This window comes from Streptomyces rapamycinicus NRRL 5491 (assembly GCF_024298965.1).
In the GTDB taxonomy this organism is placed as follows: Bacteria; Actinomycetota; Actinomycetes; order Streptomycetales; family Streptomycetaceae; genus Streptomyces; species Streptomyces rapamycinicus.
In genome coordinates, this window is record NZ_CP085193.1 from 2,801,451 (window position 1) to 2,859,121 (window position 57,671).

General features: G+C 72.2%; 45 protein-coding genes and 1 pseudogene (2 of these 46 cut by a window edge). 8 read left to right on the top strand and 38 right to left on the bottom strand.

Features of this window, described 5'->3' with window-relative positions:
* Positions 1–708, bottom strand: the 5' portion of a protein-coding gene (locus LIV37_RS11125) for an SseB family protein (RefSeq protein ID WP_020867206.1). It extends 126 nt beyond the left edge of the window; 708 of the gene's 834 nt are visible here — the first part of the coding sequence; its start codon is at positions 706–708; its stop codon lies off the left edge, out of view.
* Between the two features lie 79 nt (positions 709–787).
* Here LIV37_RS11125 and LIV37_RS11130 point away from each other — a divergent pair, with 79 nt between their 5' ends.
* Positions 788–1,618: a serine hydrolase gene (locus tag LIV37_RS11130; protein WP_020867207.1), complete on the top strand. Its 831-nt coding sequence runs from the start codon at positions 788–790 to the stop codon at positions 1,616–1,618.
* A 212-nt stretch (positions 1,619–1,830) separates the two neighbouring features.
* Here LIV37_RS11130 and mycP read toward each other — a convergent pair whose 3' ends face one another.
* Together mycP and LIV37_RS11140 are read right to left on the bottom strand one after the other, a co-directional pair.
* The gene (gene mycP, locus LIV37_RS11135; protein WP_020867208.1) at positions 1,831–3,051 is read right to left on the bottom strand and encodes a type VII secretion-associated serine protease mycosin; all 1,221 of its coding nucleotides are present in this window, start codon (positions 3,049–3,051) and stop codon (positions 1,831–1,833) included.
* Positions 3,048–4,160, bottom strand: coding sequence for a hypothetical protein (locus tag LIV37_RS11140; protein ID WP_243146364.1), 1,113 nt, complete (start codon positions 4,158–4,160; stop codon positions 3,048–3,050). The genes mycP and LIV37_RS11140 overlap by 4 nt, the downstream gene beginning before the upstream one ends.
* 213 nt (positions 4,161–4,373) lie before the next feature.
* Here LIV37_RS11140 and LIV37_RS11145 point away from each other — a divergent pair, with 213 nt between their 5' ends.
* Positions 4,374–5,570 (top strand): alanine racemase, encoded by a 1,197-nt coding sequence (locus LIV37_RS11145; protein ID WP_020867210.1) that lies wholly within the window; start codon positions 4,374–4,376, stop codon positions 5,568–5,570.
* A 47-nt stretch (positions 5,571–5,617) separates the two neighbouring features.
* Here the strand turns inward: LIV37_RS11145 and LIV37_RS11150 are convergent, their stop codons facing one another.
* The 4 genes from LIV37_RS11150 to LIV37_RS11165 form a co-directional block, all read right to left on the bottom strand.
* On the bottom strand, positions 5,618–6,583 hold the full coding sequence (locus tag LIV37_RS11150) for a DUF2510 domain-containing protein (protein WP_020867211.1): 966 nt from the start codon (positions 6,581–6,583) through the stop codon (positions 5,618–5,620).
* 68 nt (positions 6,584–6,651) lie between these two features.
* Positions 6,652–7,434, bottom strand: coding sequence for a 3-oxoacyl-ACP reductase (locus LIV37_RS11155; RefSeq protein ID WP_020867212.1), 783 nt, complete (start codon positions 7,432–7,434; stop codon positions 6,652–6,654).
* A gap of 1 nt (position 7,435) precedes the next feature.
* Positions 7,436–8,818, bottom strand: coding sequence for an aldehyde dehydrogenase family protein (locus LIV37_RS11160; RefSeq protein ID WP_020867213.1), 1,383 nt, complete (start codon positions 8,816–8,818; stop codon positions 7,436–7,438).
* A gap of 12 nt (positions 8,819–8,830) precedes the next feature.
* Positions 8,831–10,198, bottom strand: a complete 1,368-nt coding sequence (locus LIV37_RS11165; protein ID WP_020867214.1) for a glutamine synthetase family protein — start codon at positions 10,196–10,198, stop codon at positions 8,831–8,833.
* Positions 10,199–10,319: 121 nt separating this feature from the next.
* Here LIV37_RS11165 and LIV37_RS11170 point away from each other — a divergent pair, with 121 nt between their 5' ends.
* The 3 genes from LIV37_RS11170 to LIV37_RS11180 all read left to right on the top strand — a co-directional run bounded on the left by LIV37_RS11170 (position 10,320) and on the right by LIV37_RS11180 (position 13,523).
* The gene (locus tag LIV37_RS11170; RefSeq protein ID WP_020867215.1) at positions 10,320–11,072 is read left to right on the top strand and encodes a FadR/GntR family transcriptional regulator; all 753 of its coding nucleotides are present in this window, start codon (positions 10,320–10,322) and stop codon (positions 11,070–11,072) included.
* A 126-nt stretch (positions 11,073–11,198) separates the two neighbouring features.
* Complete coding sequence (gene eat, locus LIV37_RS11175; protein ID WP_020867216.1) at positions 11,199–12,695, top strand: ethanolamine permease; 1,497 nt, start codon at positions 11,199–11,201, stop codon at positions 12,693–12,695.
* Positions 12,696–12,830: 135 nt separating this feature from the next.
* Positions 12,831–13,523 carry a gamma-glutamyl-gamma-aminobutyrate hydrolase family protein gene (locus tag LIV37_RS11180; protein ID WP_020867217.1) on the top strand — a complete coding sequence of 231 codons (693 nt, stop codon included), beginning with the start codon at positions 12,831–12,833 and terminating at the stop codon, positions 13,521–13,523.
* A 20-nt stretch (positions 13,524–13,543) separates the two neighbouring features.
* On the opposite strand, the gene LIV37_RS11185 is transcribed toward LIV37_RS11180, so the two are convergent.
* The 5 genes from LIV37_RS11185 to LIV37_RS11205 form a co-directional block, all read right to left on the bottom strand.
* Positions 13,544–14,269 carry an alpha/beta fold hydrolase gene (locus LIV37_RS11185; RefSeq protein WP_020867218.1) on the bottom strand — a complete coding sequence of 242 codons (726 nt, stop codon included), beginning with the start codon at positions 14,267–14,269 and terminating at the stop codon, positions 13,544–13,546.
* Positions 14,270–14,365: 96 nt separating this feature from the next.
* On the bottom strand, positions 14,366–15,235 hold the full coding sequence (locus LIV37_RS11190; RefSeq protein WP_020867220.1) for a chitosanase: 870 nt from the start codon (positions 15,233–15,235) through the stop codon (positions 14,366–14,368).
* Between the two features lie 218 nt (positions 15,236–15,453).
* A complete protein-coding gene (locus LIV37_RS11195) occupies positions 15,454–16,713 on the bottom strand; it encodes an MBL fold metallo-hydrolase (RefSeq protein WP_020867221.1) in 1,260 nt (419 codons plus the stop codon).
* Between the two features lie 69 nt (positions 16,714–16,782).
* Complete coding sequence (locus tag LIV37_RS11200) at positions 16,783–16,980, bottom strand: hypothetical protein (RefSeq protein WP_020867222.1); 198 nt, start codon at positions 16,978–16,980, stop codon at positions 16,783–16,785.
* 177 nt (positions 16,981–17,157) lie between these two features.
* Positions 17,158–18,066, bottom strand: a complete 909-nt coding sequence (locus tag LIV37_RS11205) for a glycoside hydrolase family 19 protein (protein WP_121825600.1) — start codon at positions 18,064–18,066, stop codon at positions 17,158–17,160.
* A 174-nt stretch (positions 18,067–18,240) separates the two neighbouring features.
* Here LIV37_RS11205 and LIV37_RS11210 point away from each other — a divergent pair.
* Positions 18,241–18,690: pseudogene (locus LIV37_RS11210) on the top strand (STM4011 family radical SAM protein); the annotation flags it as partial.
* Here the strand turns inward: LIV37_RS11210 and LIV37_RS11215 are convergent.
* Complete coding sequence (locus LIV37_RS11215; RefSeq protein WP_020867224.1) at positions 18,644–18,895, bottom strand: DUF397 domain-containing protein; 252 nt, start codon at positions 18,893–18,895, stop codon at positions 18,644–18,646. The pseudogene LIV37_RS11210 and the gene LIV37_RS11215 overlap by 47 nt on opposite strands.
* Before the next feature lie 3 nt (positions 18,896–18,898).
* Entirely contained in the window at positions 18,899–19,765 is an 867-nt protein-coding gene (locus LIV37_RS11220) for a helix-turn-helix domain-containing protein (protein ID WP_020867225.1), read from the bottom strand.
* Positions 19,766–19,901: 136 nt separating this feature from the next.
* Here LIV37_RS11220 and LIV37_RS11225 point away from each other — a divergent pair, with 136 nt between their 5' ends.
* Positions 19,902–20,345: an ATP-binding protein gene (locus LIV37_RS11225; RefSeq protein WP_243146363.1), complete on the top strand. Its 444-nt coding sequence runs from the start codon at positions 19,902–19,904 to the stop codon at positions 20,343–20,345.
* Between the two features lie 137 nt (positions 20,346–20,482).
* Here the strand turns inward: LIV37_RS11225 and LIV37_RS11230 are convergent, their stop codons facing one another.
* Positions 20,483–21,280, bottom strand: a complete 798-nt coding sequence (locus LIV37_RS11230) for an SGNH/GDSL hydrolase family protein (protein ID WP_020867227.1) — start codon at positions 21,278–21,280, stop codon at positions 20,483–20,485.
* Positions 21,281–21,359: 79 nt separating this feature from the next.
* Complete coding sequence (locus LIV37_RS11235; RefSeq protein ID WP_020867228.1) at positions 21,360–23,471, bottom strand: alpha-galactosidase; 2,112 nt, start codon at positions 23,469–23,471, stop codon at positions 21,360–21,362.
* Positions 23,472–23,637: 166 nt separating this feature from the next.
* Between LIV37_RS11235 and LIV37_RS11240 the strand changes: the two genes are divergently transcribed.
* Positions 23,638–24,462, top strand: coding sequence for a tyrosine-protein phosphatase (locus LIV37_RS11240; protein WP_020867229.1), 825 nt, complete (start codon positions 23,638–23,640; stop codon positions 24,460–24,462).
* Positions 24,463–24,700: 238 nt separating this feature from the next.
* On the opposite strand, the gene LIV37_RS11245 is transcribed toward LIV37_RS11240, so the two are convergent.
* The 22 genes from LIV37_RS11245 to LIV37_RS11350 form a co-directional block, all read right to left on the bottom strand.
* Positions 24,701–25,894 (bottom strand): serpin family protein, encoded by a 1,194-nt coding sequence (locus tag LIV37_RS11245; RefSeq protein ID WP_020867230.1) that lies wholly within the window; start codon positions 25,892–25,894, stop codon positions 24,701–24,703.
* Positions 25,895–25,911: 17 nt separating this feature from the next.
* A complete protein-coding gene (locus LIV37_RS11250) occupies positions 25,912–27,321 on the bottom strand; it encodes an aspartate aminotransferase family protein (protein ID WP_020867231.1) in 1,410 nt (469 codons plus the stop codon).
* Positions 27,318–29,285, bottom strand: coding sequence for a 1-deoxy-D-xylulose-5-phosphate synthase (gene dxs, locus LIV37_RS11255; protein ID WP_020867232.1), 1,968 nt, complete (start codon positions 29,283–29,285; stop codon positions 27,318–27,320). Before dxs ends, LIV37_RS11250 begins: the two co-directional genes overlap by 4 nt.
* A 23-nt stretch (positions 29,286–29,308) precedes the next feature.
* Positions 29,309–30,475, bottom strand: a complete 1,167-nt coding sequence (gene ispG, locus LIV37_RS11260) for a flavodoxin-dependent (E)-4-hydroxy-3-methylbut-2-enyl-diphosphate synthase (protein ID WP_121825599.1) — start codon at positions 30,473–30,475, stop codon at positions 29,309–29,311.
* Between the two features lie 28 nt (positions 30,476–30,503).
* Positions 30,504–31,529: an adenosyl-hopene transferase HpnH gene (hpnH, locus tag LIV37_RS11265; RefSeq protein WP_020867234.1), complete on the bottom strand. Its 1,026-nt coding sequence runs from the start codon at positions 31,527–31,529 to the stop codon at positions 30,504–30,506.
* Positions 31,480–32,241, bottom strand: a complete 762-nt coding sequence (locus tag LIV37_RS11270; RefSeq protein ID WP_020867235.1) for a phosphorylase family protein — start codon at positions 32,239–32,241, stop codon at positions 31,480–31,482. The genes hpnH and LIV37_RS11270 overlap by 50 nt, the downstream gene beginning before the upstream one ends.
* The gene (gene shc / locus LIV37_RS11275) at positions 32,241–34,187 is read right to left on the bottom strand and encodes a squalene--hopene cyclase (protein WP_020867236.1); all 1,947 of its coding nucleotides are present in this window, start codon (positions 34,185–34,187) and stop codon (positions 32,241–32,243) included. Before shc ends, LIV37_RS11270 begins: the two co-directional genes overlap by 1 nt.
* A gap of 104 nt (positions 34,188–34,291) precedes the next feature.
* Positions 34,292–35,389: a polyprenyl synthetase family protein gene (locus LIV37_RS11280; protein WP_020867237.1), complete on the bottom strand. Its 1,098-nt coding sequence runs from the start codon at positions 35,387–35,389 to the stop codon at positions 34,292–34,294.
* Between the two features lie 263 nt (positions 35,390–35,652).
* The gene (hpnE, locus tag LIV37_RS11285; RefSeq protein ID WP_020867238.1) at positions 35,653–37,086 is read right to left on the bottom strand and encodes a hydroxysqualene dehydroxylase HpnE; all 1,434 of its coding nucleotides are present in this window, start codon (positions 37,084–37,086) and stop codon (positions 35,653–35,655) included.
* Positions 37,083–38,045: a presqualene diphosphate synthase HpnD gene (gene hpnD, locus LIV37_RS11290; protein ID WP_373920607.1), complete on the bottom strand. Its 963-nt coding sequence runs from the start codon at positions 38,043–38,045 to the stop codon at positions 37,083–37,085. The genes hpnE and hpnD overlap by 4 nt, the downstream gene beginning before the upstream one ends.
* The gene (hpnC, locus tag LIV37_RS11295) at positions 38,042–38,905 is read right to left on the bottom strand and encodes a squalene synthase HpnC (protein WP_020867240.1); all 864 of its coding nucleotides are present in this window, start codon (positions 38,903–38,905) and stop codon (positions 38,042–38,044) included. Before hpnC ends, hpnD begins: the two co-directional genes overlap by 4 nt.
* A 439-nt stretch (positions 38,906–39,344) precedes the next feature.
* Positions 39,345–40,085 carry a TetR/AcrR family transcriptional regulator gene (locus tag LIV37_RS11300; RefSeq protein WP_020867241.1) on the bottom strand — a complete coding sequence of 247 codons (741 nt, stop codon included), beginning with the start codon at positions 40,083–40,085 and terminating at the stop codon, positions 39,345–39,347.
* 731 nt (positions 40,086–40,816) lie between these two features.
* Positions 40,817–42,250 carry a cytochrome P450 gene (locus LIV37_RS11305; protein ID WP_020867242.1) on the bottom strand — a complete coding sequence of 478 codons (1,434 nt, stop codon included), beginning with the start codon at positions 42,248–42,250 and terminating at the stop codon, positions 40,817–40,819.
* Entirely contained in the window at positions 42,247–43,173 is a 927-nt protein-coding gene (locus LIV37_RS11310) for an SDR family NAD(P)-dependent oxidoreductase (RefSeq protein ID WP_020867243.1), read from the bottom strand. Before LIV37_RS11310 ends, LIV37_RS11305 begins: the two co-directional genes overlap by 4 nt.
* On the bottom strand, positions 43,170–43,607 hold the full coding sequence (locus tag LIV37_RS11315; protein WP_020867244.1) for an ester cyclase: 438 nt from the start codon (positions 43,605–43,607) through the stop codon (positions 43,170–43,172). The genes LIV37_RS11310 and LIV37_RS11315 overlap by 4 nt, the downstream gene beginning before the upstream one ends.
* Before the next feature lie 28 nt (positions 43,608–43,635).
* Positions 43,636–46,038: an SDR family NAD(P)-dependent oxidoreductase gene (locus tag LIV37_RS11320; protein WP_020867245.1), complete on the bottom strand. Its 2,403-nt coding sequence runs from the start codon at positions 46,036–46,038 to the stop codon at positions 43,636–43,638.
* Complete coding sequence (locus LIV37_RS11325; protein ID WP_020867246.1) at positions 46,035–52,088, bottom strand: SDR family oxidoreductase; 6,054 nt, start codon at positions 52,086–52,088, stop codon at positions 46,035–46,037. Before LIV37_RS11325 ends, LIV37_RS11320 begins: the two co-directional genes overlap by 4 nt.
* Positions 52,089–52,136: 48 nt before the next feature.
* Positions 52,137–53,687, bottom strand: a complete 1,551-nt coding sequence (locus tag LIV37_RS11330; RefSeq protein ID WP_020867247.1) for an acyltransferase domain-containing protein — start codon at positions 53,685–53,687, stop codon at positions 52,137–52,139.
* Positions 53,688–54,051: 364 nt separating this feature from the next.
* Complete coding sequence (locus tag LIV37_RS11335; protein ID WP_121825597.1) at positions 54,052–55,437, bottom strand: NAD(P)/FAD-dependent oxidoreductase; 1,386 nt, start codon at positions 55,435–55,437, stop codon at positions 54,052–54,054.
* 69 nt (positions 55,438–55,506) lie between these two features.
* Positions 55,507–56,970 carry an MFS transporter gene (locus LIV37_RS11340; RefSeq protein WP_121825596.1) on the bottom strand — a complete coding sequence of 488 codons (1,464 nt, stop codon included), beginning with the start codon at positions 56,968–56,970 and terminating at the stop codon, positions 55,507–55,509.
* Between the two features lie 91 nt (positions 56,971–57,061).
* Positions 57,062–57,364 (bottom strand): response regulator transcription factor, encoded by a 303-nt coding sequence (locus LIV37_RS11345; RefSeq protein WP_020867250.1) that lies wholly within the window; start codon positions 57,362–57,364, stop codon positions 57,062–57,064.
* Between the two features lie 190 nt (positions 57,365–57,554).
* Positions 57,555–57,671, bottom strand: the end of a protein-coding gene (locus tag LIV37_RS11350; protein WP_243146362.1) for an IclR family transcriptional regulator. 657 nt of this gene lie beyond the right edge of the window; 117 of the gene's 774 nt are visible here — the last part of the coding sequence; the start codon falls outside the window, past its right edge — the gene reads right to left on this strand; it ends in the stop codon at positions 57,555–57,557.

The window sequence follows — 57,671 nt, forward strand, 5'->3', positions numbered from 1 at the left end:
CGTCTCGCGCGCGGGCGCCTCCGGCGCCAGGGCGAGCGCGAGCATCCCGTCGGCGTCCGCCGCCGGGGCCAGATGGGCCCGGAGCACCCCCGGCTCGGCGGCCAGCACGGTGCGCACCGCCTCGGCCACGGCCGGGTCGGCGAGCGGATCGGCACTGGTCCGGCCCTCGGCGAGGGCCAGCAGGGCGGGGCCGGTCAGCTGGTACGGCACCGGGCCCGCGAGGTCCAGGACCAGGGTGTCCGCCTTCTCATGGGCGGTGGCCTCCAGCGCCTGGCGCAGCGGTACGGCCACGGGCCGGGCGTCCGGGCGCCAGCGGGCCAGCGTCTCGAGCGAGGTGAACGCGGGCAGCGCGCGCCGGCCGTCGGGCGCCTGGAGCGTGGGCACCGCCATATCGCTGGTCTTGTCACGGCGCAGCCCGCCCGCCCGTCGCCCACCACCACCCTCAACGGACGCTTCGCGCGGCTTGGATTCCAACCGTCGCCCACCACCACCCTCAACGGACGCTTCGCGCGGCTTGGATTCCACCACCTCCGCCTCGCCGAGCATCGCCACCACGGGGACCAGCAGGCGGGCGTCGGTGAGCGCGGCGAGCACCTCCGGTTCGGCCGAGCGGTCATCGGCCCAGGCGGCGAGCGCCGCCGTCAGCCGGGGGTCGGCGGAGCCGTCGTCGCCGGAGAAGCCGGGGTCGGGAATGTTCTTGAGCGCCACGCCATGAGGGTATCGACAGCGAGGAGACCGAGATCCCCGCACCCCCACCCGGGGCACGAGCGGCAGTTGAGGAGACGGCGTGGAACGCGTGAATGACGGCGACCCGGCCCTGCCCGCCCTGTCCGGTGCGGGCGGATCCGGTGCGGGCGGATCCGGTGCGGGCGGAGGGAGTGGGCTGAGCGGCGCGCTCGCCGACGCGCTCGCGCCCGTGGCCGCGGCCGCGGGCTCCGCCGCGGACTTCTCGGTCGCCGTCCTGGAGCCCGGGTCGGGGGCGAGCGGGTCCCATGGCGACGGCTCGTACGCCACGGCGAGCGTCATCAAGGTCGGCATCCTCGCGGCGCTGCTGCTAGGGGCGCAGGACGAGGGGCGGCGGCTGACCGCTCAGGAGCGCTCGTACGCCACCGTGATGATCGAGCGGAGCGACAACGACGCGGCGACGGCGCTGTGGGGGACGATCGGCGGGTCGCGCGGCATCGAGGCCGCGCTGGGACGGCTCGGACTGGCCGATACCCACGCCGACGACCGCGGAGACTGGGGGCTGACCCACACCACGGCGTCCGATCAGCTGGCCCTGCTGCGCGCGGTCTTCCTGGACGGCTCCGCGCTGAGCGCGCGCTCCCAGACGTATCTGCGGACGCTGATGGGCCGCGTCATCGACGGTCAGACCTGGGGCATCTCGGCCGCCGCGGACGGCACCGGCACCGGGACCCGGCTCAAGAACGGCTGGATGCCCCGCGACGCCACCGGCCTGTGGGTCATCAACAGCGTCGGCGAGGTGACGGCAAACGGTCGGCCCCATCTGATCGCGGTGCTGTCCGAGGGCAATGCCGACCGGGAGGGTGGGGTGGCGCTGGTGGAAGAGGTGGCACGGACGGCCGTGGCGACGACCGCCGCGTACGCACCGGGGTAACCGGCCCGCCCACCGCGCCGCCCAACCGGCCCGCCCAGCGCGCCGCCCCGACAACCGCCGTCGTGCTTCAGCGCGTACGGATCCCCACGAACAGGCGCGCACACCGGGCCCGAACCGACGCGGCGACCGGGCACCGCTCAGGGCCGACGGGACCCCGTCAGCGGCGCACCCACAGCGGGCCTCCGCCGATCATCGCGGCGACCGGGCACCGCTCAGCGCGTACGCGTCGCCGTCAGCAGTGACCGCAGTCGCGGGGGCACCCGTAGGGGGCCCGAGCGGCGCCATAGGGATATCGCGGCGACGACCAGGGCAGTGCCGGCGAGGCCGGCGAGGAGGGCCATCTGGTTGGGGCCGGAGTCGTCGTGGGCGCCCTCGATGTGGCCGGGGCCGTTGCCGAAGTAGCGGTTCGGGGCGGCGGCCGCGGCGGGGCGCTGGGCCTCGGGCTTCAGCTTGTCGCCCGCGGTGATCGCCGCCGCCGGGTTCACCAGGCCCGCGCCGAGGTCGTCGCTGCGGCCGCCCTTGGGTGCGTCCTGGGCGGTCCGGGTGAGGAGCCCGCGGATCTGGCGCGGGCTCAGGTCGGGATGGGCGGCGCGGACGAGGGCGACGGAGCCTGAGACGAAGGCGGCGGCCGCGCTGGTGCCCCAGCCCTCGTAGTAGCGCTTGTCGGGGTCGGCGATGACCACGTCGACGCCGGGTGCGCTGACGGTGGCGTACCAGCGGCGGGTGGAGAAGGCGGCGCGTGCGCCGTAGCGGTCCACGGCGGTCACGGCGATGACCCCGGGGTAGGCGGCCGGGTAGGAGACCCGGTCGCCCTTCTCGCCGCCGTTGCCCGCGGAGGCGACCACGACCGCGCCCTTGCCCAGCGCGTACTGCACGGCGGCGTCCTCGGCGGCCTCGGGGTGGGCGGAGGCGCTGTCGTCGCCGAGCGAGAGGTTGATGACGTCGGCGCCGTGGTCGGCCGCCCAGCGGATCCCGGCGGCGAGTGCGCCGCCGCGGGTCGAGCGGGCCTTCTTACGGTCGGGATCGGAGTCTTCGAGGATCACCCGCACCGGCAGGATCCGCGCCTTCGGGGCGACGCCCAGCACGCCCTCGCCGCCGGAGGCGCCATGGCCGTGCCCGGCGATGATCCCGGCCATGGCGGTGCCGTGGCGGGCCCAGGCGCGTTCGCCGCGCCGGGCGCCGAAGCCGATGAGGTCCTTCCCCGGCTCCACCTGGCCTTCGAGGTCGGGGTGGCCTTCGTCGACGCCGGTGTCGAGGACGGCGACGGTGATCCCGGAGCCCTTGGTGGTCTGCCATGCCTCGCGGACGTGGAGGGTGTCCAGCGCCCATTCCTGGGCCTGTATGCCGTCGGCGTATCCGGGCGCGGCGGGCAACAGGGTCAGCCCGGCGGCGGCGAGGGCCACGGCGAGGCGCCGCCCGAGCGCAGAGGTCATGACGTGGCCTCCGTGAACGTGGCCAGGGCCCGGCGGAATCCGCCCTCGATCGCGTCGGCGACGCTCCGGGCGTCGTTGCCGAGGCCGGACTGCGCGGGGGCCGTGGTGGCGCCGCGCTGGGTCGCCTCGCCCGCCGACTGCGGGTCGGTGACCTCACGGCCGTCGGCGAAGCCGGTGACCGTGTAGATGACGGCGGGGGCGTCGGTGAGGATCCGGACCCGCCAGCTGGCGCGCTGGTCGTCGCCGAATCCGGCCGCGGCGGTGCCCTTGGCGGCGTATGTGCGGGGCATCAGATCGGTGCGTTCGTCCAGCTTCTCGGTGACGAAGCGCTGCCGCAGCGCCCGCATTCCGGTGGGTCCTGAGGTGGTGATCAGCACTCCGACGGTGGTGACGCTGGTGCTGGTGGCGTCGGTGTACGTGGCGCGCACCAGCCGTTTGCAGCCCACCGGGACCAGCGCCTTGGCGAGCAGCGGATCGAATCCGCCGCCGCAGCTGCTGTCGGGGGCGACGGCTATCCGGGTCCAGACGCGGTCGGCGCCGCCGGGGCCCTCGCCCTTGCCGCGCAGGGCGCGCGGGAAGAGGTCGTCCACGGGGATGCTGTGCCAGGCGGAACGGGCGTGGGCGTAGGTGTCGGCGGTGGACGGCGGGGCGCCGGGGTCGTCGCCCAGCCAGCTTCCGGCCGCCGCCCCGCCGAGCAGCCCGAGCCCGAGGACGAGGCTCGCGGCGGCGGCCGCCGTACGGCTGGGGGGACGGCGCCGGCCGCCCGGCCCACCGCCCGCGAAGAGCCCACCGCCCGCGAAGTGCCCACCGCCCGCGAAGTGCCCACCGGCCGCGAAGAGCCCGCCGGTGCGCGGAGGCACGGACGGGCGCGGCGGTGTCGAGGGCTGCGGGGGCACCCGGGTACCGGATGCCTCGGCGGTGTCTCTGGAGAACGGGGTCTTCGCCCGTACGCCGAGGACGGGGGTCTCCGGATCGGGGGTGAACCCGGGCGCGTTGGTGGGGCGCGGCGGAGGCGCGGAAGGCCGCTCGGGCGCCGTGCGCGGGGGTTGTGCGGGGCGTGGTGGGGGCGTGCCGTGGGGTGAGTGCGCCTGTTCCGCGTCGGTGCTCACCTGCACCCCCTCGCACCCGTCGAGACCTGCTTCACCTGGCTCCGTCCGGTTCGCCGCGCCACCGCACCGCCTTTCGGGCAGGCGGGCCCGTATACGGACAACCCGCCGCTGACCTGCCGGTCGTGGCGTGCGCGACACTCTACGGCCAGCCGGGGGCCCTGCGCACCGGCCGCCCTCTACCCAGTGGTAATAGCGGTCTGGCAAGCTGCGTCCATGTCCGCTGCCGCCGCTGACCGGGCCCGGTACGACCGGGCCACCGCCCATCTCGAAGCGCCTGTGGCGATTGTCGACCTGGGGGCCTTTGACGACAACGCACGGGATCTGGTCCATCGGGCGGGAGGCAAACCGATCCGCGTGGCCAGCAAATCGGTGCGCTGCCGCGCGCTGTTGGAGCGGGTGCTGGCGCGCGACGGCTTCGCGGGGATCATGAGCTTCACGCTCCCGGAGTCGCTGTGGCTGGCCCGCGAGGGGTTCGACGACGTGCTGCTCGCCTACCCGTCCGCCGACCGGGACGGCTTCGCCACCCTGACCGGCGACCCCAAGCTGGCCGAGGCCGTGACCGTCATGGTGGACGACCTCTCCCAGCTCGATCTGATCGACAGCGTTCGCGCCGGGACCGAAGAGGTCCGGGTCTGCCTGGAATTGGACACCTCGCTGCGGATGCTCGGCGGACGGGTGCGAGTCGGGGCGCTGCGCTCACCGCTGCGCGAACCTGAGCAACTGGCCGCCCTGGCGCGGGCGATCGCCGACCGGCCCGGTTACCGGCTGGTCGGGCTGATGGCGTACGAGGGGCATGTGGCGGGCGTGGGCGACGCGGTTCCCGGGAGCCCGCTGCGCTCGCGCGCCATCCGGCTGATGCAGTCCGTGGCGCGCCGGGAGCTCGCGGCGCGCCGGGCCGCGGCCGTACGCGCGGTGCGGGCCGTGGCGGACCTGGAGTTCGTCAACGGCGGCGGTACGGGCAGTGTGCAGCACACCGCCGCGGAGGACGCGGTGACCGAGATAGCCGCCGGGTCCGGGCTCTACCAGCCGCGCCTGTTCGACCACTACACGTCCTTCCGCGGCCGCCCGGCGGCCCTGTTCGCCCAGCCGGTGGTGCGCCGCCCCGGAGTGGGCGTGGTGACGGTGCTCGGCGGCGGCTATCCGGCGTCGGGCGCGGCGGGCCGGGACCGGCTGCCGGTGCCGTATCTGCCGGAGGGGCTCGCGTACGACTCGATGGAGGGGCCGGGCGAGGTGCAGACCCCGCTGCTGGGCACGGCCGCCGACGATCTGCTGATCGGCGACAAGGTGTGGTTCCGGCACGCCAAGGCCGGTGAACTGTGCGAGCGGTTCGACACACTGCGGCTGATCGAGGGGGACCGGGTGGTGGCGGAGGCGCCGACGTACCGGGGCGAGGGCAGGACGTTCCTCTGACGGCTGGGAGCGCGTCCGGACGGGAACGCGTCCAGATGGGAACGCGTCTAGATGGACCGGCCGTCGCCCGCCAGCGCCTCGATGCCCTTGACGATCTTGTCCATGTCGCTGAGCGGCGGCGCCTTGTCGCTCTCGTCGAACCCGAAGCGCACCACGACCATCGTGTCCGGCATGGTCGGCGAGGGGAACGCCACCGACTGCACGATGCCGTCGTCGCCCTTCTTCGTCACCACCTTCCAGCGGACCAGATAGCCCTTCCCGCCCGCGACCTCGACCGCCGAGGCCTTCAGCTGCTTGTGGGAGGTGATCCCGCCGTACGCCTTGCGGTCGGTGTCCTTGTCGGTGCCGTAGGACTCCTCGGCGTTCTGCCCGATGTCCTCCTTGGCTATGCCCTTGGCGGAGGTGGCCTTGTAGCCCTCGGCGGTCCGGGAGAAGGCGCCGCCGCGCACACAGTCGGTGGACTTGTCGCCCGGGCAGGGGTAGCGGGAGGTGGTGACGCCCGCGCCGCCGGAGCTGCTGCGCCCCGCCTGCCAGCCGGAGAGCACCGGCAGGCTGATGCCGTTGCCCTGGTCCGGGGCGGTGTCCGGGTCGTAACTGGGCGGTGCGCTGGGACTCTCGGTGGGCCCTTCCGAGGGGTCGTCCGGGGTGGGGAGGTCCGGGGCCGGGTCGCCACCGTCGTCCGGCGCGGAGGTACTGGGGGCGGGCCCGGTCTGGGCGTTCCCACCGCCGTCGCCGCCGTCGCCCAGCAGCACGATGCCACCGGCGATCGCGGCGACGACGACGCCGACGGCGACGGAGAGCGCCGCGATCCTCGGCCCGCGGCCCCGGCTGTGGCCGTGTCCCCCCTGCCGCCCCGGCAGGTAGGGGGGCGGCGGCGGGCCGAAGGCCGGATCCGCGGCGCCCGAGGCGTCACGGGTGTACTCGGTCCAGGCCGAGCCGTCCCACCACCGTTCCATGGCGGGGCCGTTACCTGCGTAGCCGGGATCGGGGTACCAGCCGGGGGGCGTGTTCATGGTCACACGGTCAGCCTATGGCCAGGGGTGGGGTCCGTACACCGCGCATAGCAGGACTGCGCACCGGACTACAACGGCGTGACATATGCCCCGGCGATCCCGCCGTCCACGAGGAACTCGGCGGCGTTGACGAAGGACGAGTCATCGCTGGCCAGGAAGGCCACGGCGGAGGCGATCTCCTCCGGTTCGGCGAACCGGCCCACCGGTACGTGCACCAGCCGGCGCTGGGCCCGCTCCGGGTCCTTGGCGAACAGCTCCTTCAGCAGCGGGGTGTTGACCGGCCCCGGGCACAGCGCGTTGACCCGGATGCCCTCGCGGGCGAACTGCACGCCCAGCTCCCGGGACATGGCCAGCACCCCGCCCTTGGAGGCGGTGTAGCTGATCTGGGAGGTGGCGGCGCCCATCACGGCCACGAACGAGGCGGTGTTGATGATGGAGCCCCGGCCCTGCCGCCGCATGTACGGCAGCGCGGCCTTGCAGCACAGATAGACGGAGGTGAGGTTGACCTCCTGGACCCGCTTCCAGGCGTCGAGCCCGGTGGTGAGGATCGAGTCGTCGTCGGGCGGGGAGATCCCGGCGTTGTTGAAGGCGATGTCCACCGAACCGTAGGTGTCGAAGGCGGCCTTGAAGAGCGCCTCGACCTGCTCGGGGTCGACCACGTCCACCTGGACGAACAGCCCGCCGACCTCGTCGGCCGCGGCCTTGCCCGCGCTCTCGTCGATATCGGCGCAGACGACCTGCGCGCCCTCGGAGGCCAGACGGCGCACGGTGGCCAGGCCGATGCCGCTGCCCGCTCCGGTGACGACGGCGGTACGGCCCACCAGGCGGCGGCACACGGGGGTCTCGGTCACGTCACTGCTCCTCGGTGCTGATGAAGACGTTCTTGGTCTCGGTGAAGGCGGCAAGGGCGTCGGGGCCCAGCTCCCGGCCCAGACCGGACTGCTTGTAGCCGCCGAAGGGGGTGGCGTACCGCACGCTGCTGTGCGAGTTGACGGACAGGTTCCCGGCGGCGACGGCGCGCGAGACCCGCACCGCGCGGCCCACGTCACGGGTCCAGATCGAACCGGACAGGCCGTAGTCGGTGGCGTTGGCCAGCCGTACGGCGTCGGCCTCGTCCTCGAAGGGGAGGACGACCGCGACCGGGCCGAAGATCTCCTCCACGGCGGTGCGGTCCCCGGGGCCGGTGGCCTCCAGCACGGTGGCCGGGTACCAGAACCCCTTGCCCTTCGGGGCCTCGCCGCGGATCGCGGCGGGCGCGTCCTCGGGTACGTAGGACCGTACCCGCTCCCGCTGGGCGGCCGAGATCAGCGGGCCCATGGCGGTGGCGGGGTCGGCCGGGTCGCCGACCGCGAAGGAGGTCACGGCGGGCGCCAGCAGCTCCATGAACCGGTCGTAGACGCTTCGCTGCACCAGGATGCGGCTGCGGGCGCAGCAGTCCTGTCCGGTGTTGTCCAGGAAGGAGCCGGGCGCGGCGGCCGCGGCGCGTTCGAGGTCGGCGTCGGCGAAGACGATGTTCGGGCTCTTGCCGCCGAGTTCGAGGGTCACCCGCTTCACGCCCGCGGCGCATTTGGCCATGATCTCCTTGCCGACGGCCGTGGAGCCGGTGAAGACGACCTTGGCGACGCCGGGGTGCTCGACCAGCGCGGCGCCCGCGACCGGCCCGGCGCCGGGAAGCACCTGGAAGAGCCCTTCGGGCAGACCCGCCGCCAGGGCGAGCTCGGCCAGCCGGAGCGCGGTGAGCGGGGTGGTCTCGGCCGGTTTGAGGACGACGGCGTTTCCGGCGGCCAGGGCGGGCGCGGTGCCCCAGGCGGCGATCGGCATGGGGAAGTTCCACGGCGCGATGACCGCGACCACGCCCAGCGGCTCATGGAAGGTGACGTTCAGACCGCCGGCCACCGGGATCTGGGCGCCGCTCAGCCGCTCCGCTCCCCCGGCCGCGTAGTCCAGCAGATCGCGCACATTGCCCGCTTCCCAGCGGGCGTTGCCGATCGGGTGGCCCGCCTCGCGGACCTCGAGGGCGGCGAGCTCCTCGATGTGCCCGTCCACCGCGCCGGCGAAGCGGCGCAGCAGCCGGGCGCGATCGGCGGGCGCGAGCGCGGCCCAGCCGCGCTGCGCCTCGGTGGCGCGGGCCACGGCGGCGGCCACCTCGTCCGGGGTGGCGGCGGGGACGGTGGCGACGACCTCCTCGGTGGCCGGGTTGAGGATGTGGTGTTCGTGGGGGTGTTCGGTGCTCACTCGCTTGGTTCCTCACATGCGCTCGAAGGACCGGAAGCGCTCCCAGTCCGTGACGGCGGTGTCATAGGCGTCCTGCTCGACGCGCGCCATGTTGAGGTAGTGCTCGACCACCTCGTCGCCGAAGGCGGCCCGCGCTATGGGACTGTTCCGCCACAGTTCGGCGGCGTCGCGCAGCGAGGTCGGGACGTGCTCGGCGTCCCCGGTGTAGGCGTTGCCGGTACAGACCTCGGGGAGCTCCAGCTCCTGCTCCACGCCGTACAGTCCGGCGGCCACCATCCCGGCCACGGCCAGGTACGGGTTGACGTCGCCGCCGGGGAGCCGGTTCTCCAGCCGGTGGGAGGGGCCGTGGCCGATGATCCGCAGCGCGCAGGTGCGGTTGTCCGGGCCCCAGGCGACTGCGGTGGGCGCGAAGGAGCCTGGGCGGAACCGCTTGTAGGAGTTGATGTTCGGGGCGTAGAGCAGGGTGAACTCGCGCATCGCCGCGATCTGTCCGGCGAGGAAGTGGCGCATGGTCTTCGACATGCCGTACTCGCCGTCGTCGTCGGCGAGTACGGGGTGCCCGGCCTCGTCGCGCAGCGAGAGGTGGATATGGCAGGAGTTGCCCTCGCGCTCGTCGTACTTGGCCATGAAGGTGAGCGCCATGCCCTCCTGGGCGGCGATCTCCTTGGCGCCGGTCTTGTAGACGGCGTGCTGGTCACAGGTGGTCAGGGCGTCGGCGTAGCGGAAGGCGATCTCGTGCTGGCCGAGGTTGCACTCCCCCTTGGCCGACTCGACGGTCATCCCGGCGGCGCCCATCTCGTTGCGGATGCGGCGCAGCAGGGGCTCGACCCGGCCGGTGCCGAGGACGGAGTAGTCGACGTTGTACTGGTTGACGGGGGTCAGCCCGCGGTAGCCGGTGTTCCACGCCTGCTCGTAGCTGTCCCTGAAGACCATGAACTCCAGCTCGGTGCCGGTGTACGCGGTCCAGCCGCGCTCGGCGAGCCGGTCGAGCTGACGGCGCAGGATCTGGCGCGGGGAGGCGACCACCGGGCTGCCGTCGTGCCAGGCGAGATCGGCGGTGAGGAGGGCGGTGCCGGGGTTCCAGGGGGTGCGGCGCAGGGTGGCGGTGTCGCCGTGCATGGCGAAGTCGCCGTAGCCGCGCTCCCAGGAGGACATGGCGTAGCCGTCGACGGTGTTCATCTCGGGGTCGACGGCGAGGAGGTAGTTGCAGCCCTCGGTGCCGTGTGCCAGGACGTCGTCGAGGAAGAAGCGGGCGGCGAACCGCTTGCCCTGGAGCCTTCCCTGCATATCGGTGAAGGCCAGGACGACGGTGTCGATCTCACCGGCGGCGACCAGTCTGGTCAGCTCGTCGACCGAGAGCGGGGGCGTGCGGTCTGCCACGGTGGGGCCTCCTGCGTCGGAGAATTCGGGGGGCGGAGGGTGCGGAGGGGGGGGGGGGGCGCGGGGTGGCCTTAAGGTAATACCGCAGACCATTGGTTGGGAAGTAGGTGCGGACGGTTCGATGAGCGAGAGCGGGAGTGGGCGCGGGAGCGCGGCGGACGACCGGCTGGCGCCGGTGCTGCGCCCGGTGCGCGCGGGGAACGGCTTCGAGGAGGCGCTGGAGCAGATACTCCAGGTGCTGCGGCTGGGGCTGGTCCCCGACGGCGGCCGGCTCCCGGCCGAGCGGGAGCTGGCCGACCGGCTGCGGATCAGCCGGGTGACCCTGCGCGAGGTGCTGAAGGTGCTGCAGGACCAGGGGCTGGTGGAGAGCCGCCGCGGCCGCTACGGCGGCACCTTCGTCCGGGCCAGGCCCGAGCCCGCCGAGGGCGGCGGCGAGGACGAGCTGCGGCGCCGGGTCGAGGCGGTCGACGTCGAGGACACCCTGCGGTTCCGCGAGGTCCTGGAGGTGGGCGCGGCGGGGCTGTGCGCCGCGCACGGGCTGGACGCGGGTCAGGCGCGGCGGCTGCGGGCGGCCCTGGACGCGACACGGGACGCCCCGCTGGCCGACTACCGCCGCCTGGACACGATGCTCCACCTCACGCTCGCGGAGCTGGCGGGCTCACCGTCGCTGGCCGCCCAGTACGCGGCCGTCCGCGCGACCGTCAACGACCTGCTGGACTGCATCCCGCTGCTGGTCAAGAACCTCGAGCACTCCCAGGCCCAGCACGGGGCGCTGGTCGAGGCGGTGCTGGACGGGGACGCGGACGGGGCGCGCGAGGTGATGCGGGAGCACTGCGAGGGCACGGCGGCGCTGCTGCGCGGCTTCCTGGTCTGAACGGCCGGTCTCAGGGGTCGTTGACCACGGTTTTACGCAGAGGTCTTGCGCATCGCCGACCGGAAGGCAAAGGTATGGCCCCACACCTTTGCCATCGCCCCCTCGTGTGGAGCAGGAGTGTCCCCCATGGCCGACGGTACCGAATCCGCCCGCACCGAATCCGCCGGCGCCCCGGCCGGCGGCGCCCCGCCGGGCGGCGGCCCCGCGCCGTCCCCCGAGGACGCGTATCTGGAGCGCCGCACCCTGCGGCGCGGCAGCGCGGGCCCGCTGCTGCTGACCGGCCTCGGCGTCGCCTACGTCGTCTCCGGCGACTTCTCGGGCTGGAACTTCGGCCTGGCGGAGGGCGGCTTCGGCGGTCTCGCCATCGCCGCCCTGCTGATGGGCCTGATGTACGCCTGCATGGTGTTCGCCCTGGCGGAGCTGGCCGCGATCCTCCCCACCGCGGGCGGCGGCTACGGCTTCGCGCGGCGCGCCCTCGGCCCCTGGGGCGGCTTCCTCACCGGCACGGCGATCCTCATCGAGTACGTGCTGGCGCCCGCCGCCATCTCCATCTTCATCGGCGACTACGTCGAATCGCTCGGACTCTTCGGCCTGGAGTCCGGCTGGCCGGTCTATCTGGCGTGTTTCGTCATCTTCATCGGCATCCATCTGTGGGGCGTGGGCGAGGCCCTGCGGTTCAGCCTGGTCGTGACCGCCATCGCCGTCGCCGCGCTGCTGGTCTTCGCCGTGGGCGCCCTCACCGACTTCGACGCGGGCTCGCTCAACGACATCCCGGCGGACCACTCCTCCTTCGGATCGAGCTCCTGGCTGCCGTTCGGGCTGCTCGGCATCTGGTCGTCGTTCCCCTTCGGCATGTGGTTCTTCCTGGGGGTGGAGGGGGTGCCGCTGGCGGCGGAGGAGACCCGGGACCCGGCCCGTACGCTGCCGAAGGCCATGGCCTGGTCCATGGGCATCCTGCTGCTCCTCGCCCTGCTCACCTTCCTCGCGGCGACGGGGGCGCGCGGCCCGAGCGCCGTACAGGACGCGGGCAACCCGCTGGTCGAGGCGCTGCAGCCGGACGGCAAGGCCACCGTGCTGTCCCGCATCGTCAACTACGCGGGCCTCGCCGGGCTCGTGGCCTCCTTCTTCTCGCTGATCTTCGCCGGTTCGCGCCAGCTGTTCGCGCTCTCCCGGGCCGGCTATCTGCCCCGCTTCCTCTCGCTGACCAGCAGCCGCAAGGCCCCGTTCCTGGGCCTGCTGGTCCCGGGCGCCATCGGCTTCACGCTCGCGGCGTGGACCGGCGACGGCGCCCGGATGCTCAACACCGCGGTCTTCGGCGCCACCATCTCGTACGCCCTGATGTCGCTCTCCCACATCGTCCTGCGCCGCCGTGAACCGGGCCTGGAGCGCCCTTACCGCACCCCTGGCTCCACGGTGACGTCGTCCCTCGCCTTCGTCCTGGCCTGCTCCGCGCTGGTGGCCACCTTCCTGGTGGACAAGGACGCGGCCTTCATCGCGCTCGGTGTCTACGCGGTGGCGCTGGCCTACTTCGCCTTCTACAGCCGCCACCGCCTGGTCGCGGCAGCGCCGGAGGAGGAGTTCGCGGCGCTGGCGGAGGCCGAGGCGGAACTGTCCCGCGACTGAGACCGTTGCCGCGAGGAGAGCGGCCCCAAGGCCGAGCACCGTCCCACGGCCGAACACCGTCCCGCGACGGAGAGCGGTCCCCGCGGCCGAGCACCGTCCCGCGACCGAGCAGATCCACGAAGATCGGAGTCCCCGGTGTCCAAGCCCCTGATCGGCGTCAGCACCTACCTCGAACCCTCGGCGAGCTGGGGCGTGTGGAACCTCCCCGCCGCACTGCTGCCCTCGGGCTACCACCTGCTCGTCCAGCGCGCGGGCGGCCTGGCGGCGATGCTGCCACCGGACGAGGACCCGGCCGCCGCCGCGTCCGTCGTCTCCCGCCTCGACGGGCTCGTCATCTCCGGCGGCCCGGATGTGGAACCGGTGCGGTACGGGGCCGAGGTGGAGCCGCGCACCGGGCCGCCCGCGCGGGAGCGGGACGCCTGGGAGCTGGCCCTGATCGAGGCGGCCCTGGCGTCCGGCACTCCCCTGCTGGGCATCTGCCGCGGCCACCAGCTCCTGAACGTCGCCCTGGGCGGCACCCTCGTCCAGCACTTGGACGGTCACGTGGGGCCGCCCGGCGTCTTCGACCACCACGAGGTGAAGCCGGTCCCGGGCACGCTCCTCGCCGGGATCCTCCCGGAGCCGGTGTCCGTCCCCACCTTCCACCACCAGTCCGTGGCCCACCTGGGCAAGGGCCTGACCCCCTCGGCCCACGCCACGGCCGACGGAACGGTGGAGGCGGTGGAGCTGCCGGACGCGGAGGCGTTCGTGCTGGGCGTCCAGTGGCATCCGGAGGCGGGCGACGACCTACGGGTCATGCGCGCCCTGGTGGAGGCGGCGTCGGGCTGAGGAACTGAGAAGGGACCGGCTCAGCCGACCTTGAGCAGCAGTTCGGTGAGTTCGGCGGGCATGGTGATCATGCAGTCGTGGCCGGTCTCCAGCTCCCACACCTGTGCCGGGGTGCCGTTGGGCTGAATCGCGGGGACGGGCCGCCGGGTGATGCCCTCGGGCACATTGGCGACGCAGTGGATATGCGTCCGCGGGATCGCGTTCACGGCCGGGTTGTCCAGCCGGACCGGCTGCTGGAGGCAGCGCACCGACTGATCCGACATCATCGACCGCAGCCACGCCACATCCGCCGGTTCGGTAATCCCGAACAGATCCGAAGACGACTCCATCCCGGCCAGGGGCGGAATCCGCCAGCCGCTCTCGGACGTCAGGGCATGGTCGATCATGGCCTGGGCGAAGGGCATGACATCGGCCGCGCTCTCGCCGTCCTCCGGGACCATCGCGTCGAGATAGACCAGCTGCCCGATCCGCTCCGGGACCTGGTTGGCCGCGGACAAGATGACCAGCCCGGCATAGCTGTGCCCGATGAGCACCACATCGGTGAGGTCCTCTTCGGTGATCAGCCGGACGATGTCGTCGACATGCGTATCGAGCCCCACCTCGGGGCCGAGCAGATGCGCGGTGTCGCCGTAGCCGGTCAGTGTCGGCGCCAGCACCCGATGCCCGGCCGCCGTCAGCAGCGGGACCACCCGCTCCCAGCACCGCCCACTGTGCCAGGCACCGTGCACCAGCAGATATGTCGACATAGCTCTACTCCATCTCCACGCCAAACAAACGGGACACTGTCCCGATTGAAGATATGGGACAGTGTCCCGCTTAGCAAGCGGGGACCGGCGCGGCGGTCAGGAGTTGATCTCGTACGGGTCGCCGTAGACCTTCCACTTCAACGGGGGCGCCAGGTCGAAGTTCTTCTCGTTGAGGAACTTCCGCTGCTCGGTGTCGACCCGGCTGGTGTCGCTGTGCGCCTCCTCGCTCTTCATGGCCTCCTTACGGGCGTCGAGGAAGGCGTTGAGATAGGTGGTCTCATTGCCGCCCTGCGCCGGGGGCTTGGCCTTGGACAGGGCGGTCTTACGGATGCCGCCGAAGCTGTACTTGCTGTCGCCGGGGCCGTGCATCACGATCGCGTCGTAGTAGATGAACTGGCCGAGCGCGCCCAGGCCGTCGTCCTTGCCCTGCTTGACGGCCGGGTTGAAGTAGACGCGGTCGCGCTCGTGCTCCTGGGCGTCCTGGAACGCCTTGTCGGCGGCGGCCTTCTTCCAGTCCTTGGTGAAGTTCGGGTCCAGGCCGTCGTGGGAGTCGCCGCCGTTGACCTCGCGCAGCGCGGGGAGGTACTTGGCCAGGACGTTGCCGGGCTTCTGCTGGTTGTAGTACTCGACGAGTTCCAGCATGTCGCCTGTGCCGGAGCAGAATCCGATGATGCCCGCGGTGTAGCCGCGGCCGTCGCCTATGTCCTCGATGTACTTGAACTGGGCGCGCCAGTCGAGCGAGGAGTTCTCGGCGCTGGAGACCAGCTTCATGGCGATCTCCTTCTTCGCCGGGTCGTCCAGGTTGCTCGCCGCCGCGGCCTTGTGCGCCGAGTGGGTGTGGCGCGCGTCCGACGAGGATGGCAGATGGTCGGACGCCTGCCCGACTCCGACGCCGGTGAAGACGAGCGCGGCCGGTACCGTGACGGCCACCGCCGCGAGGCCGATCCTCCTGTGCATGAGGGACATGGGGACTCCGTTCCTTGTCGACTGTGGGGGAAGTGCGCGCGGCCGCCCCAGGGCGCGCCGGGGCAGCCCCGGCCCCTGAGGCGATCCGTTAGGAACCTTTCCTAACCATTCAAGCGAGCACGTCGTGTCCACCACAAGGGTTTCGACGCCATTCAGCGCCATTCGACAAAGAGGCAACCCGTGTCGTACCGCCTGGGGAGGCGGCGCCAACCCCCGTGTTACGACTGGGGGATGGGCATCGCGGGGTCCGCGCCGCCGGTCGCCCCGGGACGCTTTCCGGTCGCTCCCGGAGCCCCGGCGCCGGACGGTCCGGCGGGAGCGGCCGGCTCGGCCGCGCCCTCGGCCGCGGCCGGCACCTCCGTCACCGGCCGTGCCGCGATCGCCCGCCACCACGGCTCCAGCGGCAGCCCGCGCTCCGGCTCGAACGGCTGGCCGGGACGCGGCACGGTCACGGTCGCCCCGGCCTCCTTCCCCGCCGCCACCGTGCCCTCGGCGGGCTCCTCCCACGGATGCGGGGCGAGGTTGAAGGTGCCCCAGTGGATCGGCAGCATGATCCCCCGCGCCGGGTCCCCGCCCTGGAGATCGAGATGGGCCCGCACGCCCTCCTCGGGGGTCATGTGGATGTCGGGCCAGTAATCGGAGTAGGCACCGATCTGGATCATGGTCGCGTCGAACGGCCCGTACGCCGCGCCGATCTCCGCGAAGCCGGAGAAGTAGCCGGTGTCCCCGCTGTGGTAGATCCGGCGCCCGGAACCGGCCACCACCCAGGAGGCCCACAGGGTGTGCTGGGTGTTGCGCAGCCCGCGACCGCAGAAGTGGCGGGCCGGGGTGGCGGTGAGCGTGAGCCCGGCGACCTCGGTGGACTCGTGCCAGTCCAGCTCGGTCATCCGCTCGGCCGGGACGCCCCAGCGCTCCAGATGTGCCCCCACCCCGAGCGGGACGACGAACATCGCGTGGCTCCGCACCAGCGCCCGGATCGTGGGCATGTCCAGATGGTCGTAGTGATCATGGGAGATGACCACCGCGTCCACCGGCGCCAGCTCCCGCAGCGGCACCGGCACCGGGTGCAACCGCTTGGGCCCCACCATCGAGAAGGGCGAACAGCGCTGTCCCCAGACGGGGTCGAACAGCACCCGCCGCCCGTCGATCTCCGCGAGCACGCTGGAGTGCCCCATCCAGGTCAGCCGCAGCCCGGAGGCGGGCGGGGTGGCCAGATCGGCGACGGTGGTGGGGTGCACCGGCACGGTCCCGGCCGGGGCCCGGCGGACGCGCTCCTCCTTGCGGAAGTAGGTCGACGCGAACTTCAGCATCGAGCCGGACGGGACGGTGCGGGCCCCCACCGGGTTGACGAACACACCGTTCGCGAAGTTCGGCGACCGCCGGATGCGCTCCATCCGCTCCCCGCTGGGATCCGCCCCGAAGGCGGCGGGGCGCAGGGTGGCGGTGAGCCGGGATCGTGTCGGATGGGAGCCGGTCACGGGGCCTCCAGGGTGAGAGGGCGGGAGCACTCCAACGCGCGGTGCCGTTGGGCTGCAATGACACAACTCTTACGAGGGGTGACCTTGTTCCGGAACAACGCGCTCGGCCACTGGGCCGACACCCTCGGTCCCGTCATGGCCGAGCTTGTCGTCCACCTGCCGGGCGGCGTCGCCCCTCAGCGCGTCGGTCTCGCGGGCGAACCTCTCGCACCAGGTGATCTGCCGCTCGCCGTCCCGGGCGAGGGTGCGGGCGGGCTCCCGGGCCACCTCGCCGGACAGGGGAGAGAGTAGCGGGGGTGCCCGCCACCACCAGGCTGGTGTGCGGCGGCGGAGCGGCGCACCTCAATTTCCTCGCTTCCGACCGGATGGCCGCTCACCGAGTGGCAGCTGACCGGACGGCCTCAACGGCCGATCAGTACCGATCAGCTGCCGATCATCAGCCGGTCAGCAGCTCAGGTTGGAGCCGGGGGTGGTGCCGAGTATCTGGACGAACCGCTGGTAGGCGTCTATTCGGCTCTGCACCTGGCCGGGGTTGCCGCCGTTGCACTCCAGGCTGCCGTTGATCGCGCGGATGGTCTCGCCGAAGCCGCGCTGGTTGACCATGGCGTCGTGCGGGGTCATCGAACCGGCCCCCCGCTGGGTGTTCCAGAACCACAGGGCGGTCTTCCAGGACACCGCGGCGTCCCGCTCCACCAGCCAGGGGTTGCCGAGCAGATCGATGCCGAGCGCGTCGCCCGCGGCCTTGTAGTTGAAGTTCCAGCTGAGCTGGATCGGTCCGCGGCCGTAGTACGCCGCCTGGCCCGCGGGGCAGCCGTAGGGCTGGTTCCCGTCGCAGTAGTGCGGGTAGTTGGAGGTGTTCTGCTCCACGATGTGGACCAGGCCGCCGGTCTCGTGGTTGACGTTCGCCAGGAAGGCGGCCGCCTCCTGCTTCTTGACGGTGTCGCTGCCGGTGTTGGCGAAGCCGGGGTAGGCGCTCAGGGCGGCGGTCAGGCCCTGGTAGGTGTAGAACGAGTTCCGGTTCGGGAACATCTGGTTGAACTGCGCCTCGCTCACCACGAAGCCGCTCGGGTTCTGGCCCTCGCCGCCGCAGTTGTAGGGCTCCCAGTACCAGGTGCTGATCACCGGGTCATAGCCCGGGTTGTCGTGCTCCGCGCGGTAGTACTTGCCGTCGGTGTACCGGACGATGTCGCCGGTCACGTACGGCTTGCCCGCCGCCCAGTTCGGGTAGTCGCAGGCCGCCTGGGCGGTCGTTCCCGCCGCTGAGGCCGAGGCCGAAGCCATGGGCATGACAAGCACACTCGCACACACCGCCGCGGTCGCCGCGAGCGGCACCAGAACACGTCGTCTCCACATGGGGCCGATCTCCTTCGCGTGGGGGGCCCTGGAACTCTGAGGGACACTCAAGCGGTTTGGTCTATACCAGTCAAGGTATAGGCCAAACCTTTGTGCCGAGATGAGCAATTGGGCCGCCCGTGAAGCAATTCCGGGCGTACGAAGGTGATCTGATCCAGGATCAGGTCTCGCGCTCGGGGCGCCGAGTGGACCGCGCTGGACCCGCTCTTCGGCTACAGCCGCCATCCGCACCGAAGCGCCGGTCCGCCATGCCGGACCGGCGCCTCGGTGATCTCGGTGGACGGCGACGGCACGGTGCGCCGCCGCCGTTTCGTCCCTACGGAACTGGGCAATCTCTACGACGGGTCGTACCGCGCGGCGCTACGGCCCCGCCGGTGCCCGCTGGCCGTCTGCGACTGCCACATCGGCTATGTGCACCTGGAGTCGCTTCCGCTGTACGACGTGTTCGCGGGCGGTGTGCTGGAACGCGTCCCGGCGCCGCCCCCGCCGGTCGGTTCGTGGTCGGTCGGTCACACTGTTTCCCCCTCGATCCCCATGGTCACGATGAGCGTCACAGAACCGGACGTCACACAGGACGTCACAGGAACAGAAAGTCCGCCTCCCCGGCCTTCGCGCTCTGGATGAAGCGTTTCATCTCCAGATGCGTGTAGATCAGGGCCGGTCCGTCCGGATCGGTCGACTGGCGCAGCGCCACCCGTCCGTCCGTCAGTCTCATCGCCTCGACGCAGCTTCCCCCATTGCCACCGCTCCATGGCTTGTGCCAGCCCTCGCTGCCGAGTTCCGTTGCCGGCATGCCGCTGTAGACGCGGTTCCCGCATATGCGATCCATCGTTCAGATCTCCTTGCGAATGCGACTCAGAATCGCCTGAGTCGTCTGTGCAGGCGCGGCCTGCGCGCACATCCGGTCCAGGGCCTCCAGGAATGCCGATACGTCATCGCGCTGGTCGAAGTAGGAGCCGCTGACCAGCGACTCCGTATACGCGATATCCGGCAGCTCCGGGATCGGGAACCGGAAGATATGGAAGGGTCCGTACATCGCCGGGTGCGGACCGGCGTCGAACGGCATGATCTGCAAGCGGATATGAGGCGCCTCGGCCTCCTCGATGAGCCGTGTGATCTGGGCACGCATGGTCTCGGCGCCGCCGATGGGGCGGCGCACCACCGTCTCGTCCATGACCACCCACAGCATCGGCGGGTTGTCCCGGGTGAGCAGCGCCTGACGTTCCATGCGGAGGGCGACGTTACGCTCGATCTCCGATTCGGGCGCATGCGGCATGCCCGCGCGGAGCACCGCGCGGGCGTAGCCCTCGGTCTGCAGCAGCCCCGGGATGTAGTGCGGCTCGTAGGCCCGGATCAGATTGGCCTCGACCTCCAGGCTGACGAAGGTGTTGAACCACTCCGGCAGGACGTCGCGGAACCGGTGCCACCAGCCGGCCTTGTTGGCCTCGCGCGCGAGGGAGAGGAACCCCTCGACCTCCTCGGGGTCGATGACGCCGTACGTCCGCAGCAGCTTCTCGACGTACGGGAGCTTCAGGCCGACCTCGGCCTTCTCCATCCGCCGGATCGTGGCATGGGTGACGTCCAGGGCGCGCCCGGCCTGTTCGAATGACAGCCCGGCCTTCTCCCGAAGGTCCTGGAGCCGTTTTCCGAGCACGACTCGCAGGACGGTCGGGGCTCCGCCCGCCCGCGCATCCGCCACTACCGTCCCCCTCCAAGTACCTTCACGACACAGCAGTCTGGCATGGGCTCAGCATTCCGAACAGCCTGCGCTTGCGATTCTGTAATTTACAGATTGAACCTTGCCATACGCGAGCGTGACAGAGCATAGTGTCGGCGTGGCTCCTTCCTATGAGGCTCTCCGGTTAGGGCGCGGCGGCACCGTGGTCGCTCCGCCCCGCCACGACGTGTTTCGTCTGCCGGCGCTGAGCACGTCCGTCGCCGAGGCGAGAAGGCATGTCGTCCGGCGGCTGGGCTCATGGGGCATCGACCAGGACACCCGGGACAGCGCGGAATTGATCGTCTCCGAGCTCTTCACCAACGCGGTGCGCCACACCTCCAGCGAGGACGTCCGCTGCTCACTCCAGCTCATAGGCACCCGGCTGCGGCTGGAGGTGGCCGACCAGGGCTGTGCGCGCACGGTGCCCGAGGCCCGCTCGGTGAGCGCGGACCAGGAGGGCGGCCGCGGGCTGATGCTGGTGGAGGCCATGTCGGAGGCCTGGGGGGTCAGGCCGAACCAGGGGGGCGCGGGCCGCGCCGTCTGGGCCTACCTGGCGATATAGCGGCCCTGCGGCAACCACACGACGGACGAGCGGTGCCGAGGGAATAGGGGCAGCGACAGCGCACCGGGCGGTCAGCCTCGGGGCGCCAACGGGGGTCTGCCCCTATTCCTCCGGGACCGCTTCGGGTCACGGATCGTTCAGGGCCGCAGCGGCAGCAGATCGGGCCGCTTGGCCTCCACATGGTCACCCGACGACTCTCCGCGCAGCCGTCGGCCGATCCAGGGCACCAGATATTCGCGCGCCCAGTGGATGTTGTCCCGGCGCACCTCGGCCGCGGTGCGCTGCCCCTCCGGGGGCCAGGGCTGATCGGGGTCGGCCGGGACGTCCAGGCCGAGCACCTGACCTGCCCTCAGCGCGACCCGGGTGTGCCCGTCCGGCGACAGATGCAGCCGGTCGGCGTCCCAGGCCCGGCGGTCCTGCACCGAACGCAGCGACCACAGGTCGAGCACCGGGCAGCCGTGGCGGTCGGCTATCGCCCGCACATGCGCCGTATACGTGGCGATCTTGCCCCGCAGATGGCGCAGCACCGGCACCCCTCTGGTGTCGAAGCCGGTACACAGCAGCACCGTGCCCACCCGCGCCCGGAGGTCGGCGACGGCCGCCTCATAGCGCTCGGCCACATCGTCGGGGTCGCTGCCGGGGCGCAGGATGTCATTGCCACCCGCGCAGAAGGTGACCAGATCGGGGCCGAGTTCGATGGCGCGGGCCACCTGCTCGGCCACGATCTGGTCAAGAAGTCGACCGCGTACGGCCAGATTGGCGTAGCGGAAATCGTCGTGGGGTCGTTGGTCGGACAGCAGGACGGCGAGTCGATCGGCCCAGCCGACGAACACCCCGTCAGGACCGGGGTCGCCGACGCCCTCGGTGAAGCTGTCTCCGACGGCTGCGTACGACCCTATGGAACCGTTGCTGAATCTCTCCTTATCGTCTGCCACGTCGGGACATCATTCACCCGATGGCGTGACTTACGCCATCGTAACCAGGCCTTGACGTGGGGTGATCTATCCCACCCGGTCAGTTTCGGCGAAGGTGGAATACGGCGGCGTCCAGGTCGCCGCTCAGCCCGGTGCGCAACCCCCGGTGGGCGAGCACCGCCCCCCGGTGCACCTCACCGGTCTCCAGGTCCCGGTAGGTGGCCGCCGGGTCGAGCCCGCGCAGCCGCAGCGGAAGCTGTGCCCGGCCGTGGTGCTGTGCCTGGAGCCAGGCCAGTACGACGGTCTCCGCACCCCGGACGTACTGCACCGCGCTGAGCCCGTCGCCCTCCGGCGGCCGCAGCCGGTACAGCTCGCCGTGCTGGACGACCGGGCGCACCCGCTTGTAGAGCGCCACCCAGTCGCGGGCCTCGGCGAGTTCGGCCGCGCTCCAGCGGGTCAGATCGCCGCCGACGCCCAGTACCCCGGCCATCGCGCTGACGAAGCGGAAGCGCAGCGAGCTGACCCGGGCGTTGCCCATGGCGTTGGGGCTGTCGGTGACCCAGGCGGCCATCACCCGGGCCGGGTGGAGCTGGCCGAAGCCGTGCTGGATGGCCAGCCGGTCCAGTGGATCGGTGTTGTCCGAGGTCCACACCTGGTCGGTGCGGCCCAGGACGCCGAGGTCGATCCGGCCGCCGCCGCCCGAGCAGGATTCGAAGGCGACCCCGGGGTGGGCGGCGCGCAGCCGCTCCAGCAGCTCGTACAGCCCGCGTACATGGTCGATCCACAGCCGCCGCGGATAGGGGTCGCCGGGCCAGCCGGGGTCCGCGAAGGAGCGGTTGAAGTCCCATTTCACATAGTCGATGGGCGCGCCGCTCAGCAGGGTGTCCAGCCGCTCCCACAGATGGGCGCGCACCTCGGGGCGGGCGAGGTTGAGCACGAGCTGGTTGCGGAACTCGGTGCGGGCCCGGCCGGGGTGGTGCTGCACCCAGTCGGGGTGGGCGCGGTACAGGTCGCTGTCGGGGTTGACCATCTCCGGCTCGACCCAGATGCCGAACCGCATCCCGAGCGCGTGCACCTCGTCGGCCAGCGGCTTCAGCCCGTGCGGAAAGCGGTCCGGGTTGGGCGTCCAGTCGCCGAGCCCGGCCCGGTCGCTGGTGCGCGCCCCGAACCAGCCGTCGTCCACGACGAACAGCTCGACGCCCATGTCGGCGGCCAGCCGCGCGAGCGAGCGCTGCTGCTCCTCGCCCACCTCGAACTCGGTGGCCTCCCAGGAGTTGTAGAGCACCGGCCGGGACCGGTCGGCGCCGGGGATCACATGCGCGAGCTGCCAGGCGTGCCAGGCGCGGCTCGCGGCCCCGAAGCCGCCGTCGGTCCACAGCCCCGCGAAGACGGGCGTGGTGAAGGACTCGCCGGGCGCGAGGAGCAGCTGGCCCGCGTCGTCGTGGCCGACCCCGCCGACCGCCTGGACGGCGCCGTCGCTCAGCAGCTGGACGGCGATCCGCCAGGCCCCGGACCAGGCGAGCGCGCAGCTGTGCACCTCGCCGCTCTCCTCGGTGGCGGCCCCGCCGTCCAGGGCGATCCAGGGCAGATGGTGGTGGCTGGTGTGGCCACGGCGGCTGCCGATCACCTTCTCACCGGGGGTGAGCTCGGTGCGGGCGAGCCGGCTCTCGGCGGCCCAGCGGCCGTGCAGATGGGACAGCCGCCAGCGGTCGCGCGCCGGGAGCGGCCAGGCGGCGGAGTCGGCGCGCAGCAGCTCCACCGGCTCCTGCCCGGCGGCGCCGGTGTGGGCGAGGGTGGTCCAGCGCTCGATGACGTCGCCGTCGTCCCGCATCCGGTAGTGGAGGGTGATGTCGAGGTGGTGCAGCTGATCGTGGAAGCGCAGCCGCAGCTCCTCGTCGATGCCGGGGTCGAGGACGGTGCCGCCGTCGAAGCGCCACTCGGTGCCGCGTACGCCCCCGGCGTGTACGGACAGGGCGGGGCGGACGAAGCGCGGGCCGCCCTCCACGGGGTACTCCTCGCGCCCGTCCAGCGGTGATTCGAACGGCCAGTCCGGCGGCCCCGGCTCGGCGGCGAGGGCCTCGGCGTCCTCGGCCGCGATCCTCGGCCCCCAGTGGAGATGGAGCAGCTCATCACGGTCGGTGAGGTGCAGGGCATAGCTGCTGTGCCGCCCCGAGAGCACCCAGAGCCGACCGCTTCCACCGGTTTCGATCATCGCACTCCCCAATTCTCCACAGGTATCAACATGATCGGGGAGGGCGGGCGGTGCGGCAATGCCCGCACCCTCATGAGACCGATTGCCCGCTGCACGCATGTCGTATGGTCAGCTTCAGCCGCCTCGTCGACGAGCCGCGTCGGCGGCCGATGGTGAAGGAGAGCCCGTGACGCAGCAGTCGCAGTCGCCGCAGGTCCCCCAGGCCGAAAGCCGATTGGTGGGGGTGCGCAATTTCCGTGATCTCGGTGGACTGCCGGCTGCCGACGGCCGCCGCGTACGGCCCGGAGTGCTGTTCCGCAGCGGCCATCTCGCCCACGCCACCGAGGCGGACACGGCCTACCTCGACTCGCTCGGCCTGCACACCGTCTTCGACTTCCGCAACGCCGCCGACATCAAGCTCGAGGGCCCGGACGTCACGCTCCGCGGGGTCCGCAACGTCAATCTGCCGCTGTCCGACCCGGCCGACGGGGCCGGGTTCTGGAGGATGGTGCGCGAGGGCGATCTGAAGACCCTGCGCGAACTGCTCTCCGAGGGCCGGGCCGAGAAGCGCATGATCGGCTCCTACCGCGCCATCATCACCAACCGGCTCGTCGAGCACGGCCGGATCCTCCGCGACCTGGCCGAGGACAGCTCACCGGTGCTGATGCACTGTTCGGCGGGCAAGGACCGGGCCGGGCTGTCCATCGCGGTGACGCTGCTGGCCCTCGGCGTCACCCAGGAGGCCATCGAGGCCGACTACCTCGAGTCGGCCGCCGCCCACCGGCGCTACAAGATCTGGCGCAAGGGCGCTCCGGGGGACGGCTCCGACCCGATGTCGCCCGAGGTCATGGCGCTGCTGCTGCCGCTGTTCGACGCGCGCGCCGAATATCTGGCGTCGGCCCTCACGACGATCGAGGAGACCTGGGGCGGCACCGAGCGCTATCTCGCCGAGGGGCTCGGCCTCGCCCCCGAGCAGCGCGACCGGCTCCGCGAGCGGCTGCTCACCGGCTGAGGCGCTTCACGGGCTGGGGAGTGTCCGACGGATCTTGAGGCCTGCGGCGGGCTGCTCCCCTACCCCGCCCCTTCCCGAAACTGGGGCTCCGCCCCAGGCCCCGGGGTCCAGGGGCCGAAGCCCCTGCCACGCGGCGGAGCCGCAAATCGGTACCGCGGGAAGGGGCGGGGTAGGGGAAAGATCCACCGGACACCGTGTAAGGGGCTTCGGGTGGGAGACGGCCGCGCGCTCACGGGCCTCACCACATGGTGTCGGCCCCGGCCTCCGGCTCGGTGACCCAGCCCGCCGTCAGCACCAGACCGGTGGCGCGGTGCACGGCCAGGAAGCCGAACGGCCGCTCGTACCGCACGCTGATCAGCTTCGCCGTCCGCTGCGGCGGCCCCGAACCGGGCGCCATGGCGAACGCGGTCACCGCCGCCGCCCAGAAACCCTCGGCGCTGAACGAGGCGGTCATGGACTGCTCCGCCGAGGACAGCGCCAGCGCGGCGGGGCTGATCCCCGGAAAGTGGCCGCGCGCGGTGTCCTGGGCGGTACGCAGCCCGAACAGCCCGGCCCGGCGCAGCAGATCGTGCCGGGCCGTCACGGTGAACTGCGGGGTGGTGAGCGCCGCCCGGGGCGTGGGGTCCCAGCTCGGGACCTCCATCACCCGGACCCCGGGCCCGGCCTCGCCCGGTGGCAGTGCCGAGCCGGGCCATCCCGCGTACCCCCCGGCCACCGCGCCGATCCCGGCCTCCAGCACCTCGCCGCCCGGGACGTCCTCGGCGCCGAGGACCAGATGCACATCGAGCCCGTTGCCGCCCGCGACCCCGGACAGGGTGAGCGGACCGGCCGGGGTGTCGGGAACGACCCGCAGCACCCCGTCGAGGTCGTCCGTGGACCGGGTGAGCCCGGCCAGCGACCGGTCCCGCCACGGTCCGCTCGCCGGCCTCAGCACGCCGGGCTGGAACGGCTGGACCCAGGCCGTCTCCACCGTGAGCGCTCCGGCCAGCACCAGCCGGGTGTCGGGAGTGAGCGGCACCGGCATCTCGGCGATCGCGCCCCGGGTGCGCCGGGACGCCCAGCCGTCCAGCTCCTTGCGGTCGCGCTCGGCGTCCCCGGTCAGCGCGGACCGTACGCCCGGGGGCAGCGCGGCCTCCCACTCGGGCCGGATCGGCAGGTCCTGACGGGTCCACAGCCCGGTGGCCGCGTGGACACCGTCCATGGCGTCCAGCGCCCCGAGCGTCTGTCCGCCGAGCGCCGTCGCGCCGTCCGCGCCGATGCCCAGCGCGCCCTCCAGCTCCTGCCGGGCCGGGCCGTCGGCACCACCCGCGAGCAGGGCGAGCAGCGGCCAGACCCCGGTGGCGGCGAAGGCCGTGCCCCCGTCCGCCACGGCCGCCCGCGCCCACCGCGCCGTCAGCGTGTTCACGGCCCGTACGGCGGTCGCGTCGATCATGCGGGGTCCCCCATCGGTCAGCGGCCTGCCACCGCCTGTTTGACGAGCGTCCGGCCGAAGTCCCAGATCAAGCCGCCGCCGTCGTGTGCGTCGTCCATGACCGCTGTGAACGCCTCTACGAAACGGTCCACTTCCCGCTCGCCGATGATCAGCGGCGGGATCAGCTTAATGACCTCCAGATGGTCGCCGGAGACCTGGGTGAGGATGCGATGGCGCCGCAGCAGCGGGACGACGACCATCTGCGCGAACAGCCCCTTGCGCGCCGCCTGGAGCATCGCCCACCGGCTGCGCAGCCCCAGTGAGCTGGGCCTGCCGAACTCGATGCCGATCATCAGCCCCCGGCCGCGGACGTCGTGCAGCAGTTCGTAGCGGTCCACCAGCGCGGCGAGGCGGTCGCGCAGCAGCTCACCGGTGCGGCGGGCGTTGGCCACGACCTCCTCGTCCTCCATGACGGCGAGGACCGCGAGCCCCGCCGCCATGGCCTGGGCGTTGGAGCCGAAACTGGCCGAGTGGACCAGCACCCGGTCCATCGACGAATAGACCTTTTTGAAGATCCAGTCCTTGCCGAGGGTCGCGCCGACCGGCACATAGCCGCCGGAGAGGGCCTTGGCCACGCACACCAGATCCGGTTCGACGCCGTCCTCGTGGCCGTAGGCGAAGAAGTCCCCGGTGCGGCCGAGGCCGGTCTGCACCTCGTCCGCGATGAGCAGGGCCTTGTGGCGGTGGAGCAGCTCCTGCGCGGCGCGCAGGAAGCCGGGCGGGGTCTCGTGCACCCCCTTGCCCTGGATGGGCTCCACCACGAACCCCGCCACGTCCCCGCGCGCCAGCTCCCGCTCCAGCGCGTCGAGGTCGCCCATCTCGATCGGGGTGTCGGGCAGCAGCGGGGCGAACCCCTTGCGGAAGCCGTCCTCACCGTTGACCGACAGCGAGCCGGTGGTCAGCCCGTGGAAGGCGTGGGCGCAGTACAGGACGCGCGGCTTGCGGGTGGCGTAGCGGGCGAACTTCAGGGCCGTCTCGACGGCCTCGGTGCCGCTGTTGCCGAAGAAGACCCGGTCCAGATGGGGGGCGTGGGCCAGCAGCCGCTCGGCCAGCAGACCGGGCAGCGGCTGGCAGTCGAAGCGGGTCAGATCGGCCAGGTCGGCGTCCAGGACGTCGTGCAGCGCCTTGCGGACCACGGGGTGGTGGCGGCCCAGGCCCATCACCCCGAAACCGGCGAGCATATCGAGGTAGTCCTGGCCCTCGTCGTCCCAGAAGTACGCGCCCTCGGCCCGCTCGTAAACCTTGTCGAACCCGATGGTGCGCAGCATCCGGGGCAGCTGGTGGTTGAGGTGCCGGGTGTGCAGGTCGTACCGCTCCGACGCGCGCTCGGCCAGCAGCTTCCCGAGGTCGAAGCCCGAACGCCGCTGCTGCTGCTCGGCTGCTGTCATGCCCGGCTCTCCTTGGCGGGGGTACGGGCCCCGGCGCGGGTACGGGCCCCGGTGGCGGTACGCGCCTCGGCGAGGGCGCTCGCCCGCTCCGGGCGGGCCGCCTCGATACGGGTCAGGGCCGCCCCGATCCGGCCCGCGATCTCGGCGGGGGTGAGCCCGATGTCGGCGAGCACCTCACCGCGCTTGGCATGCGCCAGGAACGCCTCGGGGATGCCGAACGTCCGCACCGGCAGGTCGACTTCGGCGTCCCGCAGCGTCTGGGCGACCGCCGCGCCCACCCCGCCGGTGCGCACATTGTCCTCCACGACCGCCACCAGCCGGTGGCGCGCCGCGAGCCCGGGCAGCCCGGGGTCGACGGGCTTGACCCAGCGCGGATCCACGACCGTGCAGCCGATGCCGCGCCCGGCCAGCAGCTCGGCGGCGCGCAGCGCGACGGGCGCCATCACCCCGGCCGCCACGAGGAGGACGTCCTCGCCCCGGCGCAGCACGTCCATCCCGCCCACCCGGTCGATCGCCGGGATCGGCTCCCCCACCGACTCCTTGGGGAAGCGGATGACGGTCGGCGCGTCGTCCACGTCGACCGCCTCGCGCAGCTGGGCACGGAGCTGGTCGGCGTCGCGCGGGGCGGCGATCCGCAGCCCCGGCACCACCTGGAGGACGGACATGTCCCACATGCCGTTGTGGCTCGGGCCGTCGGTGCCGGTGACCCCGGCCCGGTCCAGGACGAACGTCACACCGCACTTGTGCAGGGCGACATCCATCAGCAGCTGGTCGAAGGCGCGGTTGAGGAAGGTGGCGTAGACGGCGAGGACCGGGTGGAGTCCGCCGGTGGCGAGCCCGGCGGCCGAGACCGCCGCGTGCTGCTCGGCGATGCCCACGTCCCACACCCGCTCGGGGTACGCCGCGGCGAAACCGGCGAGGCCCACGGGGTGCAGCATCGCGGCGGTGAGGGCGACCACGTCGGGCCGCTCGGCGCCGATCCGCACCATCTCCTCGCCGAACACCGAGGTCCATGAGCGGCCGCCGGAGGGGGTCAGCGGTGCGCAGGTGAGCGGGTCCATCGCGGCCACGGTGTGGAAATGGTCCGCCTCGTCCTCCAGCGCGGGCGGGTAGCCCCGCCCCTTCTCGGTGAGGCAGTGGACGAGGACCGGGCCGTGGAACCGCATGGCGCGGCGCAGGGCCGACTCGACCGCCTCGGTGTCATGGCCGTCGATGGGGCCGACGTACTTCAGCCCCAGGTCCTCGAACATGCCCTGCGGTGCGAAGGCGTCCTTGAACCCCTTCTTGGCGCCGTGCAGCGACCCGTACAGCGGCTGGCCGACCACGGGGGTGCGCTGCAGCACGTCCTTGCCCCAGGCCAGGAAGCGCTCGTAGCCGTCGGTGGTGCGCAGGGTGGCGAGGTGGTTGGCGAGCCCGCCGATGGTCGGCGAGTAGGAGCGCTCGTTGTCGTTGACGACGATGACCAGCGGCCGGTCCCGGGCGGCGGCGATGTTGTTGAGCGCCTCCCAGGCCATTCCGCCGGTCAGCGCCCCGTCCCCGATGACGGCCACCACATGGTCGGTGCGGCCGCGCACCTCATTGGCCTTGGCGAGGCCGTCGGCCCAGCCCAGCACGGTGGAGGCATGGCTGTTCTCGATGATGTCGTGCTCGGACTCGGCCCGTGACGGATAGCCGGACAGCCCGCCCTTGTGGCGGAGCTTGGAGAAGTCCTGGCGGCCGGTGAGCAGTTTGTGGACATAGGACTGGTGGCCGGTGTCCCACAGGATGCGATCGGCGGGCGAGTCGAAGACGCGGTGCAGGGCTATGGACAGCTCGACCACGCCGAGGTTCGGTCCCAGATGGCCCCCGGTCCTGGCCACCGCCTCGATCAGGAACTCCCTGATCTCCTGGGCGAGCGCGGCCAGTTCCTCACCGGTCAGCGCCTTGAGGTCGTGCGGGCCCCGGATGTTCTCCAGCAACGGCACGGTCGGTTCCCCTCCTCGGTGTATCAGCCCACGGTGACGTCCGGGGTACCCGACGGGACCCCCTCGTCCGCCATGCGCCGCGCGATGTTCATGGCCTCGTCGATCAGGGTCTCCACGATCTTCGACTCCGGCACGGTCTTGATGACCTCGCCCTTGACGAAGATCTGCCCCTTGCCATTGCCTGACGCCACCCCCAGATCCGCTTCCCGCGCCTCACCCGGACCGTTCACCACACACCCCATGACCGCGACGCGCAGCGGGACCTCCATGCCCTCCAGACCGGCCGTGACCTGGTCCGCGAGCTTGTACACATCCACCTGCGCCCGGCCGCACGACGGACACGAGACGATCTCCAGCCGCCGCTGCCGCAGATTCAGCGACTCCAGGATCTGGATCCCGACCTTGACCTCCTCCGCCGGAGGCGCCGACAACGACACCCGGATCGTGTCCCCGATCCCCTCACTCAACAGCGCACCGAACGCCACCGCCGACTTGATCGTCCCCTGGAACGCCGGACCCGCCTCCGTCACCCCCAGATGCAGCGGATAGTCACACTGAGCCGCCAACTGCCGGTAGGCATTGACCATCACCACCGGATCGTTGTGCTTCACCGAGATCTTGATGTCCCGGAACCCGTGCTCCTCGAACAGCGAACACTCCCACAACGCCGACTCCACCAACGCCTCCGGCGTGGCCTTCCCGTACTTCTCCAGCAACCGCTTGTCCAGCGACCCCGCGTTCACCCCGATACGAATCGGCACACCCGCGTCCGACGCCGCCTTCGCGATCTCCTTGACCTTGTCGTCGAACTGCCGGATGTTCCCCGGATTCACCCGCACCGCCGCACACCCGGCATCAATCGCCGCGAACACGTACTTCGGCTGGAAATGAATGTCGGCGATCACCGGGATCTGCGACTTCTTCGCGATCACCGGCAACGCGTCCGCGTCATCCTGCGACGGACACGCCACCCGCACGATCTGGCACCCCGACGCCGTCAGCTCCGCGATCTGCTGCAGCGTCGCGCCGATGTCCGCCGTCACTGCCGTCGTCATCGACTGCACCGAAACCGGCGCGTCACCGCCCACGGCCACCGATCCGACCTGGAGGCGGCGCGAGACCCGGCGCGGTGCGAGGGGCCTGCCCGGCATCGCGGGCAGGCCGAGCGCGACCGGTTCCGCCGCACTCATCCCCTCTGGTTCCGCCGCGCTCATCCCGTCACCCATTGCTTCCGGCGGCGGTCTCCCGGGCGGCGCGCAGCGACTCCTTGAGGGAGCCCATGGTCGCCAGGACCGCGGTGGGTTCATAGCCGCAGTGGGCCATGCAGTTGTCGCAGCGCGGATCCTTGCCGCGGCCGTAAGCGTCCCAGTCGGTCTCCTCCACCAGCTGGCGGTAGGTCGGGACATAGCCGTCGCTCATCAGGTAGCAGGGGCGCTGCCAGCCGAAGAGGGAGTAGTTGGGGATGCCCCAGGCGGTGCACGGGAAGTCCGTCTTGCCCTCGAGGAAGTCGAGGAAGAGCGGACTGTGGTTGAGCCGCCAGCGGCGCCGGTTGCCCCCGGCGAACGCCTTGCGGAACAGCTCGCGGGTCTGCTGGACGCCCAGGAAGTGCTCCTGGTCCGGCGCCTTCTCGTACGCGTAGGCGGGCGAGATCATCATCTCGTCCACCTCGAGCTCGTCATTGAGGAAGTCGAGCACGTCGATGACGGTCTGCGGGGTGTCGGTATTGAAGAACGTCGAATTGGTGGTGACCCGGAAGCCGCGCCGCTTGGCCTCCTTGATGGCCGCCACCGCCTCGTCGAACACCCCCTCCTTCGCCACCGATTCGTCATGCCGCTCGCGCAGCCCGTCGATGTGCACCGCGAAGGCGAAGTACGGGGACGGCTTGAACAGATGCATCTTCTTCCGCAGCAGCATCGCGTTGGTGCACAGGAAGACGTACTTCTTCCGCGCCACCAGCTGCCGTGCGATCTCGTCGATCTGCGGGTGCATCAGGGGTTCGCCGCCCGCGATGGACACCATCGGCGCGCCCGACTCCAGCACCGCGCCCACCGCCTGGGCGACCGGCATGCGCTGCTTGAGCACCCCGGCCGGATGCTGGATCTTCCCGCAGCCCTCGCACTTGAGATTGCACGCGAACAGCGGCTCGAGCTCGACGATCAGCGGGAACTTGTCCCGGCGCTTGATCATCTTCTGTTCAAAGAGATACGTCGCGACCCGGATGGTCTGGCGGAGAGGCATGGCCATCTAGCTCACCTCCTGGGAGCAGCGAAGAACGGTGCCAGTGAAAGAAAGCGGGGAGAACGGTCCGAAGAACCCGGAAAGCCGATATTCCACCGCGTAGCGTGCCGATTCGGACGAGTTCATGTTCAGGAGCGTCCACGACCACCCGGACGGCCGCAACCGGACGGACGCCGTGGCCGACGGCGGTGCGCAGGGTCGCGGCGGACTCCATGTCCACCGCGATGGCGCCGGTACTGTGCAGCGCGGCTCGCTCCGCGCCGCGCACCACGTGGTCCGATCCCACGACCGGACCGATATGGACGGCCCGGCGGGGACCGCCGGGGAGGGGATGTGACAGGGCGTCGGCGAGGATCCGGGTGCCGGTGCACTCGGTGCGGCCCGCCGGATCGCGGGTCTCGTCGGCCACGACGAGGTCCCCGGGGTGCATCCCCGGGGCCAGCCCGGCGCAGAAGCCGGTGGCGATGAGGGCGGTGCGCCGCCCCCCGGGCTCGCCGGGCTCACCTGGCCCTCCTGTCCCACCTGGCTCACCGGACCTTCCGGTGAGCGCCCGGGTCACCGCGCGCTCGGCCGACTGCGGCCCCATGCCCGTGCGCAGCACGGTCACGGCCCCGGCGGCGCCGAGGTCGGCGCCGCGCAGGGCGAACCGCTCGATGCCGAGCGCACAGGCGATCAGCAGCGCCGCACCACCGGCCTCCACGGCCGGATCGGCGGACATCAACTGCTCCGCGGTCGCGCCCCGGTGGGCTCGCCGTGGACATACCGGCCCAGTGCCGTCACCGGGAAGACCTGCCGGTACAGGTGGTAGTTGATGGAGAAGTCCCAGGGGAAGCCGGTGCCGGTGAAGTACGGCTCGTCCCAGGAGCCGTCCGGCCGCTGGGTCCCGGCGAGCCAGGTGACCCCGCGCTCGACGGCCTCGCCGTCCCGCTCCCCCGCCGCCAGCAGCGCGAGCAGCGCCCACGCCGTCTGCGAGGCGGTGGAGGCGCCCCGGCCCATCCACTCGGCGTCGAGGTAGGAGCGCTGGTCCTCGCCCCAGCCGCCGTCCTCGTTCTGGACGCTCTCCAGCCAGCGGACGGCCCGGCGGACCGCCGGATGGGAGGCGGGGACACCGGCGGCGATCAGCGCGGGGACGACGGAGCCGGTGCCGTAGACGTAGTTGGTGCCCCAGCGGCCGAACCAGGCGCCGCTCGGCTCCTGCTCGGACAGCAGCCAGGAGATACCGCGCCGGGTACGGGCGTCGTACGTCCGCCCCTCGTGCGCCAGCATCTCCACGACATGCGCGGTGACATCGGCCGACGGCGGGTCGATCACCTCACCGAAGTCGCAGAACGGCAGCTTGTTGGGGAGCGGGCTGGTGTTGTCGACGTCGAACGCGCCCCACGCCCCGTTCTTCGACTGCATGCCCAGGGTCCAGCGCATGGCGCGCCGCACCGCCGACTCGATCCGCTCGGGCTCGGGGTGGTCGACCCGGCGCAGCGCCAGGATGACCTCGGCGGTGTCGTCGATGTCGGGGTAGTTGTCGTTGTGGAATTCGAACGCCCAGCCGCCGGAGGGCAGCCCGGGCCGCCGGACCGACCAGTCGCCGGGCCGGTCGATCTGCTCGGTCAGCATCCAGTCGGCGGCCTTGACCAGCGCCGGGTGGTCCGGGGCGAGACCGGCGTCGGCGAGCGCGATGGCGGCCAGGCAGGTGTCCCAGACCGGGGACTGACAGGCCTCGATCATCCGGCTGCCGTCCTCGCGCCACACCGCGAACCGGTCCAGCGACTCCAGACCGGCGCGCATCACGGGGTGGTCGAGGTCGTAGCCGAGCAGATGGAGGGCGATCACGGAGTAGACGGCGGGTGGCTGGATGCCGCCCCAGCAGCCGTCGTTCTCCTGCCGCTCCACGATCCAGCGGGCGCAGGAGCGCAGCGCGGCCCGGCGCAGCGGGCGGAAGGCGACCTTGTGGTAGGCGTGCAGCGCCCGGTCCAGCCGCTGGAAGGCGCCGTCCCAGGAGGCGACGGGGGCGAGCGGACGCGGCGGATTGGGCCTGCGGGGGTCGGCGTGGAGCTCGTCGAGGGGGAAGGGGGCCGGGCGCACGGGGCGTTCGGCGGAGACGATGGTGAGGGGCACGATGGTCTGCCGGGCCCAGCAGCCGAAGTCGTAGATGTTGAGCGGAAGCCACTTCGGGAAGTAGATGATCTCCGGTGGCAGCTCGGGCAGGTCCTCCCAGCGCCACCAGCCGAAGAGGGCGAGCCAGATCCGGGTGAACACCCGACTGCTCGCGATCCCGCCCCGGGAGCGCACCCAGGCGGAGGCGGCGGCCATATGGGGCGCGTCGGGCTCGTCGCCGGCCAGCCGCAGGGCGACATACGCCTCGATGGTGGCGGAGAGCTCGGGCGGACCGCCGTGGAAGGTGGCCCAGGTGCCGTCGGTGGCCTGCTGGGAGCGCAGATAGCGGGCCGCGGCGTCGAGGGTGCCGGGGTCCTGGATGCCGAGGAACTGGCGGAGCATCAGATCCTCGGCGTCCATGGTGACGTTGGTCTCCAGGTCGCCCTTCCACCAGCCCCGCTCGTCCTGGCGGGACAGCAGGTGGTCCACGGCGCGGGCCGTCGCCTCACGGGCGACGCTTAAGGTCTTGGACTCGGATGACTCGGAGGGTTGGACGGTCGGTGTCGCTGTCATGGCTTCCCCTCTGCAGTGTGCTCATCTGCCGTCTTTGGGGCTTCCGTCGGCCGGCACCCCGGCTGGGTGCCGGCCGGCGACTGCGAACTAGCGGTCCATGGCGATCATCTCTCTCGTACGACGACGAAGTCGGCGAGCGCCACGAACCGCGCCCGGATCTCGGCGGGCATGTCCACCGAGCCCAGCGCCTCCATGGCGGTCGCATGCTGTCTGCGGGCCTCCTGAGAGGTCCAGTCCCGGCCACCCGCCTGCTCGATCAACGCGGCGCGGACGGCGAATTCTTCCTCCGAGAAGTCGGCGAACTCCTCCTCCGGCTTGTGCGCGTCCGCCGCGAGGATCTGGGCGAGCCGCTCGGAGTCGGGGCCGCCGGCGTCGAGCGCGGCGACCACGGGGAGGGACTTCTTGCGCTGGCGCAGATCGCTCCAGGTCCGCTTGCCGGTCGCCTCCGGGTCGCCCCAGATGCCGAGCAGGTCGTCGACGGCCTGGAAGGCGAGGCCCAGGTGGTAGCCGTAGCGCTCCAGGGTGTCGGCGGTGCGGTCGTCGGCGCCGCCGAGCACGGCGCCGATGGAGGCGGCGCAGGCGAGCAGGGCGCCGGTCTTGTTGCCCTCCATCTCCAGGCACTCCTCGACGGTGACCCGCTCGCGGTGCTCGTAGGAGATGTCCTGGGCCTGGCCGTCGATCAGCTTCCGGGTGGCGGCGGTGAGCCGGCGGGTGGCCCGCCCGGCCTCGGCGGTGCCGATCTCCAGCAGTATCTCGTTGGCCAGCGCGAACAGGGCGTCACCGACCAGGATGGCCTGGGCCGGGCCGTGCACCTTCCAGACGGTGTCGCGGTGGCGGCGCTGCTCGTCCCCGTCCATGAGGTCGTCGTGGAGCAGCGAGAAGTTGTGCACCAGCTCGACCGCGACCGCGCCGGGCACCCCGGCCTCGGGGGCGGCGCCCGCCGCCTCGGCGGACAGCAGGGCGAGCGCGGGGCGGACGGCCTTGCCGCCGTCGCCCTCGGCCGGGTTGCCCTCGGCGTCGATCCAGCCGAAGTGGTACGCGGCGACGGTGTTCATGGGCGGGGCCAGCCGGTCGACGGCGGCGCGCAGCACCGGCGTGGCGAGCGTACGGCCGCGGTCCAGCAGCGCCATGACGCCTGCGGTGTCGGCACCTGGGGTCGCCGGGGTCACGGTCTCTCCTCTGTTCTTGGTGGTGGTGCTCATGCCGCCTCCTTGGGCGTCCCCCCGCCCGGGGCGGGGAGAGTGTTCACATGCGGGCGGCCTAGGGGGCTTCTGATGGATCTCCGTGGGAGAAGGAGCGGGGTCTGGCGCCTGCGATCGCGAGGCGGAGGAGGGAAGCGACGCGGAGGGGGCACCTCCCAGCGGTAGCTGGGGGAGTCGTTGACCGACGACAACGCCGCGAGCTCCCCCAGCTACCGCTGGGAGGTGCCCCCTGGTGCCAGGGCACGCGACGCCACGGAGATCCATCAGAAGCCCCCTAGGTCGGTGAGGGCCGCGCGGGCGGCGGAAAGACCGCTGCGCACGGCGCCCTCCATGGTCGCGGGCCAGCCGGTGGCGGTCCACGCACCGGCCAGGTAGAGGCCGGGTGCGTCGGTCGGGGCTGAGGGCCTGAGGAGGCCGACGCCGGGGACGGGGGCGAAGGTGGCGGTGCGCTCCCGGGTGACGAAGAAGTCGCGCACCCGTGCCCCGCGGGCGACCGGCAGCAGCCGCTCCAGCTCGGGCAGATAGCGGGCGCGCAGCTCGGCCACCGGGCGGTCGATGTCGTCGTACGCGGCGGACTGCGACACCGCCAGGTACTGGCTGTCCCCGGCCCCGGGCGCGTCCCTGAGCCCCGAGGCGTCCGTACGGTCGAAGACCCACTGGACGGGGGAGCCGATCGCGGCGAAGAAGGGGCGGCGCAGCACCGTGCGGTCGTAGATCACGTGCAGATTGAGGATGGGCGCGGTGCCGATGCGCAGCAGCCGGCCGGGGTCCTTCAGGGCGCCGTCGGGCAGCAGGGCGTGCGTCTCGCGCTGGGGTACGGCCAGCACGAGCACGTCCGCCTCGGTCCGCGGCTCCTCCCCCGGCCGCCCGGCGGTGGCCGCGCTCCAGCGGCCCTCGGGGGTGCGGGTGACGGCGGTCACCCGGGTGCGCAGGTCGGTCCGCACGCCCGCCGCGTCCAGGGCGCGGTGGGCGTGGGTGTGGTGCAGTTCGCCGAGCGGGGCACGGGCCCAGCCGATGTCGGCGGCGCCGGGCCGGGAGAGCAGCCCGGTCTTGAAGACCATCGCGGCCAGGCCCAGCGAGACATCGGTCGCGGTGGCGTTGAGCGTGGCCACGCCGACCAGGTCCCACAGCGCCTCGACGGCGCGCGGCGACTGGCCGTGGCGGCGCAGCCAGCCGGCGAAGTCCACCCCGTCCAGCTCCGGGTCCTCGGGGTCCAGCCGCCCCAGGGCGAGCGCGGCGCGGCCCACCTGGGCGCGCTCGGCGAGGGAGAGATGGGGGTAGGTGGCCAGGCTCGCGGACAGATGGAGCGGCACCGGCAGAGCGGTGCGGCGCAGCCGGCCGAGCCGCCGCCCGTCGCGCCCCCGGGCGTCGAGGACGGGGACGTCCAACCGGCCCTGGACCGGGGCGAGTCGGGCGGCGCCGACGCGCTCCAGGAACCACTGGTAGGCGGTGCAGCAGCGCAGATACACATGCTGGCCGTTGTCGACGCTGAGGACGCCCGCCGGGGAGGAGCGGTGGAAGGAGAAGGCGAGGCCGCCCAGGCGGGGGCGGCCCTCGACCAGGGTGACCCGCAGCCCGGCGTCGGCCAGCGCGAGCGCGGCCGTCGTACCGGCGAGCCCGCCGCCGATCACCAGGGCGCTCCGCCCGGCGGGGCGTCGCCCCGCGGCCGGGGCGGGGTCCAGGGTCGAGTGGGTCACACCGCCCTCCCGGTGGAGCGGCGCTCGACGGCGCGGGCATCGAGACCGGCAAGACCGCGCACCGCCACATACGCCTTCTCATGGCCGGGCAGCGAGACGCGGCCGCGCAGGACGGCCGCGGGGTCCTTGGCGATCCGGTCCAGCAGCCTGCGGTAGATGCCCGCCATGGCGGACACGCACGCGCCGCTGCGCCGGTCCAGCAGCGGCAGCAGCCGGAAGCCCTCGGCGAACAGCGCCCTGGCCCGCCGCACCTCGAAGTGGACCAGGCCGGTGAAGTCGGCGTCCGGCGGTGCGGTGGAGCCGCGGAACGCGTCGGTGCAGCCGAATTTGGCCAGGTCGTCGGCGGGCAGATAGGTGCGCCCGGTGGCGGCGTCCTCGCGGACGTCGCGCAGGATGTTGGTCAGCTGCAGCGCGAGCCCGAGGGTGTCGGCGTAGGCCGGGGCACGTTCGAGCTCGTCCTCGCTGTGGCCGGTGCCGGGGGCGGTCCCGAAGACGCCGAGCGACAGCCGTCCGATGGCGCCCGCCACACAGCGGCAGTAGACCTTGAGGTCGTCCCAGGTCTCGTAGGTCTGCCCGGCCACGTCCATCAGCACGCCGTCGATCAGCTCGTCCAGCGCGTCCAGCGGGATCGGGAAGCGGTGTGCGGCATGGGCGAGGGCGACGGCGACGGGGTCGGTGTCGTCCTCCTCGATGCCGCCGCCCCGCATCCGGTCCAGCAGGGCGCGGGTGTCCGCCAGCCGGGCGCGCTTGGCCTCCGGGTCGAGGGGGCCGTCGCCGATGTCGTCGACCCGGCGGGAGAAGGCGTACAGGGCCGACATCGCATGGCGCTTCTCCGTCGGCAGCAGCCTGATGCCGTAGGCGAAGTTGCGGGCCTGGTGGCCGGTCACGGCCTCGCAGTAGCGGTACGCCGCGAGCACTGGCGCGGACGCGTGCGGAGATCCCTTCACGGTCCGGCTCACCCCTCTCTTCGCAGTGTCGCCCCCACCTCGCGCAGCAGGCTGAGCTTGGTGGGCCTGGGCGGTCCAGGGAGTACGTCATGTCCCGCGGCCGCGACCGCCCGCAAGGCGGCCCGCCCCCCGGCCACGAATCCGGCGAGCAGCACCTTGAGCCTGCCGTGGACGCTACCCACCAGGGGGGTGCCTTCATTCAGCAGGGCAGCGGCGCGTTCCGCCTCCTTCGCGACCAGGGCGCGCAACCGTACGCCGCCCCTGGGGGCGGCGAGGTCGGCCTCGGTCACGCCGAAGCGTTTCATGTCCTCGGCGGGCAGATAGACGCGGTCCCTGCGGAGGTCCTCGGCCACGTCCTGAAGGTGCTCGATGATCTGCAGGGCGGTGCAGATGGCGTCCGAGTGGCGGATCCGCTCGGGGCTCGCGGTGCCGGTGATGCCGAGGACGAGCCGTCCGACCGGATTGGCGGACAGCTCGCAGTAGTCGAGGAGGTCCTGGTAGGTGGCGTACCGCCGGATCCGCTGGTCCTGACGGTTGGCCTCGATCAGCCCCAGGAAGGGCCCTTGGTCAAGCCCATGGCGGTGGACGGTGGGGCGCAGGGCCCGCAGCAGCGGATGGCGCGGCTCCGCGGCGGGCCGGAAGACCCGGCGGAGGTCGGCCTCGAACGCGTCCAGCATCGCGAGCGCGTCGTCGGCCCGGTCGCGGTCGAGACCGAGCAGTTCGGCGTCGGCGCCGCCGGGGGGCAGATCGCCGTCGCCGATGTCGTCGACCAGCCGGGCGTAGCCGTAGACGGCCATCAGATCGGTGCGCCAGGCGCGGGGGATGAAGAAGGGGGCCACCGGGAAGTTCTCGTGGGCGGCCTTGTCGAGCACGGCGCGAGCGGCTTCCTGCCCGCCGCTCCGGCTGCTCGACGTGGTATGGGACCCGCTGCGCTCGTCCTCGACGGTCACCGTGGACAGCCAGGCGTACGGGCGAGACCCAGGACGCCACGTGGGTCCCGGCGACCGGGCCCCTCGGGAGCGCTGGAGATGGGCCGTGTAGCCAATGCCGTCACATCCCCCGTTCTACACCGGTTACCAGGGTCCGCACGATCCGGACACGCCGCTCCGTCTTGTCAACGGGCCCCGGCCCCCAGCCCCCGAACAGGCGACAAGGGCCCGGCTCCGGCATGATCCGGACGGGCATTGCCACAGCTTACGCCTCTCGGTGTACACATGTACGGAGCGATACCCCGATGTGACCTTCGACCGGGCGCCGGGCGGGTGACCGGCGAACGCCCCCGGGCCGGTGTCCGGGGGCCTTCGGATGACCTCAGACGACCTCTTCGTAGAACTCCGAGATGTCCAGCACCCGGCACAGGTCGCGGAGCTCGAACTCGAAGAAGTGCTGGCCCTCGGAGAGCGCGAAGGACATATGGCCGAGCGCCTCCATGGAGATCACCCCGTACAGCCGCACCCAGCAGCGGAGCATCACGGCGATGGCTCCGGGGGGCATGTCGACGTCCTGGTCCTCGCTGAGCGCGGTGAGGGTCTGCGCGAGGCCGGGGTCGAGCTCCTCGACCTCGGGGGCCGGGAAGCCCCGCACCCGCCACAGGTCGGCGACCAGATCGGAGTACACGGAGCCGAAGACCCAGCTCATATGGCGCTCGGGCTTGGTCTCCTCGCGGCCGAGCCCCGGGGCCCAGGGGCCGAGGATCAGCCCGAACTCATGGGGGTGCTTGATCGCCCAGACGCGCAGCGCGCGGGCGCCGCTGATCCACCGGCGGCCCGGCTCCTCCTCGGGGTGCTGACCGAGGACCCCCTGCATGAAGCGGGCCATCTCCTCGAAAATGTCCACACGCAGCTGAAGGATCAGCGCATCCCGGCTACTGAAGTAGCGGTAGACGGCCGGCGCGGTCATGCCCATCTCACGCGCGATGGCCCGGATGGTCACATTTTCCGGGCCCTCCTGAACCAGGAGCGTCCGGGCGACGTCCTTGATTTCACGGATGGTCGCGATGCGCAGCCGCTCGCGCCGTGAGTACGGTGCGACGTGCGCTTCCCCTGGCGACACGCGTCCCCCTCCCTGATGCTGCGCCGCTCGACAACCCGGCGTACACGCACACGATACAGCGCCTCCGTTTAGTGAACAGCGGCGGTGACGGTGCCTCTGGTTCAACTGCTAGCCCCCTGACCCTGCCACAGATCCGCGGGGTTGCCCCGCCGGATGGCTCAGCGACCACCATCCGGGTCACCCGGGGGCGCGGGGGAGCGTCCGTACATGCGTCGGACATTCATTCGGAGGCATTGTGCGCGAGTGCTCCGGGGAGCGGACGGAGGGGGATGGACGGCGGCACTGGGCGCCACCTGGGAGTAAACGGCCGTAGCGATCGTGAAATGAAGTTCTCGCCCGTCCCGGCGCACCTGGGGAAAGGGTCCGTCCCACCCCTTCCACCAGGAGCGTCAAGAAAACCGACCGGTCGGCGCGGTGGATTTCCGACCCGGTCCGGGGACGGTTTCCGCGGCCCGCCGGAGGGCGTCGCCCCGGCGCCGGAGCGCTGCCGCGGAGTCGGCCCGGGCCTCGTCCTTCGGGTCCCGCCGCACATCTTCCGCATTCTCGTCCGCATCGCCATGGGACGCGTTTTCGCTGAAAAGCGCCCGCGTCCCGGGGAAAACGATCCACCGCCACGGACCCGTGCTTCTGACGGTGTGCCGGGTTTCCCGGGCCGGGGCGCGCGGGCGAAATCGGGAAAGGCAACGGCGTGGGCCCGGCCCGGAACTCCCATTCCGCTTCCGCCCTCCGGCCTACGGGTGATGGGGGCAGGCGGCGGGGGCGGCGGGAGCGGTCCGGGGGGACGGGCCGGGTGCGGCGGCGCTTCGCTCGCGCGGAGTCACCGTCACCATCACGTCCTTGAGCGGCCGCAGCGAGATCACCGGTGAGCCGTACCGCAGTTCGGTTCCCGGGATCCGGCTGATCCGGAAGCGCTGGTTCACCATGGCCACGATGGTGCGCAGCTCCAGCAGCGCCATGAAGTTGCCGACGCACTGCCGGGGCCCCGAGCCGAACGGGAGGTATGCCATCCGCGGCCGCTCCTTGATGGCCTGCGGGGTGAACCGGTACGGGTCGAAGGCCAGCGGGTTGTCCCAGTGGCGCGGGTTGTGGTGGGAGACCAGCGGGGACAGCAGGATCGAGGAGCCGGGCTCGATGCCGTAGCCGCCGAGGGTGTCCGCCTCGACCGCCGCCCGGGGGAAGATCCAGATGGGCGGGTGCATCCGCAGGCTCTCGTCGACGACCATCTTGGTGTATGTCAGCGCCTCGGCGTTCTCCGCGTCCGGCAGCCCGCCGCCGAGCACCGTGGCGATCTCGGCGTCCAGCTCCTCCTGGACGCCGGGGTGGGCGGCGACCGAAAGCAGCGTCCAGCACAGCGAGACGGCGGTGGTCTCATGGCCCGCCAGATAGACCGTGAGCAGCTCGTCCTTGATCTGCTGATCCGTCCAGGGCTCACCGGTGGCCGGGTCGGTGGCCCGTTCCATCAGCGCGATCAGCGGCCCCTCCCCCGTCTCGGCGTAACTCCGGCGCACATCGGCCACGATGCGGTCGAAGACCCGGTGGATCCTGAGGATCTTGCGCTGACGGTCCGTCGGCACCCAGGAGGGCAGCATCTCGGTGGCGGTGCCGCGGCGGAACATCACCTCCACCACATCGTCCACGATCGTCTTCAGCAGGGCCGAGTCCGGCTTGATGTCGTAGGCGAACAGCGAGCGGGAGAGGGTGACCAGGGTCAGCCGCAGCATGTCGGTCATCAGGTCGACCGGCTCACCGGCGGCGGCCTTGCGCTCCCAGGTCTCCAGCATCTCCTCGGTGGCCCGGATGATGTTGGGGATGATGTCGGTGATGGCGTTCTTGAGGAAGACCGGCTGCACCGCCCGCCGGTGGGCGCGCCAGAACTCGCCGTCGGTGGTGAGCAGTCCTTTGCCCATGACGACGCCGAACTGCTCGTAGAGCGGCCCGCGGACGTAGTTGCCGTTGTTCTCCACCAGCACCCGGCGCACCGCCTCGGGCTCGGTCACCTGGTGCACGAGGAACGGGCCGAGCCGCATCCGGACGATCTCGCCGTGGTCGCGCTGCAGACCGAGCAGGAATTCGGCGGTGTTCCGCTTCCAGGGGCCCAGACTGCCCAGCAGCGGGGCGCCTTTGGGGCCGGGTGCGGTGCGCGGCGCGGAGGTCGCTGTGGTCATCGGTGGTCTCCTTGCTTTCGCGGCCGCGGCCCGCGGGGCACCGGAAACAGGCGGCGCACGAAGAGATGGTCGAAAAGGACGTCGGAGGTGAGGCGCCGCAGGGCGATGGTGCTGTGGGCGAGGAGCCCGACGGGGTAGCGGGCGCGCGGCCGGGAGCCGCGGGCGCCCTTGGCCACCACCTTCGCCACCCGGCGGGCCACGTCGTCCGACTGGATCGCGAAGGTGCCCGCCAGGGTCCGGCGGCTGCCGGTGTAGATCGCCTCGAAGTACTCGGCGCTCTCCCGGCGGAAGGCCTCGTACGTCCGGCTCACCGGCCGCAGATTGGCCACGTAGGTGGCGCCGAAGCGGGTGGTGCGCACCGGGCCCGGCTCGACGAGGACGACCCGCACCCCGAAGTCGGCCACCTCGTTCCGCAGCGAGTCGCTCAAGCCCTCCACGGCGTGCTTGGTGGCGTTGTAGAAGCCCGAGCCGGGGACGGCGTAACGGCCGAAGATGGAGGAGATGTTGACGATGGTGCCGCCGCCGTGGGCGCGCATCGCGGGCAGCACCAGCTGACTGAGCCGGACCAGGCCGTACACATTGGTCTCGAACTGCTCGCGCACCTCGGCCAGGGAGGCCTCCTCGATACAGCCCGACATGGCGTAGCCCGCGCTGTTGACCAGCGCCCCGACCGCGCCGTGCGCCGCCTCGACCTTGGCGACGGCGGTGGCCATGGACTCCTCGTCGGTGACGTCCAGCGCCATGGTGCGGATGCCCAAGCCCGCGAGCTCCGCCAGTGTCCCGGGCCGCCGCGCGGTGGCGTACACGGTGTGCCCGGCCCGGTGCAGCCGCAGCGCGCAGGCGCGGCCGATTCCCGAGGAGCAGCCGGTGATGAGGACCGGGATGCCGGCCCCGGAGCCCGGGGCCGGCTCATGGCCGGTCACGCGGGGGGCGCGTCGAACGCCCCGAGCTGGGTGGCGAGGTCGTAGGAGTCCATGGAGAACCAGCTCTCCACGATCTTGCCCGCGTCGTCGAACTCGTCGATGACGATGCCGGGGATCTCCAGCTTGCGGCCCTGCGCCGGGATGAGGCCCGCGTAGTCGTCACCGGTGTGGGTGCCGCGCGCGGTGAAGCGGCTGACGACCTTGTTCCCCTCCAGGATCCAGTCGTCCACGGTGACGTGGAGGTCGGGGAAGGAGGCGCGCTGGAGCCGCACCCACTCCTTCAGGTGCTCCACGCCCTCCTTGCCGTTGGCGGCGGTGCCGTGGCTGATGTGGTCCTCGGTGGCGCCCTCGTAGATGACGTCGAGATTGCCCTTGTTGAGGCACTCCTCGTAGTAGCGCTCGAGGACGGCCTTGTTCTGCTCGGGAGTGGACATGAACTGCCTTTCTCTTCTGTCGTGCTGTCTATTCCGTCGTGTTTCCCAGCGGGCCGGAGAGTCCCGAGACGGTCGCCACGGGGTCTCCGGAGTCTGCGTCGGTGATCCGCCAGACGCCGAGCGAGGGATCGCCCTCGACACGGGTGGGTCCGCGCTCGGCGGAGTGCGGTGCGATCCGGCCGAGGATCAGGGGGTCGGCGGTGACCGAGAGGCCGTCGCCCTGGGTGGTGCACCGCCGCACCACGTTCTCCAGCGCGGCGACGGGGAGGGCCGTCCCGGGTACGTACGGCGTCGCCCACAGGTCGACCGGCAGGCAGCGCGGGACCTCGGCCACCAAGCGGCCCCCCGGCCCCGCCGTCCACGCGGAGAGCGGCACCACGGCGCCGCGCCAGTGCAGGAAGGGCGGCCCGGAGCGGAGGGTGGTGGTCTGAGGCACGTCGGGGCGCGGCGGGGCGGGCGGCCGGGGCGCGCCGGTCTCGTGGACGATGCGCAGGCTCGCCTCCGGGCCGTCCCCACCGCCCTCGTGGCGGTAGCGGACCTCCACGATCCAGTCGTGCCCCTCGTGGAAGCCGCGGATCTCGCGGACCAGCCGGATCGCGGGGCCGTCGAGGCGCAGCAGCGCCAGCGGCACCACGATCTCCTCCAGCGCACCGGCCCGCAGCGCCGGGAAGTCCTCCGGGACGATCCATTCGGCGGCCCGCAGGGCGTTCTCCAGCAGCAGGGAGGGCGGCAGCGCGGGGGTGCCGTCGATCCGGAAGTCGCCGAGCGCGGGGGTGTGTTCGGGGTCGAGGACGACGCGTGCCGTCAGCTGGGCGTGCGGCTGGTAGGAGGTCACCTCGCCGAGGTGGAAGACCTTCGGATAGGCGGCGGCGAAGCCGGGCAGCGCGGGCACCACCGGATAGCCGATGGCCTGCCCCGGGTCGATGGCCTTGCCCAGCGGCCCGACGAAGGTGACCTCGCCCTCGGAGCCCGCCAGCAGTTCGGCCCGCCAGCGCTCAAGACCGTCCGCCACGTCGATGGCGGCCATGTAGCGCAGGGTGGCGGCGAAGTTGGCGATCAGCCCGATGCGGTCCCAGGTGGGCCAGGCGAGGGTCATCACGGGGAACGCGGCCCGGCGGGCGGCCCATTGGCCGAGCCGCGCGAGACCGTCGTTGGCCGCGGCGTATTCGAGCTGGCCGACCATGCCGCCGAGCCGTCCGGTGAGGGAGCCGACGCTGCAGAAGAACTTCAGGTCGCGGTCCCGCACCTCCTCGAAGACGTTGAGGAAGCCCTCGATCTTGACCTCGACGGTGCGCAGGATCTCCTCGTCGGTCTTCTTCGGCAGCCGGGCGGAGGTGTCCACCCCGGCGTTGTGCACCACCCCGGCGAGCCGGCCGCCCTCCAGCGCGTCCTCGCGCCGGATGAGCTCGCGCACCTGGGCGCGGTCGGTGAAGTCGCAGCGCGCGTACTCGATGCGCAGCCCCTCGCGCCGGGCGGAGGTCACATGGGTGGCCAGCTCCCACAGCCGGCGGGTGCGGGCCAGCCGGCCGCGGACCACGGCGGGCGACTCGCCCTTGGCGCGGCCCGCCCAGACCTGCTTCTCGTACGCCTTCCACCCGGCCTGATCCACACCGAACCAGGGCTCGTCCCCGCTGGGGAAGGGCTCCCGGCCGGTCACCACGACCCGTGCGCCGTGCCGGGCGGCCAGCGACCTGGCCAGCTCCCAGCCGATGCCGCGGCCACCGCCCGAGATCAGCACGGTGTCCTCGGGGCCGAGGGTGAGGGCGGGCGCCGCCACGGGCCGGTCCTCGGGGGTGAGGGTGTACCGGCGGCCGTCGCGGTAGCCGACCTCGATCTCACCGGTGCGGCCGAGTTCGGCGGCGACGATGCCGGGCAGTTCGGCGGAGGCGGCCAGGTCGATGTCGACCACGCGGGCGGCCACGTTGGGGAACTCCCGGTGCAGGGTCTTGGCGAGCCCCGCCCAGATGCCGCCGAGCGGCTGCTCGAGACCGTCCCGCGGATGCTGGCCCATCCCGCCGCCGAGGTAGCTGACGGCGAGATAGCACAGCCGGTCCGCGGCGGTCTCGGCCGCCCAGTCGTCGTAAGTGGCGCGCAGCGCGGTCACGGTCCCGGTCAGCGCCCGCCGCCAGGCCCCGGCGGAGGCGGCCCGGTCCGGGTCGTACGCCCGGCCCACGGTGAGGTCCACGATGGCGTCCACGGGGCCCGGGCCGTCCGGCTCCCGGCGCACCAGCGCGCCGTGCTCCTTCAGTTCGCGCTCCACCCCGGCGGCGATGTCCTCCTCGCCGCCGATCAGCAGCACCCGCATTCCGGCCGGCCGGGGGTGCGGCCCGGCGGGGCGGGGCAGCTCGGTGAGGCGCCACACCATCCGGGCCACCGGCTGGACCGGCGCATCCTCCGCGGTCGCGGTCATGTCCGGCTGAGTCGCGGTCATGTCCGGTCCTCCTCCGCCGGTGTCTGCTCCAGGGGGACGGCCTCGCCGGTCTCGGCGTCGACGTAGCCGATGAGGGTGGCCCGCATGTCCTTCATCTGGAGCAGCATCCGGCCGTCGGGCCGCACCGCCACGAAGCGGTTGCTGATGGTGTCGGCCGTCAGATCGAAGCCGGGCGGGGTGACGAAGAGGTCGATGTCCTCCCCGGACGCGGCCAGGTCGTGGTCGCTGATCTCCTCGTACAGATCGATCCGGCGGATGGACAGCGGTGCGGCCACCGGCACCAGATGCCCGTCGACCAGATCCAGCACCCCCACCCGGGCCAGCCCGTCGAGCAGGATGCTCGGCACGGTGAAGCGGGACCACACCGGATCGCCGGCCGGGACGTCGGGCGCGTAGCGGGCGCGCTTGCCCCGGGGATGGATCCGGGTGTCGGTGGTGGAGACGAAGGGGCCGGTCAGCCGCACCGGGGAGCCGGGCTGGTGGTACGGGTCGGGGACCGGGGTCTCCTCCCCCGCCGGCCACTCCTCCCAGCGCGGCGCGGTGGGCGCCTCGGTGTCGAGCAGCACCCGGGCCAGGAAGTGCACCCGGTCCTTGACCAGGACCACCCCGCTGGGCGCGACCACGTCCTCGGTGATCCGCACCTGGACGACGGTCACCTCCCCGGGGCTGTCCACGAGTTCGGCGCGGATGCGCCTGGGACCGGCCGGGATGTCGCGGTAGACCCGCAGGAAGTGCTCGAACCGCAGATCCTCGAAGGCGATCACCCGCTTGCCGGGGACCAGGGCCCGGGCGGCCTCGGCGGCCAGTTCGGTGACGAAGGTGCCGGGCAGGGTGGCCTCGCCGCGCACCGTGTGGTGTTCGAGATAGCCGTCGGTGTCCAGGTCGAAGGGGCATTCGTAGACCACGGACCGCTCGTCGGACGCCACCAGCCGACGCAGGAAGAACCCGGACCGCCGGTCCAGGTAGCCGGGGTAGAAGCGCTCCACCGTGGCGCGTTCGGCGTCGCCGAGGTGGACCACGGAGGGGCGCCGCACGGGGGCGTGGAGCTCCTGGACGAAGTGGTGGATGCCCTCGGCGATGGCCATGTTGCTGTACGAGCCCGCGCGCTCGTAGTACGCCTTGGTCAGCTCGTTGGCGCCCATGCCGACGCCTTCCCACAGCGTCCAGCCGATGGTGAACTCGTCCGTCGGCGAACCGGTGGCGCGGGTGTGGGTCGCGGCGGTGGCCAGGAAGTCGTTGGCCGCGGCGTAGTCGGCCTCCCCCAGCTGCCCGAAGTAGCCGAGCAGCGAGCCGAAGTTGCACCACAGCCGGGGCGGCGCGGTGCGCAGGGCGTGCTTGAGGTGGAGGTAGGAGTCCAGCTTCAGATCACGGATGGAGCTGAACTCGGCGAAGCTCTTGTCCTTGATCAGCCCGGAGCGCTGCAGTCCGGCGGCGTTGACCAGCAGGTCGATCCGCCCCCGCTCGTCCAGCACCCGGCCGATCGCCCGGTCCACCGCCGCGCCGTCGCGCATGTCACAGGCGAGGTAGGTGACCCGTCCGGCGCCGCTGTGGGCGGCCATCTCGTCCAGGTTCCGCTTCGCCCAGCGGGCGTTGACCATGCGGTCGAAGGCGCGGTTGACGTCGGCCACGGTGCGGCCGTCGCGCCGGGCGATCTCGGTCTTGATGTAGCCGGAGCGGCGGGCGGCGAACTCCTCGTCGGTGCCCTGGTACGTCTCCGGCGGATAGTCGTCCAGGGAGTTGCTGCCCAGGACGTAGATCCGGGGCCGGAAGTGCTCGGCCACCGCCTTGACCACCTCGGCGGTGATGCCCCGGGCGCCCCCGGCGACCACCACGACCGAGTCCGGGCCGAGGACGGCCGGTGCCCCCGCTCCCAGGTCGTTCGGCTCGTCGGAGAGCAGATACGCCTTGCGTACGCCGTCGAGGTCGAACACCGCCGGGAAGACCCGCCCGGCCGCGCTCTCCTCCTCGGCGCGGGCCATCGCCCCGGTGAGGTCGGTGGCCGAGGTGCACAGCGTGAAGGCGAGGCAGGCGTCGCGCTCCAGGGCCGCCGTCTTCCACAGCCCGGTGAAGAGCCCGGTGTACGGATGCGGGATGCCGCCCGGCGCGGCGCCCAGCAGCAGCGCCACGGCCGAGGAACCGGGGTCGCCCAGGTCGTCGTAGAGGTGCTGGAGGGTCAGATAGGCGGCGTCGTGCAGGGCGGTGAGGGCGGGCGCGGGGCCGTCCGTGGCCGCCCGGCCGAGGTCACCCACCACCCTGAGGTGGGTGACCCCGGGGCCCGCGCCCGCCAGGGCCCGGCGGACCGACTCCTCGGTGACCTCGGGCAGGTGGTGCCAGCCGGGGCGCGGGGCCGCGAGCGGCGCCGTGGACAGGACGGTGAGGTCCGCGTCCGGCGGCGCGGCGGCGGCCAGCGGCTCGGGGGCGTCGGTGAGCACCACCGCCCCGGCGGGGAGGAACGGGACGCGCTCGCGCACGGTGCGCGCGGGCAGCTCGGTCAGGACGGGCACCTGGCGGCGGACCCGTACCGGGGTGCCGTCCGCGAGCCGTCCGCCGGTGGTGAACGCGGCGGGCAGCGCGGCCGGGGCCGCCTCCGGGCCCTCGGTCTCCGGGCCCTGGGACTCGGGGCCGGCACCGGGGATGGTCAGCCGGAGCCGGGCCCCGGCGGCGCCCTCGCTCTCGTCGGTGGCGATCTCCACGGTCCCCGAGGGCCGGTGCAGCGCCCTGAGGACGGCGAGACCACCGGCCGCGCCCAGGTAGCGGGCGTGCTCGGGCGCGGGCGCGCCGCACAGCAGGATCTCGTCCGCGGTCTCTTCCCCGCGCCCCGCCTCGACGGCGCCGAGCGGTTCGTCCACGTACGCGAGCACCTCGAGCCCGGCGGCGCGGGCCCGCTCCTCGGTGGTGAGCGCGAACAGGAAGGCACCCTCGGCGAGTTCCCGGGCCTCGGGCGGCAGCAGCTCGCCGATCAGCGTCCGGTACTCGGGGAGGCTGTTGCCGTTGATCCCGCCCGCGAGCGCGAAGTCCAGCTCACCGGTGCGCAGATAGCGGCCCGCGGAGGTGATGGAGGAGACGGCGGAGGCGAAGCCGGAGTCCATCGTCATGTTCGGGCCGTTGAGGTCGAAGTAGTTCGCCACCCGGGCCGAGATGATGTTGGGCATCTGGCCGGGGAAGGAGTCCTCGTTGGAGGCCGGGATCATGCCGCGTACGCGCTCGCCGAGCCGCTCCAGCACACCGGGCAGGGCGTCGGAGGGCAGTTCGCCCAGCGCCTCGGCGATGTCGTCGAGGTAGCAGCGGTTGGCGTAGAGCATCGCGGCGCGGGTCGGGCCCATATGGCCGACGAACACCCCGGTCTTGAGCGCCCGCTCCTGCCAGAAGTCCGGCATCTGGTCGCGCAGTTGATGGGCGCACTCCACGATCATCAGCTGGCAGCGGTCCAGGGCGCGGATGGTCTTGGGAGGCAGCCGGACCTTGCTGAACGGCGGCGCCGGGTACTCGTCGCCGAAGCTGTCGCGGGGGCGCGGACCGCCGCCCAGCCAGCGGGTGACCTCCTCGCGGCCCGCCAGCCCCGGCAGATGGGCCGACCAGCCGACGATCGCCACCCGGCTGCCGGTGTCCGGGACCTTGGTGACGGTCGCGGGGGCCCGGTCGGTGGCGGCGGCGGTGGCGTCCGCGGCGGGGCGCGGCCGGTGCTCGGAGACGATCAGATGGGCGTTGGTGCCGCCGAAGCCGAAGCCCGACACCGCGGCCAGCCGCGGGCCACCGGGCCGCTCCGGCCAGCCCTTGTGCTCGGGGGTGATCTCCAGTCCGGTCTCGGCGAGCCGGAAGTCCTCGCGGGGCCGGGAGAAGCGGAACTGACCCGGGATGGTGTGCTCGGCCAGGCCCAGCAGGTTCTCGATCAGCGAGACCACGCCCGCGGCCCAGCCGGTGTGGCCGATCAGGGACTTGTTGGAGGTGACCGCGGCGGGTCCGGCGGTGCCGTAGTACTCCCGCAGCGTGGTGAACTCGGCGAGGTCACCGGCCGGGGTGCCGGTGGCGTGGGCGTTGACCCAGCTCACCGCGGTGCCCTCGACCTCGCCCGCCTCCAGGGCGCGCCGCACCGCGAGGCTCTGACCGGCGGCGTTGGGGGCGTAGACGGCCTTGCCCTTGCCGTCGGAGGACGAGCCGAAGGCGCGGAGCACCCCGAGCACCTCGTCGCCGTCGGCCCGGGCCCGGCTCAGCCGCTTGAGGACGACCAGCGCGGCGCCGTCGGCGAAGATCACGCCATCGGCGCCCTCGTCCAGCGCGTGCACCTCACCACGCTTCGAGAGCCCCTGGAGCTTGGAGAAGAGCACGGTGCCGCGCGGCGCGAGCGCGAAGGCACCGCCGCAGACGGCGATGTCCTGCTTGCCCATCAGCAGGCCCTTGGCCGCGATGTCGATCGCGTACAGCGACGAGGAGCAGGCGGTGTCCACCATGTGCAGCTCGGTGGAGGGCGGCAGCAGACCGCGCATCGCCAGCTCTCCGACGCGGTGCGGCAGAAAGCGCGAGCGGTCCTGGCCGGCGCGCCAGTAGCGGCGGTTCAGGGCCGCCTCGATGTCGCCGCCGAGGGTGGTGCGCTCGCCCTCGTCCAGTGGCAGGTCCCCGAGGATGTCGTGCGTCATCCGGCTGACGCTGTCGAGCACCCCGGCCTCTTCCAGGTGCTGGCTGCCGTCGGGGGTGTAGCCGACGACGAAGGAGCAGCGGTCGGAGTCCTGGTGGCGCACTCCGTCCAGGGCCTGGACCAGGCTGTGGCGCAGCCACATGGTGGTCAGCTCGTGGTCGTCCGCGCCCTCGGCCATGCTGTCGACGGAGCCGGGGGCGGCCTGGAAGTCGGTGATGAAGACGCAGCGGTCGGCGTACGCCTTGTCCTCGGCGGCGGTGTCGACGGCGTGGAAGTTCTCATGCCGCCAGCGGTCCCGGGGGATCTTGACGAACAACTCGTCACCGGTCGTACGGAGCTTCCAGAACTCCTCCGGGCTGTTCGCCCCGGCGACCGCCAGGCCCATGCCGACGACGGCGATCGCGTCGTCGGGGACGTCGGGGACGTCGGCGGGCAGGTCGGAGCCGGGCGCGTCCACGGCCTCGGCTACGGCGGCCGTCGTGGCGGCGGCACGGGGCCGTACGGGCTCGGACTCAGGGGCCACGGCGGGCTGGGGCACGACGGGCTCAGGGGCCACGACGGGCTCAGGCTTCACGACAGACTCGGGCGTCACGACGGGCTCCGGCTCCCGCGCGGCCTCCTCCCGTGCCGGGGCCGCGGCGGGCGGCGACATGAGGGCGGCGCCCAGCGTCAGTCCCCCGTCGGCGAGCACCACCTGTCCGGTGATCCACCGCGAGGCGTCGGAGGCCAGGAAGGCGACCACGTCGGCGAACTCCTCCGGGGTGCCCAGCCGTCCGAAGGGGGTCGCCCTCGCGATCACCTCCTGCATCTCCCGGGCCCGGGGGAACTTGTCCGCGACCTCGCTCTCCAGCATGGCGGCCGAGGCGGTGTTCACCCGGATGCCCAGCGGGGCGTACTCCACGGCGAGATAGCGGGTGGCCGCCTCGGCGGCCGCCTTGGCGGGGGCGCAGGCCGAGTAGTTGGCCATCACCATCTGCGAGCCGCCGAGCGCCGACACGGTGACGATCGACCCGCCGCCGCCCCGCGCCATCAGCGGGGCCGCGGCGCGGGCGCAGCGCAGTCCGCCCTTGTAGTTGGTGTCGATGGCCTTGGCGATGTCCTCGTCGGTCACCTCGGCCAGGGGCAGCAGGGCCCCGTTGGCGGCGCTGTTGACCAGGATGTCCAGCCGCCCGTGGCGCTCCTCGATCTCGGCGAACATCCGGTCGACCTGCTCCTGCCGGGCCACCGAGGCGCGGGCGAGCTCGACCCGGGCGCCGCCCGCCACCAGTTCGTCCCTGGTGCGCTTGGCCTGGTCGTGCGAGTGGAAGTAGTTGAGGACGACATCGGCGCCGCGGGCCGCGAGGGTCCGCGCGATCGCCTTGCCCACGCCCTTGGAACCCCCGGTGACCAGGGCCACCTTCCCCGTGAGGTCTTTCATGGGAACGACTGACTCCTTCTGCGACTGCTGCGACGAGGTGTGGGCGCTTCAGCCCGTGGCGGAGGCCGGTGCGTGGGCCCCTTGGTCGTTGAGCTGCTGGAGCACAAAGTCGGTGATCTTGCCCATGGTGTTGTAGGTGGCCAGCCGGAAGCCGGACTCGCGCGGCGGCAGCCCGTAGCGGCTGGAGACCCTGGACAGGAGTTCGACCTGCTTGACGGAGTCGACGCCCAGCTCGGACTCCAGCTGCACCTCGTCCTCGAAGACGTCCTCGGGGTATTCGAGCGCCTCGGCGTAGAGGGTCCGCAGCTCCCCGAAGAGCTGGTCGCGGCCGTACCCATCGGGCCGCGCACCGGACGCGGGTGCCGCCGGGGCCTCCGGCGCGGGAGCGGGAGCGGCCTCGGCGGCGGGCTCCGGCCCGACGGCCGCCGCGGGCCGCGGCTCGGACTCGGGCTCGCCGCCCTCGGTGGACTTGCGGAAGGCGTCCAGTTCGGTGCGGACCAGCTCCAGCACCATCTGGCCGCGCTCGCTCCAGTACGCCGCGAAGACGTCCTCGGGCACCGAGGGGGCCAGCAGCTCGGCGAGCCCGCCGCGCTCGGGCGCCGCCAGACCGGCCTCGCGCAGCGCGTCGAGGGTTCCGTCGAGCGCGAGCCGGCCGCCGGTCACGGCCAGCGTGGGCAGTGACCGCACCGCGGAGCCGTCGGTCACCTTGGCGACCAGCTTGGAGAGCGCGGCGCGCCCGCCCGCCTCCACGAACACCTCGGCGCCGGTCTCCCGCAGGTGCCGTACGGCCGCCGCGAACCGCACCGGCCGGGTGAAGTGCTCGGCCAGCAGCTCGGCGAGGGCGTCGCCCGGCTCGTAGTAGCGCTGCAGGATCGGCGAGTAGACCGGGCGGTTCAGCGGACGCTGGTCCAGCTTCGTCACGTACGCGGCGAACTCGGGGGCGGCGGGCGCGAGCGCCGGGGTGTGGAAGGGGAAGGGGGTGTCGATCTCGATGGCGCCCACGTCCAGTTGCCCGGCGATCGCCACGACCCGGTCCAGGATCCCGGCGGGGCCGCTGACCACGGTCTGCTCGTCGTGGTTCTCGGTGGCGACGGCCAGCAGCGGCTCGTCCACCAGCTCCAGCAGCTTGCGGGTGCGCTCGGCGCTCGCGGCCAGGGCCACCATGCGGCCGTCGACGCCGCCCTGCCGCTCGATCACGGCCACGCGCCGGGCGACGATCCGGACCCCGTCCTCGACCGAGAAGGCCCCGGCCGCCACCAGGGCGGTGATCTCACCGAGGCTGTGCCCGGCCAGCACGTCGGGGGCGACGCCCTGGGCGGCGAGGATCTCGTAGGCGGCCAGACCGGCGCCGTAGATGGCGACCTGGGAGGCCCACGGGTCGTTGTCGAGCAGATCGCGCAGATCGGCCTTGCGCTCGCCGAAGAGCACCTCGGAGATGCGGCTGCCGTAGAGCTCCTCGGTCACGGCGTCGAGCCGCTCGAAGACCCGGCCGACCTGGGGATGGCGCTCCTTGGCGCGGCGGAGCGCCTCGCCGTCGAAGCCGCCTTGTCCGGGGAAGAGGAACGCCGTCGTGACGCCGGGGGACGGATTGCTGGACATGCCGATGCCTCCATGGCTGTGGTGGTGACGGTGGGTGAGGTGCGCCACCCGCGCGGGTGGCGCGGCGCTGTGGACGGCCGAAGGCCGTTTGTGAGGTGCGGGCGTGCGGGGTGGGCGCGCCCACGGGTGAGCCCGGCTACGGGGTGTCCGGCGGACCTTTCCCCTCCCCGCCCCTTCCCGCAGCATCGATATGCGGCTCCGCCGCGTGGGGGGCTTCGCCCCTGGGCCCCGGCCGGGCTGAGATCAGCCCCTCCAGCGGGCACCTCCCAGCGGTAGCTGGGGGAGTTTGAGGAGCGGGGTGTGGGGCGGAGCCCCAGTTCGGGGAGCGGCCCGCCGCAGGCGTACGCGTACCGTCGGACACCCCCTAGGCCACGCGGGCGACCGGGGAGTCGAGCAGGAAGGTGCCCATGCTCCCGAGGTTGGCGGCGATCAGCCGGTCGGCGAGCCGGGTCGCGGGGGGCAGATGCCGGGGGGCGCCGCGGACGAGCCAGCGCACCATCCGGATCTTCCAGCCCGGCTCGGCGCCCGGCGGGATGTGGTCGAAGAGGGCGTGGATGTTGGCCGGGGAGTAGAACTCGGCGGGCGGGACGATGGTGGCGAACATCCCGACCATGCCGCTGCCGTGGTGCGGGCTGCGGGCCATGGCCCGGATGAACTCCAGCTCCTCGCGGTTGTAGTCGGCGATCTCGGCGTGGTCGCGGGTGTACTGGAAGTGGCCGCTGACCAGGGCGTCGCGGCGCCGGGCGTAGTCGGCGAGGGCGGGGGCGAGGTCGCGGTCCCCGGCCAGGGCCGGCTCCACGGCCTCCACCAGGAGTTCGGCACCGCGCAGCGAGTCGGTGATACCGGCGGCGGTGATGGGGTCACGGGTGTAGCCCGCGTCGCCGGTCAGGGCCCAGCCGGGGCCGTGGCAGTGGCGCAGGAAGTTGGGGACCGCGCCGGTCATCCACTTGTCGACGCGCCGGGTCTCCCGCAGCCGCGCCGCGAACTCCGGATCGACCTCCTCGAAGGCGGAGACGACCGTGGCGTCACGCTCCCCGTCGGCGGACGCCTTGAAGTCCTTGACCGGCAGGGCGAGTCCGACGATGGTCAGGCCGTCGTGGGTGGGCCAGGTGAAGGCGTGCTGATGGCGGTGGCGGTAGGTGCGCACCTTGCCGTCGTGCGGCAGATCGGCCCAGTACGACCAGTGGCTCTTGTTGAGCACCGGGTGGGAGTCGTACTTCTCGGCCCCCACCAGCCGGGCGACGGTGGAGTTCGAGCCGTCGGCGCCCACCACCAGCCGGGCGTGCTCGACGACGGGGGTGCGGTCCTCGGTCTCGGCCCGGACGCCGATGACGGTGCCCTGGGCGTCCGTCAGCAGCTCCCGCAGCGCGACCTGCTCCCGCAGCTCCGCCCCCGCCTTGACGGCGGCCTCCAGCAGGATCTCGTCCAGCTTGCGGCGCTCCGGGGAGTACGCCTCGGCCACTCCTTCGACGGCGGGCAGCTTGGCCATCAGCTGAACCGGGCCGCTCTGCAGACCGTAGGAGTGAATGGGCGGGCAGCCGGTGGCCGCCACCTCGTCCAGCAGCCCCCAGCGCTTCAGCCGGAGAATTCCCGGAGGGTGGACCAGATTGGTGGCGGCCCCCTTACCACCGGGGAATTTCGCCCGGTCGAGGAGAAGGACCCGGTACCCCGCTCTCGCGAGGAGCATCGCGGTCGATGACCCGCTGATGCGCGCTCCTACCACAATGACGTCGTACATAGCGTCCCCCATACCCAACGGTCACCGGGGATCCGGGGACCGGTGGATCATCTTGTTCGCTCTGACTTCGCTCTGTCGAAATTAGTTGCGCGACCGGCTCGGAAGGTTTCCGTCGTATGAATCCTCGACGGCTCCCGAAGAAATCACCTTCGTTTCGGCCGGCGCGGTGCGGCCGCGCGGTGCCATGAGAATGGCCAGACAGCCGACGGCGGCGATTCCGGCGCCGATCCAGGCGGCGGGCCGCAGCCCGTCCACGAATTCCTGGGGCGAACCGTATCCGCCCAGTGTGGTGAATACGGAGGTGAGCACCGCGACGCCGAGTGCGCCGCCGAGCTCCCGGAAGGTGTTGTTGGCGCCCGAGGCGATTCCCTGGTCGCGGGGCGCGACGACGTTCATCGCCATTTCCGCGACGGGCGAGAAGAACAGCCCCAGGCCGATTCCGCCGAGCACCAGGCCGGGCACCTGGTCGGCGTAGGCGGTGTCCGCGCTCACCACGGACGCCAGCCAGCCAAGACCCGCGGCCTCGAACAGCAGGCCCGCGGCGACCACCAGACGGTTGCCGAGCCGGGCGGTCAGCAGCGCCGCCAGCGGGGCGACGACGACCGGCATCGCCGTCCACGGCAGCATCTTCACGCCCGCCTCCAGCGGCGAGAAGCCCTGGATGTTCTGCATGAACTGGGTGAGCAGGAAGACCAGTCCGAACATGGCCGCGAACATCAGCAGGCTGGCCGCGTTGACCGCGCTGAACGCGCGGTTGCCGAACAGCCGCATCGGCAGCATCGGTTCGGCCGTACGCAGTTCCCAGCCGACGAAGAGCGCGAGCACCACCAGGCCGCCGGCCAGGAAGCCGAGCACCCGGCCACTGGACCAGCCGTGTTCGGTGGTGGACACCAGCGCGTAGACCACGCCGAACACCCCGAGGCTGACCAGGACGGTGCCCAGCGGGTCCAGCGAGGTGTCCGGGCGGGTGGACTCGGCCAGCTTCCACAGGCCGAGCACCAGCACCACCACACCGATCGGCACATTGACCCAGAAGATCCACTCCCACGAGATCTTCTCCACCACGGCCCCGCCGATCAGCGGGCCGAGCGCGACCGCGAGCCCGCTGAGGGCGCCCCAGACGCCCAGCGCGACGCCGCGCCGGCGCTCGGGGACGGCCACGGTCAGCAGGGTGAGCGTCAGCGGCATCACCACGGCCGCCCCGAGGCCCTGTACGGCACGGGCGGCGATCAGGGCGTCGGCGCTGCCGGACAGCGCCGCGGCGGCGGAGGCGCCGGTGAAGACGACGAGGCCGGCCAGGAACACCCGGCGGCGGCCGAACCGGTCACCGGCGGCCGCGCCGGCCATCAGGAAGACCGAGAAGGTGAGGGTGTAGCCGTTCACCGTCCACTCCAGGTCCTGGAGGCTGGTGCCCAGGTCTTTCTGAATGGCGGGCAGCGCGGTGATGACGACGAGGTTGTCCAAGGCGGCCATGAAGACGGTGAGTCCGGACACCACCAGCGTCCACACGGGGTTCATCCCGCTCGGGCCGGAACGGTCAGTCATGAATACCTTTCCTATGACGGCGCGATTGCTGTGCGACAGGTTGGTTCACGTCGTTATCCGGCCGACGGATAAACGGGCAGACGGGGCAACGCTAACCGGCCACGACCCTCCCCGGAACTGTACTTTGGTACAGGTGGCGGTAGCTGAGCGCGACCAGACCGGCCTGTAGCCGCGATTCCACCTGCAGTTTCGCGAGTATTGACGCCACATGCGCCTTCACCGTGCGCTCGGTCACTTGCAGCCGCAGCGCGATACGGCGGTTGGACCAGCCCGCGCCGAGCAGCGCAAACGTTTGGCCCTCTCTGACTGATAACAACGGCACACGTTCCAGCTCCCGCGCCCAGTTGGGCACGGGAATATCGGGCACGACGGCGAGACCGCCCCTGTCGGACACGGTGACATTTCCCCCTAGTTAGGCGGCTCTTCGAGCCGCCGATCATGCAAGAATCAGACTTGATTGCCCTCTTGATTATTGCGGCCGCACGCCCGTACGAGTCAAGGATTTCCGGCCCTTTCTCGCCTCGCGAGAAAGGGCTGGTGAAGCACGGGGAATGCGCTTCACGTTTACTCCTGTTACCGTAAATTTACTTCATTCTCGTATCGTTGCCATCCGAACCGGCGGGACGGCCCCGCCCCAGGTCGGCCAGGTCCGCCGCGGTCCGCTCCACCGCCTCGATGACGGTCACCGGACACCGCGTCAT

Excerpts from the sequence above, each read along its gene's own strand:
- mycP (WP_020867208.1), bottom strand. The coding sequence starts at position 3,051 with ATGACCTCTGCGCTCGGGCGGCGCCTCGCCGTGGCCCTCGCCGCCGCC.
- LIV37_RS11145 (WP_020867210.1), top strand. The coding sequence starts at position 4,374 with ATGTCCGCTGCCGCCGCTGACCGGGCCCGGTACGACCGGGCCACCGCC.
- LIV37_RS11150 (WP_020867211.1), bottom strand. The coding sequence starts at position 6,583 with ATGAACACGCCCCCCGGCTGGTACCCCGATCCCGGCTACGCAGGTAAC.
- LIV37_RS11170 (WP_020867215.1), top strand. The coding sequence starts at position 10,320 with ATGAGCGAGAGCGGGAGTGGGCGCGGGAGCGCGGCGGACGACCGGCTG.
- eat (WP_020867216.1), top strand. The coding sequence starts at position 11,199 with ATGGCCGACGGTACCGAATCCGCCCGCACCGAATCCGCCGGCGCCCCG.
- LIV37_RS11185 (WP_020867218.1), bottom strand. The coding sequence starts at position 14,269 with ATGTCGACATATCTGCTGGTGCACGGTGCCTGGCACAGTGGGCGGTGC.
- LIV37_RS11190 (WP_020867220.1), bottom strand. The coding sequence starts at position 15,235 with ATGTCCCTCATGCACAGGAGGATCGGCCTCGCGGCGGTGGCCGTCACG.
- LIV37_RS11205 (WP_121825600.1), bottom strand. The coding sequence starts at position 18,066 with ATGTGGAGACGACGTGTTCTGGTGCCGCTCGCGGCGACCGCGGCGGTG.
- LIV37_RS11215 (WP_020867224.1), bottom strand. The coding sequence starts at position 18,895 with ATGGATCGCATATGCGGGAACCGCGTCTACAGCGGCATGCCGGCAACG.
- LIV37_RS11235 (WP_020867228.1), bottom strand. The coding sequence starts at position 23,471 with ATGATCGAAACCGGTGGAAGCGGTCGGCTCTGGGTGCTCTCGGGGCGG.
- LIV37_RS11245 (WP_020867230.1), bottom strand. The coding sequence starts at position 25,894 with ATGATCGACGCGACCGCCGTACGGGCCGTGAACACGCTGACGGCGCGG.
- LIV37_RS11250 (WP_020867231.1), bottom strand. The coding sequence starts at position 27,321 with ATGACAGCAGCCGAGCAGCAGCAGCGGCGTTCGGGCTTCGACCTCGGG.
- ispG (WP_121825599.1), bottom strand. The coding sequence starts at position 30,475 with ATGAGTGCGGCGGAACCGGTCGCGCTCGGCCTGCCCGCGATGCCGGGC.
- hpnH (WP_020867234.1), bottom strand. The coding sequence starts at position 31,529 with ATGGCCATGCCTCTCCGCCAGACCATCCGGGTCGCGACGTATCTCTTT.
- LIV37_RS11270 (WP_020867235.1), bottom strand. The coding sequence starts at position 32,241 with ATGTCCGCCGATCCGGCCGTGGAGGCCGGTGGTGCGGCGCTGCTGATC.
- shc (WP_020867236.1), bottom strand. The coding sequence starts at position 34,187 with ATGACAGCGACACCGACCGTCCAACCCTCCGAGTCATCCGAGTCCAAG.
- LIV37_RS11280 (WP_020867237.1), bottom strand. The coding sequence starts at position 35,389 with ATGAGCACCACCACCAAGAACAGAGGAGAGACCGTGACCCCGGCGACC.
- LIV37_RS11305 (WP_020867242.1), bottom strand. The coding sequence starts at position 42,250 with ATGACCACAGCGACCTCCGCGCCGCGCACCGCACCCGGCCCCAAAGGC.
- LIV37_RS11315 (WP_020867244.1), bottom strand. The coding sequence starts at position 43,607 with ATGTCCACTCCCGAGCAGAACAAGGCCGTCCTCGAGCGCTACTACGAG.
- LIV37_RS11320 (WP_020867245.1), bottom strand. The coding sequence starts at position 46,038 with ATGACCGCGACTCAGCCGGACATGACCGCGACCGCGGAGGATGCGCCG.
- LIV37_RS11325 (WP_020867246.1), bottom strand. The coding sequence starts at position 52,088 with ATGAAAGACCTCACGGGGAAGGTGGCCCTGGTCACCGGGGGTTCCAAG.
- LIV37_RS11330 (WP_020867247.1), bottom strand. The coding sequence starts at position 53,687 with ATGTCCAGCAATCCGTCCCCCGGCGTCACGACGGCGTTCCTCTTCCCC.
- LIV37_RS11335 (WP_121825597.1), bottom strand. The coding sequence starts at position 55,437 with ATGGGGGACGCTATGTACGACGTCATTGTGGTAGGAGCGCGCATCAGC.
- LIV37_RS11340 (WP_121825596.1), bottom strand. The coding sequence starts at position 56,970 with ATGACTGACCGTTCCGGCCCGAGCGGGATGAACCCCGTGTGGACGCTG.